The sequence below is a fragment of the Caballeronia fortuita genome (genome assembly GCF_001544835.2).
Classification (GTDB): Bacteria; Pseudomonadota; Gammaproteobacteria; order Burkholderiales; family Burkholderiaceae; genus Caballeronia; species Caballeronia fortuita.
This window is the reverse complement of record NZ_FCNX02000002.1, coordinates 514328-571998: the sequence shown is the minus strand read 5'-3', so window position 1 is coordinate 571998 and position 57671 is coordinate 514328. Positions and strand designations below refer to the sequence as shown.

The following is a 57671-nucleotide window of genomic DNA, read 5'->3' as shown; positions in this document are numbered from 1 at the left end:
CGGCAGGAAGCTGCGCATCGAACTGCCTTATGGCGAATTTTTCTTTCGCGACGAATCGTCGAAACCGGTGATTCTCGTCGCGACGGGAACGGGCTTCGCGCCGGTGAAATCGATCGTCGAAGATGCGATCAAGCGCAAGCTCGCGCGGCCGATGAAGCTGTACTGGGGCGCGCGTCGCAAGGAGGATTTGTATCTCGCCGATCTCGCGCAGAAGTGGCACGACGAAGGACATGTCGAGTTCATTCCAGTGCTTTCCGATCCAGGCGACGACTGGACCGGACGCACCGGACTCGTGCATCGCGCGGTGCTGGCCGATCATGCATCGCTCGATGAACAACAGGTCTACGCATGCGGCAATCCGGCGATGACGCGCGCCGCTCGCGACGAGTTCACGCAGGCGGGCTTGCCGGAAGACGAGTTCTTCTGCGATGCCTTCGTGCAGACCGATACGCAGCAAGTCGCGGCATAGCGATAGTCAGATAACAAACAAAACGGAGACAATAAAGTGGGTTCCCCAAGTATCGACGTTGCCGACATCATCGAGCGGCAGCGCATCAACGGCCGGCAATATCTGATCGTGCTGCTGTGCGCGCTCCTGATGTTCCTCGATGGTTTCGACACGCAGGCCGTCAGTTACATCGTGCCTGTGCTCGCGAGAACATGGCACTTGCCGCGCGAGATTCTCGGCTCGATTTTTTCGGCGGCGCTCGTCGGCCTGATGGTCGGCTATCTCGCGATCTCGCCGCTCTCGGGCCGCTTCGGCCACAAGCGCATGATGGTCTTCAGCACCGTGTTCTTCGCGATCTTCACGCTGCTCACGGTCTTCGCGACGAACGTCACCGAACTGATCGGCCTGCGCTTCCTGACGGGCATCGGCCTCGGTGCGGCGGCGCCCAGCGCGGTCGCGCTGACGTGCGAGTTCGCGCCCAAGCGCGTGCGCTCGACCTTCGTGCTGCTCGTGTATTGCGGCTTTTCGCTGGGCTTCGTCGTGGCGGGCTTCACGTCGGGCGTGCTGTTGCCTGCATTCGGCTGGCAGTCGCTGATGCTAGCGGGCGCGGTCGCGCCGCTTCTGCTGACCTTGCCCCTCGCGTTGATGCTGCCCGAGTCGCTTGCGTTCCTGAAGAAACGTCCGCAAGGCGAAGCGCGCGTCCGCAAGCTCGTGCTGAAGGTGTTTCCCGACGCGAGGATTCCGGAAGGCAGCCGCTTCATTCTCGAAGACGAACAGGAATCGCGCGCGAGTGTCGCGGCGTTGTTTCGCGGCCGCACGTCGATCGGTACGCTGCTGCTGTGGGGCGTGTTCTTTCTGAATCTCGCGGAGTTCTACTTCCTGCAAAGCTGGCTGCCGACGATGCTCACCGGCCTCAATTATCCGGCCGCGACGGTCGTGTGGGTGACCGCGCTGCCGACGATCGCGGGCGTGATCTCCGCCGTGCCGCTCGGACTCGCGATGGACCGCGTCGGCCCGTATGTCACGTTGACGGTGATGTACGCCGCCGGATGCCTCTTCATGTTCATGGTGGCATCGACGTTCGCCGCGCCCGTGTGGCTGCTGATGATCGCGGTGTTCTGCGCGGGCTTCTGCATCAGCGGCGGACAGAAGAGCGTGATCGCGCTGGCGGCGATCTACTATCCGTCAAACCTGCGCTCGACGGGCGTGGGCTGGGCGCTGGGCATCGGGCGTCTCGGCGGGATCGCGGGACCGTTGATCGTCGGCGTGATGTATTCGGCGCACTGGACGCCCGCGGAAGTGTTCCGCATTGCCGCGCTGCCGGTGCTGGTCGCGGGCGTGGCGGTATTTTCGATGGGGCGTTTGTCGGGATCGCCGCATGCGGTGGAGAGGCGGCGCGTGCCGGGGTGAGTCACGCGTCAAATGATGTTGCAAGGCTGAACGGATCGAAGCGCGTCGTTCAAAATGCCCATCCGGCGCGGGCCCACTGGTTTGCGCCGTCATCTCAGAAGGCGTTAGACGACATGAACAAGAAAGCTTTGATTCTCGCCGCCAGTTTGCTGGCGCCCGTGTTCGCTCATGCTGCATGTACCGATTTCATGCAGACGTGGGTCGACAAACTCCACCCCGGGCGAACGCTCGACACGACCCTTGCCGTGTGCAAACAATGGCCAGCGAATCCGGATCTCACGCTTGCGGTGCTGCCTCTCGAGCAGAAGGGCAATAGCGACGACCAGGGCACTGACGATCTGGCGATCCTGGTCGCCGACAGTACTTCAGGCTCGGTGATCGCACGCCTCTACGAGCCCGATGCGATAACCTTCGATGCGGTTCGGGTTTCCGCCATCGAACTCGATACTGCGCGCTATCAATTGAAGCCGGGCAATCGTGCGTTTGGCGTGCGCGTCCACTACTCCGGATCGTCAAGTGCGAATTCCTTCGGCGGGACGTCGTTGAGTCTGTACACGATCGAAGGTCAAACGCTGCATAAAGTAGTCGACCGCCTTGCCGTATCGAGCGGCAGTGGCGAAACCAACGGAGAGTGCGACGGCTTCTACGACTCGACGGACAGAACGATCGACATCGGTCCGATCAGTCGCGAAGGTTACGCGGTCCTGAAGATGTCTGAAAAATCGACGCACACCGTCAGCAAGATGGTCAGCGGAAAATGCGTCGACAAGGACACATCACAGCGCAAAAGCTTCGATCTGAACTACACCAACGGACGTTACGCGGTATCGAAAGCGCTGCAATGGAACTGATCCGCACTGCCTAAGCCACGTCGTTCCCGCATCGAACAAGCGCGGCCCGGCCCCCAAGCCGCGCCGCGCTTTTCATTTCACTGCGCAGAACGCCCGCCGTGCCAGCGCATCATCGGTATTTTCCGCAGGGTTGTTTGCTTAGATGCCTAAGCATATGATGCCCTTCATCCGATGACACTCAGTCGATCACTTCGAGGAGGGGCCGCGCTTGGAACTGACATTCGATGCGATGAAAGCGGCTCTCACGCGTTCCAGGCGGCTCGATGCCAAGTGGCTCGTGATCGGCGGCGCTGTCGCGATCGCAGGCGTGCTTGCGCTGATCCCGCTCGTGTTCCTGTTCTGGCAGAGCTTCTTCACGCCGCAAGTCGCCGACGATCCCGCCGTCTTCACCTTCGGCAACTACAAGCTCGCCTACGGCAGCCCCGAAACGCTGCGCACCCTGTTCAATTCGCTGAAGTTCGCGTCCGGCGCGGCGTGCGTGTCGTTTTCCATCGGCACCGTGCTCGCGTGGATCATCGAACGCACGAACACGCCGATGCGCAGGTTCTTCTATGCGATCACCATCGTCCCGTTGATCGTCCCGAGCATTCTCTTCACCATCGCGTGGATCTTTCTCGCGAGCCCGAAGATCGGCGTGCTGAACGTGGCGCTCGCCTCGCTCTTCGGCGTGACGAAGCCCGTCTTCGACATCTACAGCATGGGCGGCATGATCTGGGTCGATGGCCTGCACTATTCGACGATGGCCTTCCTGCTGATGTCGGCGGCGTTTCGCGGCATGGACCCGTCGCTGGAGGAATCGTCGCTGATGAGCGGCGCGGGCATCGCACGCACGATGTGGCGCATCACGATGCGGCTTGCGTTTCCGGCCATCGTTTCGACGATGCTCATTCTCTTCGTGCGCGCGCTCGAATCGTTCGAAGTGCCCGCGCTGCTCGGCTTGCCCGTAAAGCTGCAGGTGTTCACGTCGTCGATCTATGAAGCGATCGAGCAGTATCCGAGTCAGATCGGGCTCGCATCGTCGTATTCGATGCTGCTGCTCGCGATCACATCCGTCGGACTGTATCTGCAAGCGCGCGTGTCGTCCGGAGGCGGCAAGTATTCGACGATGAGCGGCAAGGGCTTTCGTCCGCGCGTCGTCGAAATCGGCAAATGGCGCTTTTTGACGGCGGGCGTATTCGTCGTGTACTTCCTGCTGATCGTCGCGCTGCCGTTCGCGGTGCTGCTGTGGTCGTCGCTGCAGAAGTATTACCGCACGCCGTCGCTCGCCGCGCTGCATGATCTTTCCTTCGACGCCTACCGCTACATCCTGCATCTCTCGACGCTGCGTCACGCGGTCATCAACAGCCTGCTGCTTTCGTTCGGCTGCGCGACCGCGGTCATGTTGCTGTCGGCGGTGATCTGCTGGATCGTCATCAAGACGAAGCTGCCGGGCCGCTGGCTTCTCGATAATCTCGCGTCGCTGCCGCTCGTGTTTCCCGGGCTCGTGCTCGGTCTGTCGTTCATGATCGTGTCGCTCAAGGTCGATATCGGCATCTACGGCACGTTGTGGATTCTGCTGATCGCGTACATCACGCGCTTCATGCCTTACGGCATGCGCTACACGACGACATCGATGGTGCAGATTCACAAGGAACTCGAAGAATCCGCCGCGATGAGCTGCGCGAGCTGGAGCGCGACCTTCTTTCGCATCGTGCTGCCGCTGCTCAAGCCCGGCCTGCTCGCAGGATGGATCTACGTGATGATCGTGTCGATACGCGAACTGTCGAGCTCGATCCTGCTGTACAGCCCCGGCTCGGAAACGGTGTCGATCGTGATCTGGGAACTGTGGCAGAACGGGCAATACGTGGAGCTTTCGGCGCTCTCGGTCATGCTCGTGCTCGCGTTGCTCGCGCTCGTCATGCTGCTGCAATGGATCGGCGGGAAGTTCGGCGTGAAGGCGAGCCACGGCTAAAACATCGGAGACGAACGTGCTGAACGTACAAGGTCTGAACACCGAATATGTCGATGGCAACAACGTGCGCGTGCGCGCGGCGCGGGACGTATCGTTCGATGTGCCGGAAGGCAAGCTCTTCACGCTGCTCGGCCCGAGCGGTTGCGGCAAGACGACGACCTTGCGCTCCATCGCCGGACTCGAACGTCCGGTCGGCGGATCGATCTCGGTGAACGGCGTCACCGTGTTCTGCGCGCGCGACGAAACCTTCGTGCCGCCGAATCGCCGCAAGTTCGGCATGGTGTTTCAGTCGTACGCGATCTGGCCGCACATGACCGTGTTTCGCAACGCGAGCTTTCCGCTCGAAGTCGGCGAGAAGAAGTATTCGAAGCGCGAGATCGAAAAGAAGGTGATGCGCGTGCTGACCGCGGTCGGGCTCGATCACGTCGCCGATCGCGAGGCGACGCGCATGTCCGGCGGACAGCAGCAGCGTCTTGCGCTTGCGCGCGCGCTCGTGATGGAGCCGAAGCTCTTGTTGCTCGACGAACCGCTCTCGAACCTCGACGCCAAACTGCGCGACAAGATGCGCTTCGAGTTGAAGCGCATGCAGCGCGAGCTGCGCATCACGACGATCTACGTGACGCACGACCAGGAAGAGGCGCTCGCGCTGTCGCATGAAATCGCGGTGATGAAGGACGGTGAGGTCGTGCAGAAGGCCGCGCCGCGCGCGATCTACGATCTGCCTAACTGCAAGTTCGTCGCGGACTTCGTCGGCACGACCAATTTCATCGATGGCCGCGTGCGCGAATGCGCAGGCGAGGACGGCAACGTGCTGATCGAATCGTCGATCGGATCGATCGCGGTGACGAACGCGGTGTCGTGCCGTCCCGGCGACGAAGTCGCGATCTCCGTGCGTCCGGAAAACGTCATGGTCCACGAATCGCTCGATGGCATCGGCGAGCGCAACGTGTACACGGGCACGGTCGCGGCGAAAGTGTTTCTCGGGGAAACGCTCGATTTCCAGATCAGGGTCGGCGAACAGATCGTGCTGGCGCGCGTGCATCCGTCGCACAAGACGCCGGTCGGGGAGACCATCCATTTTTCGATCGATCCGGCGAGTTGCATCGCGCTGGCGTCTCATAAGGCCTGAAGCCGAAATCGCTAGTCCGTCCGGACTACGCCGCATGAACTAGCGACACAGCGCCGCCGCATCCGCACGGCGGATAGGCGTTTCGCGCGACGCTCCTTAACCTTGTCGGGAAAGTTACAACGACAAGGAAAGGACGATGAACGTCGTCGACTCGACCCTCGCTTCGGAAGCATCGACCGATGCGCGCGCCTGGCGCGTGCTCGGCGCGAGCACTTTCGCATTCACGATCTGCTTCGCCATCTGGATGGTCTTTGCCATTCTCGGCATTCCTCTCAAAAAGCAGCTTCATCTCACCGATACCGAATTCGGCCTCATCGCCGCGACGCCCGTGCTCACGGGTTCGCTGCTGCGCGTACCGCTCGGCCTCTGGACCGACCGCTTCGGCGGGCGCATCGTCCTTTTCTGCACGATGGCCGTGACCATCGTGCCGATCTGGCTGATCGGCTACGCCACCGAGTTGTGGCAATTCCTCGTGCTCGGCTTGTTCGTCGGCATCGCGGGCGCGTCGTTTTCAGTCGGCACGCCGTATGTCGCGCGCTGGTTCCCGAAGTCGCGCCAGGGTCTCGCGATGGGCATCTTCGGCGCGGGCAATTCGGGCGCGGCGCTGACCAAGTTCGTCGCGCCGGTGCTGATTCTCGCGGCGGGCACATGGACGATCGTGCCGAAGGTCTATTCCATCGCGATGCTCGTCACCGCGCTCGTTTTCTGGTTCGTGTCGGCGTCGAACCCTGCGCACCGTAGCGCGAGGACGCAGAGTTTCACGGCGCAGATGGCCGTGCTGAAAGACCGGCGCGTGCTGCGTTACGCACAGTACTACTCGGTCGTGTTCGGCGGCTACGTTGGCCTCGCCTTGTGGATGCCGCAGTACTACGTGAAGTGAACGAATCCATCGAGCGCTTTGGCACGCAGACGGCTATCGTTCCATCGCTTGAATATCGCGGAGAAGGAGGCTTGCCCTTGCCGCCGGATCAGCAGTTGCAGGTGCTTTTCATTCTGCAGGAGGCGTTGTCGAACATTCGAAAGCACGCTGAGGCGCAGCGCGTTTTCGTGACGATCGTCAATGGTCGCGACTTTAGCCTCCTTGTCGAGGATGACGGTCAGGGCTACGATCCAAAGGAAATGGCCGTCCTGGGCGAGACGCATGTCGGCTTTCATATCATGCGCGAGCGCGCGAAAAGGCTCGGCGGCATGCTTCGGCTGACCGGAGCGCCGGGACGGGCCGCGCGTCGAACTCGTCTTGCCGGCCCCGGCACGTCAGGCTGTCTGAACATGGTCACGCGCGCTCGCTTCCAGAGCTGCTTCGAGTTGTGTCATGAGCATTTGCATTCTGTTGATCGACGATCACGCGCTATTTCGCTCGGGCGTTCATGCGCTCCTGCAACGTCAATCCGATTTCGAAGTTGTCGGCGAAGCTCCCGATGGGCTCGAAGGTCTGAAGCGCGCGAAGCCGTTTCGCCCGGACGTAATTCTGCTTGATCTCAACATGCCCGGACTGCAACAAGGAAATCGCGCGCTCGCTGATGCTCGCGGAAAGCACGGTGAAGATCCACGTGCGCAACATTTTGCGCAAGCTCAACCTCACGAGCCGCGTGCAGGTCGCGATCTACGCGGTCGGGCACGATGCGGTGCAGGCGACAGAAACCGCCTGAACGGTCGTCGCGCTGCATCGAAGCTCGCATCACATCAAGCTGCAGACCATGAATTCACATCACACTGAGTTGCCCATGACCTCTCACGCCCATTCCTTCGCGCCGCTCATGATTCGCGGCCGCACTTTGCTGCCGATCGTACAGGGCGGGATGGGTGTCGGCATTTCCGCGCATCGGCTTGCGGGGAGCGTCGCGCGGGAAGGCGCACTCGGCACCATCGCGAGCATCGACTTGCGTCACCATCACGAAGACTTGCTCGCGATGTGCCGTGAAGACCACTCGCGGCCCACGCTGGAGCGCGCGAACCTCATCGCGCTCGCGCGCGAGATCAAGTCGGCGCGCGAGTTGTCGGAAGGGCGCGGCATGATCGCGGTCAACGTAATGAAAGCCGTGAGCGCGCATGCCGATTACGTGCGCGTGGCGTGCGAAGAGGGCGCCGATGCCATCGTGATGGGCGCCGGCCTGCCGCTCGATCTGCCCGATCTTACGCAAGGCTGCGATATCGCGCTGATTCCCATTCTGTCCGACAGCCGCGGCGTCACGCTCGTCCTCAAGAAATGGATGAAGAAGGGCCGCTTGCCCGACGCCATCGTGATCGAGCATCCGGGGCACGCGGGCGGCCATCTCGGCGTCGCCGACGTCGCGGACATGAACGACGAGCGCTTCGGATTCGAGCGCGTGCTGAAGGAACTCGATGCATCGTTTGCGGCGCTCGGGCTGAAGCGCGAAGACGTGCCGGTAATCGTCGCGGGTGGCATAAGCAGTCATGAAGCCGTGCCCAAGTGGCTCACGGCCGGCGCGAACGGCGTGCAGGTCGGCACGCCGTTCGCCGTCACCGAGGAAGGCGACGCGCATCCGGAGTTCAAGCGCGTGCTCGTCGAGGCGACGCCCGACGATATCGTCGAATTCATCAGCGTGACGGGACTCCCCGCGCGCGCTGTCAAAACGCCGTGGCTCATGCGCTATCTGCGCAACGAAGAACGCATACGCACGAAAATCGGCGCGCGCAAACAGACGTGCCCTTCGGCGCTCGAGTGTCTGAGCGCGTGCGGATTGCGCGACGGCATCGAGAAGTTCGGCCACTTCTGCATCGATACGCGTCTTGCCGCGGCATTGCGCGGTGACGTCGGCAATGGCCTATTTTTCCGCGGGCGCGAGAAGCTGCCGTTCGGCGCGGCCATCCGCAACGTGCGCGATCTGATCGAACTCCTGTTGACGGGCGCGGCCAAATCGTCTCCGGCGGCGTGCTGAAAAACCGGAACGCGTGTTTCGCCGCGAGCCGTAACCGATCGTGCCGGGTTCTATCGGCTCGGAATGAAACCGGTCTTGGGCTTGACGCCAATGGCTCGCACGCCACGATCCACGGAGTATCGAACGGGCGAGTCGTGCAACGGTTAAGTAACCTGCATTCCGCGAATCGCGACGGAAATCGATGCGATCCGTTGCATCGCTTCGCTATATCAAACCTGTGGCAAAGACGTGAACGCTCTCTTTCATGCACGCGATAACGATTTCGTCGTGTTCCGAACTTCGCGGCAAGCTCGGCTTTCTAGAATCCGGTCACTTCATCGATACCGGACATCAAGCCTCATGCCGACCAAGCTCGAATTCTCCACGCCTGAAGGACGCATTTCGCTTTCCATAGACGACGTGCAGTTCATGGCGTACGACGCCGGCGAACTCGCAATGAAATCGACGCGCGATTTCGTCGGACGCATGCGCGCGATGGGACTCGGCGAACTCGCGGAAACTTATGCGCGCCTGATCGCGCAATACAAGGTCTCGGAGTTGGAGCTGCGCGAAGCGCGTGAAGAAGCCGAAGCCCTGCTCGGCAGCAAGGAGGAAAGCGGCACGATCGAGAAGCGCATCATGCCGCGCCTCGAAGCGGTGCGCGAGACGATCGCGCGCACGCAGATCGATCTGCGCGAGAACGTCGAACGGATGGCGGCGCTATCAGCAGCATGCGATTATCCGTTGCATCAGATTCCGGGTTATCGGCCACCCGCGCGAACCGCGAGATAATACGAAGTACGAAGTAATAAGGCGGTCGGGCGCGTTGTCCTGAGGCGGCGCGTATACTCGTCGATAACGAACGAGGACCGCGATGGCAAAGCGCGCACCCGAGCCTTGGTATCGACCGGCTCAAGAAGAAATCTGTGCGCTGTGCGGGCGCGCAGTGCCGCCTTCCGAGCGCGATCTGCATCATCTCGTGCCAAAGTCGCAAGGCGGGCGGCAGACCGCGGTGCTGCATCGCATCTGTCATCGGCAATTGCATGCGCTCTTCACCGAGAAGGAACTGGCGCAGCGCTATTCGACCGTCGAGGCGCTGCTCGCGCATGAAGCGGTGCGCAGCTTCGTCGAATGGGTGAAGACCAAGCCGGATGGCTTCTATCAGCGCACGCGTCGCGCGCGTTCGCGCTGAAACATGCTCGCCGCGCGCTTACTGCGCGCATGAAGCCTCGCCCTGATACGCCGTCATGCCGAAGCGCTGCAAGATGAAATTCTCGACGACGAGATGAATGTCCGCTTCGCGCGGCCGCGTGCCCCAGCGGCTGTTGCCCGCCACCGATGCCACCGTGAACCACGATTGCGGTGGAAACAGTTCGACGCGCAGCATGTCGCGCTCGAAAATTCTAAGACGCCCCGTATCGATGTGAAATTCGGCGCTGACTGCGCCTCCCGGCATGCCGATGCGCGCCGTGATTGCCTTTGCCTTCATGGTCTCGTTCTCGCGTGATTGTCGCCGCGCTGTCATTCGCGCGTCGTCGATTGTCAGATTCTCCAGCGGCATGCGCGGCGCGCTGTCGTTTCGGCAGATATTCTTTTATAGGCATACAGTACTGACGTTGCGCATTGCCGCCCGAACATAGGCGCAATCGGCAAATCGCTCGCAACGCGTGGCGCAGCATGATGTCGAACGTTCGCTGCCGCACACAACACCGCATACAGAAAACCATCTCGCACGTCTTACCCCATAACCGCGCTCGCTCGTCGTTAGCAAGCGCCGGTCCTGTTCACACGATGCAAATCTCAGAGGAAGCAAACCATGTTCGAAGCGTATTCCTACGCAGCATCCGCCGCCGATAAACCGCTCGGCCCGCACGAAATTCAGCGCCGCGACGTCGGTCCGAACGACGTGCGTATCGACATCCTGTTCTGCGGCGTGTGCCACTCCGATCTCCACATGGCGAGAAACGAGTGGGGCGGCACGAACTATCCGGTCGTGCCGGGTCATGAGATCGTCGGGCGCGTCGCGGCAGTCGGTTCGGACGTGTCGAAGTTCGAGGTCGGCCAGCTCGCGGGCGTCGGCTGCATGGTCGATTCATGCCGCGTTTGCAATGCCTGCAAGGAAGGACTCGAACAGTATTGCGAAAGCCCGGAAAGCTTTACGCAAACCTACAACTCTCCGGACAAGAAATCGGGCGGCGTGACCTTCGGCGGCTATTCGACGAGCATCGTCGTCGACGAGGCGTACGTGCTGAGCGTTCCCGAGAATCTCGAACTCGCGGCGGTCGCACCGTTGCTGTGCGCGGGCATCACCACGTATTCGCCGCTGCGTCACTGGAACGTGCAGCAGGGGCACAAGGTCGGCATCGTCGGGCTGGGCGGCCTCGGTCACATGGGTGTGAAGATCGCCGCCGCGATGGGCGCGCACGTCGTCCTCTTCACGACATCGCCCGGCAAGATCGAGGACGCGAAGCGGCTCGGCGCGCATGAAGTCGTGATCTCGAAAGATCTCGATCAGATGGCCGCCCACGCGAACAGCTTCGACTTCATCCTGAACACCGTGGCCGCGTCGCACGATCTCGATCAGTTCATGGCGCTGCTCAAGCGTGACGGCACGATGACGCTCGTCGGCGTGCCGGAGCATCCGCATCCGTCGCCTTCGGTGATGAACATGATCTTCAAGCGCCGCTCGCTCGCGGGCTCGCTCATCGGCGGCATTGCCGAGACGCAGGAGATGCTCGACTTCTGCGGCAAGCATGGCATCACGTCGGACATCGAGATGATCCGCATGGACGAAGTCAATCAGGCTTACGAGCGCATGTTGAAGAGCGACGTGAAGTACCGCTTCGTGATCGACATGGCGACGATGGAAAGATAAGCCTGTGTATCAGCGAGGCGTTCTCATCGCCTCGCGCATGCTTTCGACGAAGCGCTCCGTCACGGCCGGCAATGTCCGGCCTTTCTTTTTGACGATGGCGATCGGCCGCGCGAACGCCGGATGGCCGATCGGCTTCACGACGAGCCCCGGTTCCGCGCGCACCTCGCGCGCGGTCTCCGGCAGGATCGTCACGCCGAGTCCCGCGCGCACCATCGCGACCGCGGTCATCATGTAAGTCGGCTCGCATGCGATATCGAGCGCTTCGCGCGTCTCGCTGAGCGCGGCATCGACGACCGCGCGCACGCTCGTTCCCGGCGCGGTCAGCACGAGCGGGACGCGCGCGAGATCGTCGGGCACGATGCGGCGTTTCTTCGCGAGCGCATGTGATTTGGGACATACCGCGACGAGCCGGTCGACGCCCGCGTGCAGCACGTCGATCAGCGGATCGGTCACTTCGCCGCCGGTCAGCCCGATATCCACGTCCTCGTTGCGCACGAGCGCATTCACGGTGCTCGCGACGACATCGCGAATCTGGAAGCCTACGCGCGGCACGTCGCGCTTCATGCCGATGATCAGCTCAGGCAACACGCTCGCCGCGAACGTCGGCAAGCACGCGATGCGGATCGTGCCGCTTTCGCCCACGCCCATCGCGCGCGCATCGCGCAGCACGTTCTCCATGTCGCGCAACGACTTGCGCAAGAGCGGCAGGAGTTCGCGGCCCGTCGGCGTCAACGCGACGTTGCGGCTATTGCGGTCGAGGAGCCGCGCGCCGACGGCCTCTTCCAGCCTGCGTATCTGCACGGTCAAGGCGGGCTGCGACAGATGCAGCCGTTCGGCCGCCCGCGTGAAGCTGCCCGCCTCGGCCACGGCGACGAGCGCGCGAATATCGCGAAGATTCAGATCCATTATGGTTCGTGATGGCTGCGATCAAATCATTTCAATTGTTTTATCGCCGCTCCGAACTTACTCTCGGATACATCAAAAAACAAGATTCGGAGACACGTCATGTTGCCGCTGCTCGGCCTGGCCACCATCGTCGTCCTGCTCGGGGCGATTCTTTCCAAACGCATGTCGCCGCTCGTCGCGCTCATCATCGTGCCGATCGCGGCGTCGCTGATCGGCGGCTTCGGGCTTTCGACGAGCAAGTTCGTCATCGACGGATTGAAGAGTCTCGCGCCGGTCGTCGGCATGTTCGTGTTCGCGATTCTCTACTTCGGCACGATCACGGACGCGGGCACGCTCGATCCGATCATCGACCGCATTCTGCGCGCGGTCGGCACGAAACCGACGCGCATCGTGATGGGCACGACGCTGCTCGCGCTCCTGATCCATCTCGACGGCTCGGGCGCGGTGTGCTTCCTCGTCACGATTCCCGCGATGCTGCCGCTCTACGAGCGCCTCAACATGGACCGCCGCGTGCTGGCGGCGGCCGTGTCGATGGCGGCGGGCATCAACTTCCTGCCGTGGACCGGACCGATGATCCGCGCCTCCGCCTCACTGCATCTGCCGATTTCATCGCTCTTCAATCCGCTGATTCCAGTGCAGGCGATCGGACTCGTGTTCGTCTTCGGCGTGGCGTGGTGGCTCGGGCGGCGCGAGGAAAAGCGTCTCGGCTATTCGAGCGCGAAGGGCGCGATTCCGGTTCCGAAGCGCGAACTCACGCCGGAAGAACAGGCGCTGCGCCGCCCGAAGAACTTCTGGTTCAACATCGTGCTGACCCTCGTCGTGCTCGGCACGATGGTCGTGATGGGCGAGAAGATTCCGCCCGCGATCATGTTCATGGTCGGGCTGTGCATCGCGTTGTTGGTGAACTACCCGAACGTCGACATGCAGCGAAAGCGCATCGACGCGCACGCGCGCGCCGCGCTGATGATGGCCGGAATCCTGCTCGCGGCGGGCGTCTTCACCGGGGTCATGCAGGGCAGCGGCATGCTGAAAGCGATGGCGCAGGCGGCCGTCGGCTTCGTGCCGCCCGCTTTCGCGGGGCACATTCCGGTCGTGCTCGGTCTCTTGTCGATGCCGCTCTCGATGCTCTTCGATCCCGATTCGTTTTATTTCGGCGTGTTGCCGGTGGTCGCCGAAGTGGCGTCGCAACTCGGCGTGCCGGCGGTGCATGTCGGCCAGGCGGCGTTGCTCGGGCAGATGACGACCGGCTTTCCCGTGAGCCCCCTCACGCCCGCGACGTTTCTCGTCGTCGGCTTGTGCGGCATCGATCTCGCGGATCATCAGAAGTTCACGTTCCCGCTGCTTTTCGGCGCGTCGATCGTCATGACGATCGCGTGCGTCGTGCTGGGCGTGTTTCCGCTGTAAAGGACAAGCACCATGAAAGACATCATCAGGATCGGCGCGGGCGCGGGCTATTCGGGCGACCGCATCGAGCCGGCCGTCGAACTGGCCGAGCACGGCGCGCTCGACTATCTCGTGTTCGAATGTCTCGCCGAACGCACGATCGCGATTGCCCAGCAAGCGCGGCGCGGCGATCCTTCGCTCGGCTACGATCCGCTGCTCGAAGCGCGCATGCGCGCCGTGCTGCCGGTCGCGGCGAAGAACGGCGTGCGGATCGTATCGAACATGGGCGCGGCGAATCCTCACGCGGCGGCGAAGAAGACCGCGCAGATCGCGCGCGAACTCGGCTTGCACGGAATGAAGATCGCAGCCGTCACCGGCGACGACGTGCTCGATATCGTCCTGCGCTCGCCTCATCGCTTCGAGGAATCCGGCGACGATGTGAGCGACTACGCGGAGCGCATCGTATCGGCGAATGCGTATCTCGGCGCGGCGCCGATCGTCGCGGCGCTCGCGGCGGGCGCGGATATCGTGCTGACCGGGCGCGTCGCGGACCCGTCGCTGTTCACGGCGCCGCTCATCCACGAATTCGGCTGGAAGATGGACGACTGGGCGACGCTCGGGCAGGCGACCGTCGTCGGCCATCTGCTCGAATGTGCGGGGCAGGTGACGGGCGGCTATTTCGCCGATCCGGGCTACAAGGACGTGAACGGTCTCGCGCGTCTCGGCTTTCCGATCGGTGAAGTGCGCGCGGATGGTTCCGTCGTCGTGACTAAGGTGGCGCACGCGGGCGGCAGCGTCACGGAAGCGACGTGCAAGGAACAACTGCTCTACGAGATTCACGATCCGGCGCGCTACTTTCAGCCCGATGTCGTCGCGGACTTCACGCAAGTTCGCGTCGCGCAGGAAGCGCCCGACCGCGTGCGCGTGACGGGCGGACGCGGCCAGGCGCGCACCGGCACGCTGAAAACGTCGGTGGCGTATGTCGATGGCTATATCGGCGAAGGGCAGATTTCCTACGGCGGTCCGGGCGCGGTCGCACGCGCGCGGCTCGCGCTCGATATCGCGCGCGAACGTCTCGCGATCACGGGCGTCGATACGAGCGAACTGCGCTTCGATCTGATCGGCGTGAATGCGCTGTACGGCGACGCGCTCGCATCGTCGAACGGCGGCGAGCCGTATGAGGTGCGCGTGCGCGTCGCGGGGCGCGCATCGAGCGCGAAGGAAGCGGCGCGCATCGGCAATGAAATCGAGACGCTCTATACCAACGGCCCGGCGGGCGGCGGCGGCGTGACGAAGACGACGCGCGAAGTCATCGCCGTGCAATCGGTGCTGCTCGCGCGCGAGCATGTGAATCCGGTATTCGAATTCGTGGAGGCAAGCGATGAAACTGCGTGAACTGGCGCACGGCCGCACCGGCGACAAAGGCAACACGCTGAACGTTTCGGTGATCTGCTTCGACGCGAAGCATTACGCGCAACTGCGCGATCAACTCACGGCTGAGCGCGTGAAGGCGCATCTCGCCGATGTCGTTAAGGGCGATGTCGTGCGCCACGAACTGCCGCTGCTGCATGCTTTCAACTTCGTTCTCGGTCAGGCGCTCGGCGGCGGCGTCACGCGCTCGCTCGCGCTCGACGCGCATGGCAAGTCGGTGAGCTCGGCGCTGCTCGACATCGAAATAGACATGCAATCCTAAGAGGAAAACCTGGGCCTCGCTTCGGGCCGCATCGTATCTTGGGAACGCTAGTTAAACAGGTAAAAAGCACCGCTCCAAGCTAGACAAAAACTCGCCAATGCACGCTCGCACGCTCTCGTTAGACTTTTTTACATTTTAGTTGGCGGGCGGTCCTAAGCGTCTGAATACAATCGGAATTATCCAAGATTGTGTAGTCGTCGGGACCCAATGAACACGAAGCGAACAACGATCCTTTTCCTTCTCGGCAAGCGTCCTCGACTCTTCGACGCCGTTTCCGATGCCCGCGGCGACGCCATCGCCGCACCGGCGCAACGCCTTCCCGGCGACTTGAACGCCGCCGCGGCGTTCTCCCGTCCCTTCGACGCATTCGTACACGGTCCGCGCCGGAACATAGGCGCGCATCGTGTCATGCGCGAAGCGATCGCGTAGGAATCAGGCATACGCAATCGAGGCGGCGCGCGCGACATGCACAGGCATGCGCCCAATCCGCCACGTTGCGCCCACTTCGAGTCACTCAACTTGGTCAACGACATCTTCAAGCGGCGCGGACTGCGCGCCGTTCTGGCATCCATGAGCCTGTGCGCCGCGCTGTTCGCGGGCTTCCAGCACGCGGCGTTCGGCGCAGCCACGACTGACGGCGATATCGCGGGCGCGATCGGGCGGCTCGGCCTCGACATGCGGGAAACGCGCACCGTGACGCTGCGGCAGCTTGGCCTGCTCGAAAGCGTGACGCTCAACGCGCCCGACACCCGCCGCGAATTCTTCCTGCCGGTGCCCGCCGGCATTCCTATCTCCGATGCCACGCTGCAATTCGATGGCGGCTACGTGCGCGGCGACGGCGGCCGCGTGACGATGCTCCTTTCGCTCGACGGCTCGCCGGTGCTCGCACGCGCGTTCACGCAGGATGCGGGCGGCGTGTCGGTGAATCTCGGCGTCGACGGCGCGGCGCGCGGCGCGGGCTTCGTGCGCATGGGGCTCGGTTTCGCGTCGGTGATCAATCAGAACGAGTGCGCGGATCAGACGGCAATCGGCAATGTGCTGCGCGTCGATCCGACGACGCGTCTCACGTTCCGCTTCGATCCCGCCGACGTGCGCGACTTGCGCACCGCGTGGAGCGCGCTGCCGTTCGCGCCGGTGCTCGCGGTGTCGGGCCGCGCATTGTCGACGAGCGCATTCGACACGGCCTGGCGCACCGATGCGCTCTTGCAGCGCGACGGCAAGCGTCCCGTGATGCAGGCGTTTCCCGCCGTGGGCGATACGGTCGATCTCACGGCCGTCGACGTGCCCGCGGCGCTGCGCGGCATACCCGCGTTCGCGGCGCTGTCCGCGGGCGGCAAGCACGTCATCGGCGACGATGCGCAACGCGGCGCGCTCGTCGCGCTCGGCGCGCGCGCGGCGTTCGGCCCGGACGTGGTCGTCGCCGACGATGCGCTGCGCAAGTCGATCGGCGGCGCGCTCGATGCGCTGCGCGCGCAGGTCGCGAACACATCGGCGGATGCGCTCGCGGCCTTCGACGCGTGGCGCGCGCACACCGCCGCGCAACTGACCGCGCCGCTCGCGGCGGGCGAAGTGCGCGTCGCGCACGTGGGCGGCCGCGCGATGATCGTCGTCGGCGACACGCTCGGCATCGGCGCGCTCGCGCACGGCTGGCGGCCCATCGACGTGTCGGATCGCGTGGTCGTGCATCGCATCGACGTGGCGCAGCAAACGCGCGGCGACACCATCGCGCTGTCCGATCTCGGGGGCGATCCGCGCAGCGTCGACGTGCAGACGGCCGCGTCGTGGGACGCGCGCTTCGACCTCGCGGCGGCGTCGGGCAATGGCCGGCTGCCGGAGCAGGTCGTGCTCGATCTCGCGGCATCGCCGACGCTTTCCAACGGCGGCGCGACCGCGACCGTCTATTTCAACGACGTGATGATCGGCGCGAAGCTCATCAACGTCGACGGCGCGCGCCAGCGTCTCGTCGCGCCGATTCCGCGCTATGCGCTCGCGCGCACCAACGATCTGCGCGTGACCTTCCGCCGTCAGCCCGACTCGGGTTGCCAGGCGCGTCAGACGTATCCGGTCGCGGTGTTGCCGTCGAGCCATCTGCGGCTCGCGAAGGCTGCACCCGACGACACCTTCGCAGGAATGGCGGCGCGCTATGCGTCATCGGCGACGGTGTATGTGCCGCGCGCCTGGCTCGACGACGCGCTTGCCGCCGTGCCGCGCTTAGCCGTGCTGACGGGCGCGGCGGGCATCGCGCCGGTATCGGCGAAATTCGCGGTGAAGAGCGGCGACACGCCCGCGCAGCCCGACGGCCCGTTCCTCGCCGCCGACGTCAAGCTCGCCAACGAGAAGAATCCCGCGATGTATTCGGCCGAGCGGCTTGCGCTGACATCGCCCGCGGGCGATACGCTGCTCGACATGTCGGGGCTCTCGCGCGTCGCGGTCGTGAGTGTGGCGAGCGCGGGCGGGCAGCGCGGCGTCGTGTACCGGTCGGCAGGCGCGGCGCCCGTCCTCACCGACAAGTTGCAACTTTCGCGCGGCAACATCGCCGTCGTGGACGGCAGCGGCGTGCTCAAGCAATTCGACACGGTCAATCCCGAAGCGATGACCGACGAACCCGCGTCGAGCACCGACTGGGTCACGCGGCACTGGGCGCGCTGGGGCATTCCGGCCGTGCTCGTCGTGCTGCTCCTTGCCCTGATCGCGCTCGCGGGACACGCGCGCCGCAGGCATCGCAACGGACGTGGCGGCGGCGATGCCGAGGACGACGCGTGATGCTGGAGACGCTCAGGTGGTACGGCGAGATTCTGCTCGCCGACTACTACCAGGGACTCGAGTACGTGGCCGCGACGGTCGCGGCGATCATCCTGCTTTCGAGCCTGGACGATCTTTTCATCGACATCTGGTACTGGACGCGCAGGCTCTGGCGGCGCGTGACGGTCGAACGCCGCTACGCGCCGCTTACCGTCGAGCAGTTGTACGCGCGCGACGAGCAGCCGATCGCGATCATGGTGCCCGCGTGGCACGAGGACGACGTGATCGCCGCGATGATCGAGGATCTCGTGCGCGTGCTCGATTACCGCGCGTACACCGTGTTCGTCGGCACCTATCAGAACGATGCCGCGACGATCCGCGAAGTGGAGCGCATGCGGCATCGCTATAAGCATCTGCATCGCGTGGAAGTGCCGCACGACGGCCCGACGTGCAAGGCCGACTGCCTCAACTGGCTCGTGCAGGCGATCCTGCATTACGAGTTCGAAGCCGGAACGGAATTCGCGGGCATCGTGATGCACGACAGCGAAGACGTGCTGCATCCCGTCGAACTGAAATTCTTCAACTATCTGCTGCCGCGCAAGGACATGATCCAGTTGCCGGTGGCGTCGCTGGAGCGGCACTGGTTCGAGCTCGTCGCGGGCACGTACATGGACGAGTTCGCGGAGTGGCACGCGAAGGATCTCGTCGTGCGCGAGAGTCTTGCGGGCGCGGTGCCGTCGGCGGGCGTGGGCACGTGCTTTTCGCGCCGCGCGATTCTCGCGCTCGTCGAAGAGACGGAGCATCAGCCGTTCAATACCGAAAGCCTCACCGAGGATTACGACATCGGCACGCGCATCACGCGGCTCGGCATGCAATCGATCTTTCCGCTCTTTCCCGTCGAATTCACGACGCGCCGCAAGGGCTGGTTCGGCTTCGGCCGCGAGCGCGAAATCAGGATGACGATGCCGCTGTGCGTGCGCGAATTTTTCCCCGACACGTTCCGCACCGCGTACCGGCAGCGCGCGCGCTGGACGCTCGGTATCGGCTTGCAGGGATGGGCGCTGACTGGCTGGAGCGGCTCGCTCGCCAATCGCTATCTTTTGATGCGCGATCGCAAGGGCGTCGTGACGGCGTTCGTCGGCATGCTCGCGTATCTGCTGGCCGTGCAGTTCATGCTGTTCGCGGCGGCATCGTATCTCGGGCTTGCGAGCGAGTTCTTTCCGTCGCCGTTCGTCGATTCGCACTGGCTGCAATTCCTGCTCGCCGCGAATTCGGTCGCGCTCGTGTTGCGCGTCACGCAGCGCATCATTTTCACGACGCGGCTTTACGGCTGGGAGCACGGCGTGCTCTCGGTGCCGCGCATGGTCATCAGCAACGTCATCAACTTCATGGCGGTGGCGCGCGCGTGGCGGCTTTTCATCGTGCATATGGTGACGGGGCGGCGGCTCGCGTGGGACAAGACGATGCACGATTTCCCCAGCAACGAAGGCCTGCGCGACACGCGTCAGGAACTGGGCGAACTGCTGGTCTCGTGGCAGGCGATCGATCCCGAGCGGCTCGAGGAAGCGCGTCAGACCGATCATGCGCGCGAGGCGCCGCTCGGCCGCGTGCTCGTCACGCGCGGCTGGCTCGACGAGGAAACGCTTGCGGAAGCCATCGCGTTTCAGGCTGACTTGCCGCGCGGCCATTTCGATGCAGCGCGCGTCGATCTGACGAGCATCGCGACACCCGATACGCTCGTGCGCCTGCGTGCGCTGCCGCAGGGCGTCGACGCGAACGGCCACGCGGTGTTCGTCTGCGCGAGCCTGCTCGACGATGCATCGCTCGCGGAACTCAACGCGGCGTCGGGCCGCACGGTCGCGCTGCAGATCGTGCGCGAAAGCGAGATCGCGGCGGGCTTGCGGATGCTGCGCGCGGTCGGCATGCCTGTCTATCCCGGCGATGCCGACGACGAAGCACCGCCCGCGCTCGCCGATGCCGCCTCGGCGCGCGGCGTGCCCTTGCTCGGCGACATCATGATCGAGATGGGACTCGTCACGCGCAGCGCGTTCGAGTCGGCGTTGCGCGACTATCGGCCGGAGCGGCATGGGCGCATCGGCGATTACATGGTCGCGGAAGCGGTCATCGCGCCCGATGCGCTGACCGTCGCGATCGCCGAGCAGCGCCGCCGCTATCTCGCGCAGGCCGGACTTCGATGACGCCGCGTCGCGCGTCGTTCGCTGCGCTTTGCTTTTGCGCGTCGCTCGCCGCCCGCGCCGACGAGACCTTGCCCCTGCCGTTGAGCGGCGCGGCGTATCGCGTCGCGCGCGAGGCGTTCGCGGCCTACGGCGAGCATCGTTATGCCGATGCCATCGCCCGCGCGCAAGAGGCGATTCGCCAGCGTCCCGATGTCGCCGATCTGCGTCTGTTGCTCGCGAATGCGCTCGCCGCGCGCGGACGTCTGAAGGACGCGAGCCGCGCGCTTGCCGACGCCATCGCGCAACTCGGACCGTTGCCGGCGCTGACCGCGCGGCACAGGCAGATCGACGTGCTGATCGCATCGGGCGGCGCGGGCGGCTTGCCGGGCGATCTGCCGGAACCGGCGGCGAAGGCGGCGCGCGCGGCGTATCGCGCCTACGGCAAAAAGGATTACGCGGCGGCGGTGGAGCAAGGCCGCGAAGCGGTGCATCTCGCGCCGCAGGCCGAACGCTTGCGCTATCTGCTGATCGATGCGCTCGCCGCAACCGGCGACGATGCCGCCGCCTGGGACGCATCCGCCGATGCGTCGGCGCGCTTCGGCGATAGCGACGCCTTGCGCGAGCGGCGGCGCTTCATCGGCGACAGGCTCGCGCCGGCGGAATCGAAGGCGGCGTATGCGGCGCGCGAACGCGGCGATCTCGACGCGGCGCAGGTCTTCGCGCGCAAGGCGGTCATGTATGCGCCCGCGCGGCTCGCGTTTCGCACGCAGTTGATCGACATACTCTTCGCGCGCGGCGATCTCGCGGGCGTGGAAGCCGCCGCAAGCGATGGCGACGACGCGCTCATGCAGGCGTTGCGCGGCTATGCGCGCGCGGCGCAGGGCAAGCGCGCGGACTTCGCGCTCGCACCGGTCGACACCGGCGACGAACGCAGGAATCGCGATGCCCGCGTGGCGCGCACGATCGTCGCGGACGTGCGGCTCGCGCAGGGCGATCCGCAAGCGGCGCTCGACGCGCTGCCGCCCGTCACGACGCCAACACCCGACGACGCCGATGCCGCCATCGTCCTGCGCCGGCACCGCGCGCAGACGATGTTGCGCATGGGCGCGACGCAGGCCACGCCGATCGATCCGCGCGCGCGCCCGGCGTTCGAGTGCCGCGCGGATGCGTTCGGCGCTTCGTGCGATGTCTACGCGCACGATCCCGCGCTCGCCCCGACCCGCGAAGCGCGCCTCGCCGAGCAGCGTGGCGATCGCGGCGCGGCCATCGGTTACTGGCGCACGGCAATCGCCGAAGTGTCCGACGATCCGCAGCCACGCATCGCGCTGATCGATGCGCTCGCGGCGACGGGCAGAACGCGCGAGGCGTCGAACGAAGCGCGCGCGCTGATCGATGCGAACCTGCTCGATTCGATGACCGATATGCAAGCCGCGTTCATCGCGCGGCGCGCGGGCGACAACGCGCTCGCGCTCGATCACTTCGCGCGCGCCGAACGCGCGGGCGCGCTCCCGGCATCGGCGCAGGCGGACGCGGGCTATGCTGCGCTCGGTCTGCATCGCAACGAAGAGGGCGCGAAGTACCTTGAACGTGCGATCGACCACGACGACGAAACCCTGACGCCGCAAGCCCTGAGCGACGCGCGCGCGGCGCACGCCGAAGCGACGCGCGACTGGGGCTTCAGCGCGACCGTGAACTATCGCGGCAACGGCGCGCAGCAAGGTTTCGCGTTCGCGCCGACGCCGGGCGTGTCGAACAACTGGCAGGCGGGCGTGGAGGCGTACTGGCGTCCGTTCGGCAGCCTCGGTGCGCGCATGTTCGAGGTGTACGCGCGCGGTTACGAGAACTTCGGCGTGCAGGGCGGCGGGCCGACCGGCGTATCGACGTTGCAGGCGGCGATCGGCGCGCGCGTGAAGCCGTTCGCATCGGCGAATGCGGTCTTCGCGATCGAGCGCATCGTGCCGATCGGCTCCGACGTGCGCTCGGACTGGCTCGCGCGCGCCGCGTATTCGAACGGCTTCGGCGACACGCGCCGCCTCGACGCGCCGGGCTGGTGGACGGGCACGGTGTATGGCGAGGCGGGGCATTACATCGAAAATCATTCGACGTACGCAACCGCGAACGCGCGTCTTGGCCGAACGTACCGGATCGATTCGGTGAGCCCGCGTCTTACGGTGTTCCCGCATGCGGTTGTCGGCATGGACTACGATTCGGCGGTCGATCATAGCGTGCCGGTGGGCGTCGGCGCGGGCGTGGCGGCGCGCTACTGGTTCCGCGACGGCCCTTACGATGCGCCGCGCTCGTTCGTCGATTTGGCCTTGCAGTATCGCTTTCGCGTCGCGGGCGACGATCGCGCGCGTGGCGTGTTCTTCGGCGCGGTATTCTCGTATTGATGATGCGCTCGCTACTTGCCTCGTTCACCGTGTCCGCTGCGCTCGCCTGCGCCTGCTGCATGTCCAGCGCAGCGAACGCGGACGCCTCGCGCATGCGTCTCGTCGACGGCATCGTCTGGCAGCCCGATAACGCCCATGCCGATCCGCGCGGCGCCTGGGACCGGATCGGCGCGCGCGAACTCATCGTGCAATGGACGGCGGTGGACGGTATCGCGTTCGTGCCGGGCACCGGGATGCGCGCGGCGGCGCGGATGCCGGACTGGGAGCGCATCGGGCGGGAGCCGTGGGCGCGCGATGTGATCGTCGGGCTCGCCGGACGTTTCGACGAAGCGGCGGCGCGCGCGAACGCAGCGCAACTCGCGATCGAATCGATGCAGCTTGCGGATTTTCGTCCGCCCGTTCATGTGACCGGCTATTACTTTCCCGTCGAGATCGATCCGACCTGGCAGACCGCGAGCACGCTGCGCTCGTTGCTCGATGCGTTGCCGAGGCCTTTATGGATCAGCGTGTACGATCGCGCGAACGTGGGCGGCGCGGCGCTCGCGGAATGGCTCGATCAATGGCTGCCGCGCGATGTCGGCGTGTTGCTGCAGGACGGCTGCGGCGTGTACGCGCGCGAACCGAAGATCGCGCGCGAGTACGCGGAGCAGCTTGCCGCGAAGCTCGGGCACAAGCGTGTGCGGATCATCGCGGAGGCGTTCCGCCCGCAAGTGGGCGGCGGGTTCCGCGCGGCGAGCGCCGATGAACTGAAGCCGCAGATCGATGCGTATCGAGGCTTCAAGACCTATCTCTTCGATGGGCCGCATTATGTGGCGGCGGAACTGGTGCAAGGCCTGCTGGATGCCTACCGGCGGCGCTGACGCCCACGCTTACTTCACCGATGCCGTATCGATGGCGCGCGCGGAATCCGCGGGCAACACTGACGTCAGCACATTGGCCGGCACATGCTGCGCTTCTTCCGTCGACACCGCGCCGACGAATTTCCATCCCGACGGCATCTTCACGAACGTAAAGCCGGTCGGCTGATCGACGAACACCGAATACGGCGCGGGCGATGCCGCGGTCTCCGTAGATTGCGCGAACGACACCAAGGGGCTTGCGAGCAACAACGCTGCGGCAAGCGCGGACAAAGTGGATTTCATGACGAGACTCCTGAAAGACGCGAGATTAATGTAACGATCGACACAGATATTTAAACATCGGCGCGCGACAGCGTCCAGTATGTTTGTTACGATCGACACATAATTCAGAATTGCGTTGCGTGCAGTAATCACAGGCACGCCAGAAGGAGCGAGACATGTCGTCGGAAATGCGCGAAACGCAGCACAAGACGCGCGGACGCCCGCGCACGTTCGACCGCGATGCGGCGCTGCGAAACGCAATGAAAGTGTTCTGGGCGAAGGGCTTCGACACTTGCTCGATGGCCGATCTCGTCGGTGCCATGGGCATCAATTCGCCGAGCCTCTATGCAGCGTTCGGCAGCAAGGAAGACCTGTATCGCGAGGCGGTCGAACTCTACACGGACGCCGAAGGCGGCGCGGCGCTCAGGCTGTTTCAGGCGCATGAATCCGTGCGCGATGGCTTGCGCGCGATGTTCCGCGCGAGCGTCGAGTTGTTCACCGGCTCGCGCACGCCGCGCGGCTGCATGATCTTTCTCGGCGCGATGTCCGTCGGCAACGAGCACGCGAAGCTGCGCGCGGAGATGCAGAAGCGCCGTCGCAAGGTCGCGTCGATCGTCGCGGCGCGGCTCGCGCAAGGCGTCGAACATGGCGAACTCGACGCCCGCACCGATGTAGAGGCGCTCGCCGCGCTGTGCATGACGCTGTTCGCAGGCCTGTCGATTCAGGCGCAGGACGGCGTGCGCCGCGCGGCGCTGTTCGCGGCAATCGACCAGTTCATCGGCACGCTGCCGCTGCGCGCGAAACGCTGAGCGAAACGATCGTGGCTTCCTGAACCCGACGTTGAAACAAACTGTCTGGGCGCTTGCCTGGGCGCCAAGGGCGGGGACAAAATCCCGGACACGCGGCCCAAGGAGCATCGCCATGACGACTCACGTCATCAGTTTTTTCGCCGACGATAGCGCTCGCGCATCATTCGAAAATCATCGCCGCTATTGCGCGCGTCGCGCCTATACGCACGACTATGTCGATACGAGCGCGATCGGCTGGCCGCATCTGCGCATGCTGCTCAAGTATCAGACGCTGCTGCGAAAGCTGCGCGCCTGCGCCGACGGCGATCTCGTACTCTTGTTGACGCAGGATTGCCTGCTGCTGCGCGACGTGCCGTGCGAGACCTTCATGCGCGACGAAAGCCGGGACTGGCTCGTGTCCTATCGAGATGCCAATTGCACGGACGTAATGGCTGCGTTCCAGCTCTGGCGCAACACGGCCGCCGCGCGCGAGCGCGTGGAGCGGCTTTGCGACGGCGCGAAGTTCGGCCGCGCGCTCGCTGACGAAACCGCCTTGCTGAGCGCGCTCGGACCGCAGCCGTTCAACATCAGGATAGAAGGGTACATGCCCGTGTTACTCGCCGCGCTGCATGTGTCGCCGATATGGACGGAATGGCCCGCCTTCGCGATCGCAATCGGCGATCAGCCCGACGCGCCGAATGATCAGCCGGTTTTCGCCGGCCTGCGCGACCTGCTCGCCGAGCACATCAACGATCATCAGGCGCGCGGCCTGCCTTACCTCGTTCTCCCTTTGCCGGACGAAGGCGATGCACGCTACGAGGCGCTAAACCGTCATGCGCCCGTCGCGCTCGCGATGCTCTATACGCCGAACATCCGCGAGTACGGCGCTATCGCCGAGCGCAATCTGCGGCGTTATTGCGAGCGGCACGGCTACGCGCTGCATCTCTATCGCGACGTGCCGCCGGAAGCGGGCGAGTCCACGAGCGGCAACTGGGTCAAGCCGTGGGTGTTGCTGCGTCATCTTCCCGAACACGAATGGGTCCTCTGGATCGACGCGGATGTGCTCATCGCCGATCAGAGCAGGCCGCTCGAACCGCTTCTCGCGCACCGCAATCGGGTGATCGCAACCGACGTGAGCTGGCAGTTCAACTCGGGCATCATGGGCTTTCGCAACACGCCGCAGAATCTCGATGTCCTGTCGGAGATCGATCGCAGCATAGGCGGTATTGCGGATAAATCGTCGACGTATGCGAGCGGCGGCGATCAGGACGTGTTCATCAACGTGCTGCAGCGTCACGGCCTCGCCGGCAACCGCGAACTCTTCGATTGCGTGACGATCAACACGCCGTATCAGTTGCAGTCGCGCGACAGCTTCATGGTCCACTACATGCATATGTGGCCGTCGCTGCGCGCCCTCGCGATGCATCACGGCGATCTCGCGAGCCAGGTGCGCAGCGCGCGCCGTCCTTGACTTTCTAATCCATTACGCGCGAGCATGGAGCGTCGCGCGGGGCTGTCGCGCGCGCATCGATTTTGTACGTAGTCCCTACATACCCATCATCCGATGATGCCGCGCCCGCCCACGCCACGGCAGCACATCCGCCTTTGCACCGCGAGCGACGGCGTGCGCATCGCGTACGCGACATGCGGCGCCGGGCCGCCGCTCATCAAGGCGGCTAACTGGCTCAGTCATCTGGAGCTCGATTTCACGAGCCCGGTCTGGAGCCATCTGATGCTCGAACTGTGCAGCCGTCACACGCTGATTCGCTACGATCAGCGCGGCTGCGGTCTGTCCGATCGCGACGTCGGCGATATTTCCTTCGACGCCTGGCTGCGCGATCTCGAAACCGTCGTCGAGGCGAGCGGGCTCGAACGCTTTCCGCTGCTGGGGATATCGCAGGGCGCGTCGATTGCGGTGGCGTACGCGGTCGCGCATCCCGAACGCGTCACGCATCTCGTGCTGCACGGCGGCTATGCGCGCGGCCGTTTGAAACGTACGTGCGATCCGGCGCAGCACGAAGAAGCCGAAATGCTCGTGAAACTCGCGGAACTCGGCTGGGGCAAGCACAATCCGGCGTTCCGCCAGTTCTTCACGACGCAGTTCATTCCGGGCGGCACGCCGGAACAGCATCACTGGTTCAACGAACTCGAACGCCTGACGACCACGCCGCGCAACGCCGCGCGCATCATGCGCGTGTTCAACGAGATCGACGTGGTCGAACTGCTGCCGCAGGTGCAGTGCCCGACGCTCGTGCTGCACGCGAGCGGCGATGCGCGCGTGCCGTTCGACGAAAGCCGTCTGCTCGCCGGGCAGATTCCCGGCGCGCGCTTCGTGCCGCTCGAAAGCGAGAACCACCTCACGCTCGAATCCGATGCTGCGTGGCAACGCTGGCGCGAGGAAGTGCGCGCGTTCCTGCCATCGGCGCAAGCGAGCGATCCTGCGTTCTCCGCGTTGACGCCGCGCGAGCGCGATATCGTCGAATTGCTCGCGGGAGGGCGCGACAACGCGCAGATCGCCGCGCGCCTTGCGCTGAGCGAAAAGACCGTGCGCAATCACATCACCAGCATCTTCGCGAAGCTCGAAGTCGAGAGTCGCGCGCAGGCGATCGTGCTCGCGCGCCGCGCGGGCTTCGACGCGCCCGCTCCCTGAACGCCGGGACACACGTCCTGCTTCCTGCCCGCCAGATCGAGCTGTCCCGGCCCGCGACCGGGACTTGCGCCTCATGTGCGAAAACGCGCCGCTCTCGACAATGCTTCGCAGAACGGTGACGCGACGCACGACCCAACGCCGACCTGTTCGACGCAAGCGCCTTCATCGGCGCTCGGCCCATCGCAAGTCATCGACGCAGAGTCGTTCCGGAGTCAGCACATGAAAGCCGTTCAGCACGAGTCCCGTTCCCCGAAGATCAGCCCGCAGCAACGTTATGCGAAGTGCATCGAAGTATCGCGCCGTATCCGCTGGGACATCGATCGCGACGTCCTGCGCGGCCGTCACTTCGATCCCGCGCACAAATTCATGCCCGACGGGCTCTCCGAAGTGGACCGGCTGCCGTTCCTGGACGCGCGCGAACGCCGCCTGATGTCGCAGATTCAGGGCCGCACGTACGCGAACATGTTCGGCATGATCGAGCGATTCGTCGGCGCGAAGATGCTCGAAGTCGGCCGCGATCACGCGCTCGGCGATCAGACCGCGCTGGAGGCGATCGTCCGCTTCACCGACGAAGAGCTGAAGCATCAGGAACTGTTCCGGCGCGTCGAGGCGCTCGCCGCGCAGGCGCTGCCGCCCGGTTACCGCTTCGCCGCGCAGGCCGACGAGGTCGCTGCATTCGTGCTCGGCAAATCGACATGGTCGATTCTCGCGCTGACGTGTTGCGTCGAAATCGTCACGCAGGTGCATTACCGGCAGAGCATGGAGAGCGACGCGACGCTGTCGCCGCTTTTCAAGGACATCTTCCTGTTCCACTGGAAGGAGGAGTCGCAGCACGCGATCATCGACGAACTGGAGTGGCTGCGCGAAGACGCCCGTATCGACGACGACACGCGCGACGCGGCGATCGGCGATCTGATCGAACTCGTCGCGGCCATCGACGGCATGATGCAGGCGCAAGCCGCCGCCGATGCACATTACTTCGTCACGCTGCTCGACCGCGCGCTGTCCGCTGACGAAGAAGCGTGCGTGCATGCGGGACTGATCGATGCGTATCGCTGGCAGTACATCATTTCCGGCGTCGACGAACCGCGCTTCGGCCAGATTCTGTCGGGCATGATCAGCGAAGCGCAGGGCGAACGCCTCGGCGCGGCGCTCGCGCCGATCCGCCGCCGCGCGCTCGCAAGCGAGCTGGATGCGCTCGCGTAAAGCCCAGGAGAGAAGCCGGCGACGGATGTCCGGCTTTTCTCATTTTCGAAAGGAATACGTAAGACAAAGCGTTTGCTGCTCTGCAAAACGCTGAATTACCGTGAAAATCTAGTCGTTACCGACGTACCGAAGCCGATTTGTTTCGGGCAACATGAGCGAACCTGGTAGCCGCCGCTCGCTGTCCCAACTGAACAGATTGGACCATCATGCTCGCCGAACCGTTGCCGCACGCATCCGACATCGAAAAATTCGCGGAAGATCATGAGCGCTTCGCGCGGCACACGCCATCGGAGATATCGATCGTTCTGCGCAGTCTCGTGCAACGGCGCGACATGCTGACGGTGACGAGCGGACACGGCCAGATCGTCACGCAATTGCTGGAAATCGACGTGCGCGAGGCGCGCATCGTGTTCGACTGGGGCGGCGTCGAGTCGGACAATCGCGCGCTGCTCGCGGCGCCGCAGTTGTATTTCAAGGGCGCGCCGGACGGCGTGCGCGTCGAATTCACGACGCCCGCCGCGCATGCCGTGACCTACGAAGGCCGGCAAGCGTTCGAAGTATCTTTCCCCGACAAGCTCTATCACTTCCAGCGGCGCGAGTTCTTTCGCGTGCCGGCGCCGATTCTCGAACCGTTCTACGCGAAGGGCGCATTCGCCGACGGCGAGCCGTTCCGCTACGAAGTGCACGATCTGTCGCTCGGCGGCATCGCGCTGCGCATGGACACGCCGCGTCTCTCGGAAACCGCGCCCGGCACGCTCTTCGACGACGTCGTGCTCCATCTCGGTCCGGGCGCGGCGCTGCCCGTCGATCTCGAACTCGTGTCGCCGCGCTCGGTGACGACGCCGCGCGGCGACGTGCGCTATGTCGTCGGCTTTCGCTTCGTGCGGCTGTCGGGCGCGGCGGAGAATGTGCTGCAACGCCTCATCACGCGTATCGAGGCGAAGCGCCGCAGCCTGTCTGCGTGAGCGGGCGAGAGGGCGAGAGGGCGCGAGGGCGGGCGCGTGGAGTAAAATGCGTGCCTCCTTTCACCGCACGACGACGCATGTTGCGCAAGGCCTGGCGCGGAGAAGAACGCTTCTGGAAAGTCTGGTGGCTGTTGGGCGTGCCGATCCACGTGGCGTGGTGGTTCGTCTACCTCGACCTCTGGACGAGCGGCGTCGCTCCCGAATCATTTCTGCTGATCACCGTCTGGTTCTGGCCCGGCATGCTGGGCGTATTCGCCGTGTGCGCGGCGCTGTATCTGCTGTGGTGCGCGCTCGCGTGGCGCTGCTCGGGCAACGTCGATCGCCGCGTGTGGACGCTCATCGCGCGCGTGCTGATCGGCGTCGGGCTCGGATCGTTTCTGACCGAGTGCACGCTGATCCTCGCCGCGCCGTTCGTCTGACCACGATGTAAATTCGCGCACGCGCGCCGAGTTGGCTGCACAATGTCCGGGCTTGCAGCACGCCTTTGACGAACGGACAACGACGCGCATGCTCAACGAATTCGCCAAGACGGTTCTCGTGATCGTCGCCGGACTCTTCCCGATCATCAATCCGCCCGCGACGGCGCTCGTCGTGCTGAGCATGCTGCCGCATATCGGCGACGCCGATCGCGCGGAGCTTGCCCGGCGCATCTGCATCAACAGTTTCGTGATTCTGCTGGCGTCGCTGTCGATCGGCGCGTACGTGCTGTCGTTCTTCGGCATTTCGATTCCGGTGCTGCGCGTGGCGGGCGGTCTCGTTGTCGCGATGGCGGGCTGGAGCCTCCTCCAGACGCCGGATGACGACGACGGCGCCGACGGCGTCGATGCCGCGCCCAGACCGCGCGGCGGCGCGTCGCTGCGCGCGAAGGCGTTCTATCCGCTGACGTTGCCGATCACCGTCGGGCCGGGCGCGATCGCGGTCGCCATCGCGCTCGGCACGGGGTCGCCGCGTCAGGGACTGCAGCCGGTGCATCTCGCTGGCGTGGGCGTCGGGCTCGTCATCCTGTGCGCGAGCATTTATCTGTGCGTGCGCTTCGCGGGCCATCTGGAGCGCCTGCTCGGCGCGGTCGGCACGCAGGTCGCGATGCGCCTTTTCGCCTTCATCATCTTCTGCATCGGCGTGCAGATTCTGTGGCTGGGGCTAGCCGAACTGATTGCATCGGTGCGGCTGAACATCAAGTAGAACGAGGGGACATCGTTTGACTTCGAATCGCAAGAAGCCGGAAGAACTGCGCAGCCATAGCTGGTACGGCGTGAACGATCTGCGCTCGTTCGGTCATCGGTCGCGCACGGCGCAGATGGGCTATCACCCGTCGGATTACATGGGCAAGCCGGTGATCGCCGTCATCAACACGTGGAGCGAGATCAACCCGTGCCACACGCATTTCAGACAGCGCGTGGAGGACGTGAAGCGCGGCGTGTGGCAGGCGGGCGGCTTTCCCGTCGAAATGCCGGTGATGACGCTCGCGGAGCCGTTCCAGAAGCCGACGACCATGCTTTATCGCAATTTTCTTGCGATGGAAGTCGAGGAAGTGCTGCGCTCGTATCCGTTCGACGGCTGCGTGCTGATGGGCGGTTGCGACAAGACCACGCCCGCGCTGCTGATGGGCGCGATCAGCATGAATCTGCCCGCGATCTATCTTCCCGCCGGCCCGATGCTGCGCGGCGACTGGAACGGCCGCACGCTCGGCTCGGGCTCGGACACATGGAAGTATTGGGCGGAACTGCGCGCGGGCAAGATCGGCGAGGACGAGTGGAAGGGCGTGGAAAGCGGGATCGCGCGCTCGGCCGGCCATTGCATGACGATGGGCACCGCATCGACGATGACGAGCGCCGCCGAAGCGCTCGGCCTGACGCTGCCTGGCTTCGCGTCGATTCCGGCGGTGGATTCGCGGCACGCGCAATATGCGTCGCTGACGGGGCAGCGCATAGTCGAGATGGTGTGGACGGACTTGAAGCCGTCGGACATTCTGACGCCGAAATCCTTCGATAACGCCGTGACGACCGTGCTGGCGCTGTCCGGCTCGACGAACGCCATCGTGCATCTCGTCGCAATTGCGCGCCGCGCGGGCGTGCCGCTCACGACCGCGCGCTTCGACGCGCTCGCGCGTGTGACGCCGGTGATCGGCAATATCCGCCCGGCGGGCAAGTATCTGATGGAGGACTTCTTCTATGCGGGCGGCCTGCGTGCGCTGCTCGCGGAACTCGGCGATTTGATCGATGGAACTCAGCTCACCGTCAATGGCGCGACGCTCGGCGAGAACATCGCGGGCGCGCGGATTTTCGATGAAGACGTGATTCGCCGTCGCGACAATCCGCTGGTTGCGAGCGACGGCCTTGCCGTGCTGACGGGCAATCTCGCGCCGGATGGCGCGGTCATCAAGCCGGCGGCGATGGAAGCGCATTTGCTGAAGCATCGCGGGCGGGCGGTCGTGTTCAGGGATCACGCCGACATGACCGCGCGCATCGACGATGAAGCGCTCGATGTCACCGCGGATTCGGTGATCGTGTTGCAGCACGCGGGTCCGGTCGGCGCGCCGGGCATGCCGGAGTGGGGCCAGTTGCCGATCCCGCGGAAGCTCTTGAGGCAGGGCGTGCGCGATATGGTCCGTATCTCCGATGCGCGCATGAGCGGCACGAGTTATGGCGCTTGCGTGCTGCATGTGGCGCCGGAATCGTTCGTTGGCGGCCCGCTCGCGCTGGTGAGGGATGGCGATATCGTCGAGTTGGATGTGGCGGCGCGGCGATTGCATCTCGATGTCGATGAGGCGGAGCTTGATGCGCGGAGAGCGGCGTGGACGGCGCCCACGCGGCCGTTCGAGCGCGGGTTCGGTGTGATGCATCAGTTGCATGTGATGCAGGCGGATAAGGGGTGTGATTTTGATTTTCTTGAGAGGGGGGATGATGGGGGTGGGGGGCGTTAGGTGTGGGGGGCGGGGAGGTCCGTTTTGCTTTTGGTTTATAGGTACTGCACCTGTGCGGGGCGGCAGTCACGTTCTTTGCTGCTGCAAAGGAAAGTGACCAGAGGAAGCAGCTTTTTTACGCCTGCAGTCACACTCAGTTTGAGTAGTCCTCTCGTCCCCGGCGGCACTCGCCTGAAGAGTGCCCTCACAAATCCTATCGTGCCTGGAACGCGCACGATCGACTAGCTAGTCGTTTGATGACGCGGGTTCGGCACCGAATGGTTCCGGCACAGCGCTACGTGCCGCCGTTGGGTATGTGTGGGAAACCCACTGGAAGCGAATGAGTGAACGAAGACACAAATGACGACGCCGGTTATGCCGAGTGCGAGTTTCAGGCATGCCACGGCGTCAAAGTTTGTGGATTTTGATTTTGCTTGCCGGTGTTTCGTTGCACTTCCTCAATGCCCTCGTATGCTATCGGCACCATTCATTCGAATGGCGACTTTCGCTGACTTTAGATAGCATGACTGACAGACTTGTTGCAAAAGGGGATTGGACGACCACGAGGGGCCGTGTTCTAGGTGGATCCTCTTCCTTCTACGCCTCCAACGGCCAAACACTCGCTCGCCGTAATGATCTTGCAACGTGCGGGGACTGCAAAGGTGCTTTTCCCATCTTGGGGACAGCGGATACGTGGCTCGATGAGGGGTTACCAACGGTCAAGCACATGGACCGAGTCTTGTGCCCGTGCGGACAGAACCGCGTGCTTTCGGGAAACCGGGAGTTTCTCTTCACGAGCAGCGGCGCACCTAAAGAAAGCGCAACACCGATGGCGTCGTTTGCAAGTTCGGCGGCATCCAAGTCCGTGTTCGATGAAACGTACGTCCTTCGCGACAGATCGAGCGGCCGACCGCTTGCCAACATGCCTTATCGCTTGGTCAGCACCAGCGGAATCGTCGTGCAGGGCGTTACCGACCAAGCTGGACGGACGCAACGCATCGAGACCAGCGCGGCCGAGGAAATCACGGTCGAGATCGAGGAAGCGTTGTAATGGCAGGAGAATTCTTCAACGTCCATTCTTCGATGACCAACACGGTCGAGGGTTCGTCTGTTGATGTGTTCGTCAATACGGAGCGCATCTGCCCAAACATGACGAATGCAGAATTCCGGAACGCCTTTGCCGATGCACAAGCGGAAGCCATCGCGAAGATTGAAGTTCGGCTAGAAGCCTTGAACGCGTGGCGCGCCGGCGAGAAGAATCGAGTATTCCAATGGTTCGGCCGCAGTGACCAGCATATGCGCGAACATTTGCTCGCTGGTCTAGGACGGGTGCTCGAGGTCGTGCGTCGATTCGGACCCGAGAACGTTGTTCGCACCGACAGCGAAGCAGACAAGGCGACTGGATGCCTGCCCAACCCGCGTGGCCTGGATGCTGAAGCTGCGCACGTATGCGCCCCTGACACAGCAACTCATACAATCGCTATTAGCCTCGGTTTCTGCACAATGAGGCCAAGAAGCGGCGGTGGCGATTCACGCGTCTCGACCATAATTCATGAGGCTAGCCATTTTCTCGATACCATGGCGACGGAAGATCCCAAGTACGGCATCGTTCCAATGCTTAAAACCTGGGGCCAGGCGCACCCAGAACTTGCGATAAAAAATGCCGATAGCGTGGCGGGTTATTGTGTTTATTCGGATTAGAAAAATATTAGCGTTTGCGGCTTTGGCTTGGTGCACGCAATCAGTTGCTTGCGACGGTTCTCAGAATCGGCCGGGAAAGCAGATCGACGTGCAATTCCAAAAGAACTCGATCGATCTCACGGGAGCGGAGCTCTCGCGATTGTCCGCGTGGGCGGCCGATATGCGGCAGTTCCGATTTACAGACGGTATCCTCGTAAGGGGGTTGGCAGAACCGTCGGAAACGAAGCCGCGCGAGCTCTCGGAAAAGCGTGCCGCAAAAGTGTGGGTCGCGTTGCAGCAGTTCGGGCTACATAGCACAAGCTTATCGGTGTACGGGCGAGTCTATGAAGAGAGTAAGCCAAGGAGCTTCTCTGAACCGGGAGGGCGGCGAGTCGAAGTGACATATATACCAGGATGTCCGAACAACTGTTGCACGCCTTGATTCGCGTTCAGGTGACGCTCGTCTAAGGAGTGCCCTCGTAGAACCGAACGAGATTGGATCGCGCACGGTCCGCCCAGGTAGTCATCTCACAGGTTGTTAAAACGGCGGAAATTCTGCGGCTGGCGGTTTGAGTGGCGATGCAGAAGGTCGCTCATGCCCACAGCAAGTAAGTGGCCCACGCAGAAACCACGGAGCGCGAACCGCAAGGGCTCGTAGAGGCGCGTTGAATCGCAGGAAAGCAGTTGGTCGCACAACTCGGCCTCCTCAGGGCAGAAGTTAAACGGATATGCAAAACTGTGAACGGACCCGCTGACGGACGAAAAGCGGGTTGACGTCGCATTCATTTCCGACTGCCTTAACGTTCGTTGCCGAGCCGACGCGAACCTTCCCAATCACTAGCACGATGGCAGCCTGCAAGAACGCGCCGCGGCTTCGCCTTTCGATGTCTCCCGCTTCGTAACGCAAGCCGCAGGCTGCTGGCGACGAATGCGCGTTCGGGCACGGTGACGCGCCGCCTCGCTCGCATCTACAAACGATCGGCGCATCCCCTGCGCCGATCCCCCATCTCACCCCACCAGATTCCACTTAACAATCGCCCTCACCTCCCGCTCGAACCCGAGCACACTCATCGCCGCCGTATCCATCACCAGATGCGCCCCAAGCCCGGGCGCCCCCGTCGCCCATTGCGCACCGAACACCCGCGAAAAATGCGCGTGCGAAAAAAGCGCGATATTCATCGCCTTCGTATCGAGCAGCTTGTCGATGAGCGCCTGCGCCCGCCTGCCGACATCCGCGAGATTCTCGCCTTCCGGAATCGGCGATGTCCACACCGACCAGTCCGGCACCTCCGCACGAATATCCGCCGTCTTGCGCCCCTCGTAGATGCCGTAGTTCCACTCGTGCAGCTCGGGCTCCACCTGCGCGCGATCGCCCAGACCCGCAAGCCGGCATGTCTCGATTGCACGTCCCATCGGGCTCGTCAGCACGAGATCGAACGTCTGCGATGCAAGCACCGGCGCAAGCGCGGCCGCCTGCTTGCGGCCATCGTCGGTGAGCGGGATATCCGTCGTGCCCGTGTGCTGGCCCGACTTGCTCCACTCCGTTTCGCCATGCCGGATCAGCCAGATATGGACGCCGCCTTTCATGTTCATGTCGTTCACCCGGTGTATGAGGATTGATGCGATGCCCGCGCCCGCGTGGCGCTCAGTCCAGTTCGTTCATCGCGAACGCCTTCAGCAGATGATGCGCGATCGCAAACGGCTTCGGCGCAGAAAGGCCGTTCTCGTGCGTGCCGTCGAGCATCGCGCCGACCTCCGCTCGCGTGAACCAGCGCGCGTCTTCGAGCTCGTTCCTGTCGACGACGATCCCGGTCGACGCCGCGCGCGCGAAGCAGCCGATCATCAGCGACGACGGAAACGGCCACGGCTGGGACGCGTAATAACGCACGTCCGTACAACGAATGCCCGCTTCCTCCAGCACCTCGCGATACACCGCATGCTCGAAGGTCTCGCCCGGTTCGACGAAGCCCGCCAGCGCCGAATACATGCCAGGCAGAAATTGCGGCTGTCGTCCGAGCAGACATCGCTCGCCATCGGTCACGAGCATGATGACCACCGGATCGACACGCGGAAAATGCTGCGCCTTGCAGTTCGGACAGATGCGCCGCCAGCCCGCGCCCGCCGAATCGGTCGACTGGCCGCAGTTCGCGCAAAAGCGATGACGCCGATGCCAGTCGAGCATCGAACGCGCTTCGCCCAGCGCGCTCACGAGCGGCGGCGGCACGAGACCCTGCATCGCGACAGGGCGCAGTTCGACGGCTTCGACATCGTGCAACGCCTGCGCGCCTTCGTCGAACGATGCGGCGAAGAGCGCGCGCCGGTCCGCGTCGCGGCCGAGAAAAACGGTTTGCAAGGGCGTGCCGAGCGTCTGCGCTTCCTGCGCGCCGAAAAGTGGATCGTGCCCGGATGCGCGCTTGAAAAGCGGCACGTTGTTCACGAAGAGCAGAAAGCGCGTTGCGGGATCGGCGCGCAGCGCGTGGACGAAGCTTTCGTCATCGCGCTTTTCCGACACGCGATCGAGCGGATCGAGTGTAAAACCGATGGCATGAGGCGGCGTGGGCATAGTATTTTTCGTGTGTGGCGGCGCGCGCCTCGTCGGCGGCGCCACGTGACGGGAAGATGCAAGGCCAGTCGCAAATCGTAGCGAAGTTGGCGCGTCCTTGCAGGGCGGCGCCCCGGAGACGTCGATGATCACGCTCTACTCGTATCCTCGGTTGTTCGGCCTCGAAGACAACAACCCGTTCGGACTGAAGGTCTTCGCGTTCCTGCGGCTCGCGGGCGTTCCATTCGAGCATCGTCATGTGCTCGATACGAGCGCCGCGCCGCGCGGTCAGCTTCCGTATCTCGTCGACGGCGATGAAACCATCGGCGATAGCGATACGATCATCGCGCATCTGAAAAGCCGCCACGCAATCACGCTGGACGACGCGCTGACTTCCGCCCAGCGCGATCTCGACCTGCTGATCCGCCGCACGCTCGACGATCTTTACTGGGTGATGTCCTACTCGCGCTGGCGCGACGACCGCTACTGGCCGCAATTTCGCGATGCGCTCCTCGCGCAGCTCCCGGACATCGGCGGGCAGGCGCTGGAAGGCGCGCGTCAGTACAACTTCGAGCGCTATCGCTATCAAGGCATCGGCCGATACGAACCGGACGCCGCCTACGCGCGCGGCATCGCGAGTCTCGGCGCGCTCGCAAATCTGCTCGGCGACGGCCCGTTCATGTTCGGCGATGCGCCCGCAAGCACCGATGCCGCGCTGTACGGGTTCGTCGCGAACATCTGGTTCTACGACATCGATACGCCGTTGAAGGCATTCGTCGCGACGCGCAAAAATCTGATCGCGCATTGCGCTGCGTTGCGCGAACGGATGGGGCAGCGCGCGGCGCCGTAAATCTCACTCCGGCGCCGTCTCCACTTCCTTGCCCGCCCAACTGATGCTCGACACGCCGCGCTCCATGCTCATCCGGCTCGCCATGCGTTCGAGCTTCGCCTGATCCTTCGGATGCATGCGCACCGTCGCCGTCACCTTGATGCGCGGCGGCTCGCCGTCGACGTCCTCGCTCGTCAGGCTCTGGAAGGAAAGCGGTTGCGTGTCCATTGCGTTCGACAGCAGCGTGCGGATGTGGATCTCGTCCTCCTGCCGGCCGATCACCGTCAGCACGTATTCGCGCACGATATCCGCGCTCGATACCGGCGTCGCGTTGATGAGACGGCTCAGCTCCCGCAGCAGCGTGTTGGTCGCGAGCACGACGCCCGTGCCCGCGATCGCGGGACCGTAATGCCCGGTGCCGCATAGCACGCCGACGGCCGCCGAACACCATAGCGTCGCCGCCGTGTTGATGCCTTGAATCGAGCCCTTGTCCCGCATGATGACGCCGCCGCCGAGAAAGCCGACGCCCGACACGACATACGCGGCGATCTGCGTGACCCCCGCGACGCCGTTGCCCGTCAGCATGCCGAGCGTGACGAAGAGACACGCGCCGCTCGCGACGAGCGTGATGGTGCGCAATCCCGCCGTGCGCTGGCGCAACTGCCGTTCGAGACCGATGGCGACGCCGCACGCGAACGCAGCGAAAAGACGCAAGGCGAAATCGAGGCTCATCGGCGGGTAAGCGATATCGTTTTTCGGAAACAAACCCGAAAGAATCGCATCGGCAGATGTCGCCATCGTGAAACGTAAATCGGAATTCTCTAGTGGCCCGCATCGGACGGACACACCTAGAGTGGGTTCTCTACTAATCCGAATGGAGAGAGACCTTGGAATCCAAAATGAACGTTTCATTCAATGAGAAAGGGCACGCAGTCGTCACGTATTCCATGCCGTTGAGCGACTATTGCATACAGCGGGCAAAGACCTTGCGCGCAATGGTGCAGGTCGTCAGCAGCCTAAAAGGCACGGGAACAGGAACGGAAGAGAGCGCCGCGCTCGTCAAGCCGCTGATGGATCTGATCCGTATGCACGTCGACGAACTCGAGCCGCTTTTCAGATCGCTCGATCAACGCGCTTACGAGAAGGGATTCGAGGACGGGCGGGACGTCGGCTTTCCAAAGGCAAAGAATCCCATCGAATTCACCAAGGCACCCGCCAGCGACGCCACCGCGCTCAGATCCGCGCGAGGAACTGCCTAACGCTCATGCGCACGAGGTCGTAGTCGGGCGACGCATCGAACCAAGCCGGCGCGGCGGCGGCGTCGCAACACGCCGCGATGCGCGGTGAGACGATCTCCGTCGCGCCGGATATCACGCGCTCGCACACGCGCTCGAACGCACGCGCCTCTTCGCGCATGCTCACGAGACCCGCCGCGCCCGCGCGCTGCATGTCGGCGAGCACGTGGGCATCGGTCGAATCGGTGAAAGCGACGATAGGCGTCTGCGGATACGCGTCGCGCAGGGCGCGCAGCAACGCGAAGTCGTCCGCTTGCGCGCCTTCCATGCCGCCGCTCAGTACGATCAGGTCGTAGCGCGCGATCTTGAGCCGCGCGAGCAGTTGATCGGTGCTTCTGACACAAAGAGACACGCTAAAGCGCTCGTGCGACTCGAACCAGCTCTGAAGTCCATACAGGACGACGGGGCGATCGTCTGCGACGACGATTTTGATCTTGTTTTCTCGGTTCATAACCTCTGGCCGGCCTCGCGGACATTGTGAGGGGCGCCGTGCCTACGCCGCCCAAAAATCGCGCAAGTTAGCAAATCGACAGACCTTACGCTGCGCCGCACAACAAAATTTTTCGGATCGCTGTCGATTGCCACGCTTTTCGTTCGTCGAGCAAATAACCGGCGCCTCGAGTCGGACGACAAGGAGACTGTCAGATGAGCCTGCAACTCTACGCCCACCCGTTTTCCTCTTACTGTCAGAAAGTTCTCGTCGCGCTCTACGAGAACGGCACGCCGTTCGAATGGCGCGCGCTCACGCCCGAAACGCCGCACGCGATGGCCGAACTCATCGAGATCTGGCCGATGAAGCGCTTTCCCGTGCTCGTCGACGATGGCCGGCCGGTGATCGAATCCACGGTCATCATCGAGCATCTCGGGCTGCATCATCCGGGCCCGGTGCGCCTCGTTCCTGACGATCCGCGCGCCGCGCTCGAAACGCGCTGGATGGACCGCTTCTTCGACAACTACGTGGCCACGCCGCAGCAGAAAATCGTCTTCGACGCAATGCGCGAGCAGCACGAACGCGATGCGCGCGGCGTCGCCGATGCCCGCGAGATGCTCGATACGTCCTACGCGTTTCTCGAGCGCAAGATGGCCACGCGCCAGTGGGCGGCGGGCGACGCGTTCAGCCTGGCCGACTGCGCCGCCGCGCCGTTCCTGTTCTATGCGGACTGGTGTCATCGCATCGGGGACGCGTATCCGAACGTGATCGCGTACCGCAGGCGGCTGCTCGCGCGGCCTTCGTTCGCGCGCGCGGTCGACGAGGCACGGCCGTATCGGCCGCTCTTTCCGCTCGGCGCGCCGGATCGCGATTGAGCACGCCACCGCCAAAGGAGATCGACATGAGCACGACCACGAACCTCGTTCCCGCCGATGAACTCGCCCGGCGCGCCTCGATGCGCTTCCCCAACGAAAGCGCGGAGTATCGCCAGGCGCGCACCGCGTTGCTGGCCGAGGAGATCGAGCTGCGGCGGCATATCGAGCGCGTCGCGCAGATGCGCCGCGCCTTGCCGCCGGGCGGAGAGGTGAAGGGCGACTATCGATTCGACGGCGAACGCGGCGCCGTCGATTTCGCGGGCCTCTTCGACGGCAAGGACACGCTCGTCACCTACAGCTACATGTTCGGGCCGCAGCGCGAGCGGCCTTGTCCGATGTGCACGTCGCTGTTGTCGGCGTGGGAAGGCGAGGCGCGCGATATCGAACAGCGTGTGGCGCTCGCGGTGATCGCGCGCTCGCCGCTCGCGAAGCTCGTCGCGTTCAAGAAGGCGCGCGGCTGGCGCGACCTGCGGCTTTTCTCCGATACGAACGGCGATTTCAGCCGCGACTATCACGCGATATCGAAGGAGGGCGGCGACGAGCCCGCGCTCAACGTCTTCACGCGCCGCGACGGCGTGATCCGCCATTTCTGGAGCGGCGAGATGGACTTCGCCACGGCCGATCCCGGTGAAGACCCGCGCGGCGCGCCCGACCTGATGCCGCTGTGGACGGTGCTCGACATGACGCCGGAAGGACGCGGCACGGACTGGTATCCGAAGCTGGACTACGGCCCGCGCGACTGAGCCGACCCGGACGGATACAATGCGGCGGCGCGCGATTCAGGCGCGCGAGGCCGCAGTCATCCGATCCGAGTCATGAATAATTCGCCCCGGGCCTTTTTGCTGGGCCCGCTTCTCAAGAGCGTGTCGCGCTCGTTTTATCTCACGCTGCGCATTCTGCCGACGGGCATGCGCGATCCCATCGGGCTCGCGTATCTGCTCGCGCGCGCCGCCGATACCATCGCGGATACGTCGCTGATCCCGCCGCAGCGTCGGCTGGAATTGCTGCTTTCGCTGCGCGCGCAAGTCAATGGCGCATCCGATGACGGCGCGCTCGCGCGCATCGCGGGCGAAGTTGCGGGTCAGCAGGCACAGCCCGACGAACGCGCCTTGCTCGAATCGCTCGGCGCGGGGCTCGCGATCCTGCCGCAACTGAGCGCGCAGGATCAGGCCGCCGTGCGCGGCATCGTCACGACGCTCTCCACGGGTATGGAGTTCGACCTGCGCACGTTTCCCGACGAGACATCGGGCGAGATCGTCGCGTTGAAGGAATACGACGCGCTGGATCGGTACACATATCTCGTCGCGGGCTGCGTCGGCGAATTCTGGACGACGATGACCTACGCGCACATGCCCGGCACGCTGAAAGCCGCGCCCGGCACGATGCTCCCGCTCGGCGTGCGCTTCGGCAAGGCGCTGCAGATGACGAACGTGCTGCGCGACTGCGCCAAGGATTTGCGCATTGGCCGATGTTATCTACCCGAATCGATGCTCGCGCGTCACGGCCTCGCGCCGCGGGATTTGCTGCGGCCGGAGACATCGGCGCGCGCGCGACCCGTGCTCTTCGACTTGCTGCGCACGTCGCTCGCGCTCTTTCAGGACGCGGTCGAATACACGCTCGCGATTCCGCCGGGCGCGATCCGTCTGCGCCTCGCGTGTCTCTGGCCGATCATGATCGGCCTCGAAACGCTCGTGCTGCTCGCGCGCAACGACGCGTGGCTCGATCCGCAGAAGGTCTCGAAAGTGCGCCGTAACGACGTGTACCGTGTCATGGCGGCGTCGCTGCCGATGGTGGCATCGAACGGCATGGTGCGCGCGTGGGCTTCGCGCCGCATGCGCGCAATCGAAGCTGAAATCAGCGCCGCAACTCGGCCGTGATGCGTTCGGCGAGAAAGTCGCACGGCGGCCGGTTCGACGCCGCGCTGCGCGCCAGCACCACTTCCAGCGTGCCGATATCGGGCAGACCTTGAGCCGGCCCGAGCAGCGTGAAATGCGCCGGCACCGCGCATTTTGCGAGCGGCGTCACGGCAAGACCCGCTTCGGCCATCGTCAAAAGACCGAGCAGGCTCGGGCTTTCATACGACGTCCGATAGCCGATGCGCGCGCGCTCCAGGCTGCGGATTGCGTTCTCGCGTGCGACGCTGCCCGGCAGGAACACGGCGATCGGCAACGGGCGCTCCTTCCAGATTTCGGTGCCGGGCGCGGCGGCCCAGACCATCGGCTCGTGGCGCAGGAATTCGCCCGACAGACCTTTCACGCGCGTCGCGCAAACGAGATCGACGGAGCCGTCTTTCACCATCGGCGCGAGCGCGAGGCTCGGCAAGCCGACGACCTGAATTTCCACTTTCGGATAGGTCGCGGAAAATTTCTTGAGGATCGGCGGAAAAAGCGACGACGCGTAATCGTCCGGCACGCCGATCACCACGCGCCCGGTCACGTCGGGCCGCACGACCGCCGCCCACGCCTCGTCGCGCAGCGCGATCATGCGGCGCGCGTAGGTGAGCAGCACTTCGCCGTCCTGCGTCGGCACCACGCTGCGCGGCTTGCGCACGAAAAGCGGCTTGCCGAGCGCGGTTTCCAGCGTCTTGATCTGCATGCTGACCGCCGATTGCGAGCGATGCACCAGCTCGGCCGCGCGGCTGATATTGCCGGTGTCCGCAACGGCGATGATCATCGCGAGAACGTCCAGATCGAGCGCTTTCATGGTGAACGGCCGGCTGGCGCGGCTTGCTATCAGAAAATCTGAACGATTCTATCAAAATTATGCGTTTTTCTTTTGCTTCGGCGCGGCGCATAGTCGCATTCATAGGAGCTTATTCATGAACGCGCGAACCGATCTGTCCGTACTCACCGCCGTGCAAGGCCTGCCCGAACCGTCGTTCGCCACGACGAAATCGGGTATTTCGGTGCCGTATGTCGAGTGCGGCGAGGGCGAGCCGCTCGTTCTCGTGCACGGTTCGCTGTGCGATTACCGCTACTGGGACGCGCAAATCGTGCCGCTCGCGAAGCAGTTCCGCGTGATCGCGCCGAGCCTTTCGCATTACTGGCCTGCCGTCGATGCCTTCGTGCAGGGCGAGTTCAGCCTCGAAGCGCATGTCGCGGAAATGGCGGAATTCATCGAGTCGCTCGATCTCGCGCCGGTGCATCTCGTCGGGCATTCGCGCGGCGGCTGTGTCGCGTTTCATCTCGCGCGCGAGTTTCCGCGTCTCGTGAAGACGCTCACGCTCGCCGATCCGGGCGGCCCGCTGCAAACCATGCCGCAGGCCGTGACCGCGACGCTGCCGCCCGCGACGAACGCGTTGCGCACGCGCGTCGCCGAGCTGATCGAAGAAGGCGAATTCGATCGCGGTCTCGAAATGTTCGTGGATTCGGTCAGCATGCCGGGCTTCTGGAACAAGAGCACGGAGAGCTTCCGCCGCATGGCGCTCGACAATGCGCTCACGCTGCCCAAGCAATTCCGCGATCCGCTGCCCGCATACACGCGCGAAGCGGCGCGCGACATCAAGTGCCGCACGCTTCTGATCGACGGCGAGAGAAGCCCGCGCATGTTCCGCAACAACGTCGAGAAGCTCGAAGAGTGGATCGAATTCGCCGAGCGTCAGACGATCGCGCGCGCATCGCACGGGATGAATGTCGCGAGTCCGGGCGCGTTCAACCGCGCGGTGCTGGCGTTCGCGGGCGCGTGGTGAGCCGATAGACCCTCATTGCAGCTTCCACAGATTCGCCGCGATCGTGCCCTGATCGTTGAAGACGTTGATGATGTCGGGCACGTCGGCGATCGGCACGTTGTTCACGACGAGCGCGAACGCGAGCCGGCGTCCGCTCTTCGCGTCGATATAACCGGCGAGCGCCTGTCCCTTCAGCGTGGTCGTCGCGGTGCCGTCCGGATTGTCGGTGCCGGTCACGTACGTGCCGGTTTTCGCGTACACCTTGCCCTTCGCGCCCGCGAGCGTCGGATCGGTTTCGAAATCGGTCGTGCTCGCGAGCGAGCCGTCGACGCCGAGAAAGGGCAGCGAATCCACATAAGCGGGGAATGCCGGGCGGCCGCCCATCGCGCGCAGCATCGCGATGACCGCGACCGGCGTGGCTGTCGTTTCGCCGCCGCCGCTGCCGTCGATGAAATGCGTCTGCGTCATCGGCACGTTGAACGGCGCGGCCGACAGCTTCGCGTTCTCCGCCGCGAGCGCCGTTTGCAGCGTGGTCGAGCCGTTGTTCGCGACGCCGAAGAGCATGAGACTCGTATCCGCGCCGATGTTGTAGCTGACCTTCAAGATCCACTTCGAATATTCGCTGAGCGGTTGCGACGTGAGTTGCGCGACGCGCGTGTCGGCAGAATACGCGTTCTTCGCGGGCAGCAGTTGCACCGGATTGCCTTCGACGGCCGGCGCGGTCACGGTCACGCCTGCGCGCGCGAGCGCGTCGATGAGCACGGAGCGCGCGTAGTTCTGCGGCGCGGTGATGCGAAACGTGCGGATCACCGGGAAGCTCGGCACGATCGGCGGCACGTAACCCGCGGGAATCGAGCCGCCGATCGCGCCCGTGCAAGGCAGCGTGCCGAAGCACGTCGGGTCCGCCGGCGTCACGGTGATGTTCGCCGCCGTGCCCGCCTGCCCGGTCATCAACGTGGACTGCACCGTGAACACCGATGACTTCGGCCGGTAATCCACCGGCGTCGCCGAGCCTGCGCTGCCCTGCGAGATGATCGTATCGACGACGTCGTCGTTCACGAAGATCGGGCGCAACATGAATTCGCCGCGAAACTCGAAGGGATCGAAAAGACGGTCGTCGATCACGACTTCGCCGTTGATCTTCCTGATGCCCGATGCCGCCACCTGCGCGGCGAGCGAATCGTAGCCCGCGAGCGGATCGGGCGCGGTGATCTGCGCGTTGCCGAGACTGTTGGCCTCGTTGTGGTCGAAGTTGGTCCAGGCGAGCGTGCCATCGGGGTTCGTGCGGCCGCCCATCGAGAGATCGCCGCTCGCGACGAGCACGAGATTGCCGTTGAGCGTGCCGCTTGCGTCCACCGTGCCCATGCGATAGACCGGCGTCTGGAACTGATGCTGCGCGCCGTACTGATCGAGCGTCGCGCCGAGCGAAAACACCTTGCGCACCGATGCGACATACACCTGCGCGTTCGAATTCATGTCGTAGATGAGATCGCCCGAATTCAGATCGACGACGCGCAGCGCCCACGTCGCGCCCTGATACATGGGCTTTTTCATGACCTGGGTGATGGCGTCGGGGACGGAGGTATCGTCGGAATCGGAGCCGCCGCATCCGGCGATGAGCGCGGCGAGCGCGCAGGCGAGAGCAAGAGCGGCAGCGCGTGCCGGACTTCCTGAAAGCGGGTTCATGACGCGGCTCCGATAAAGGCACATCGCGCTCCACATGGAGCGAACAACCAATACGTCGGGACTGCTTCACAGCGCAGACAGGAGATGTCGGCCGCCGCCCATCGCTTTCTCGCGTGGCGGGTGAGTGAATTAAATACCTTGCGCGCGCCTTGTCAAGCGAGGGCTATCGCGAATCCGGCGCTTTAGGCAAGCGCTTTTTGTACGATTTCGTCGATGCTTTTCGTCTGCATGTTGTGGAGCGACAACGGCAAAACGTTTGGCGCGGGCTAACATCCACAGCACCTCATCGCGATGAAGAGGACACCTTGAGCACGGCCCACGACGATTTCGATGCATGGAAACGCCGGCGCACACTCGAACTGGCGTACGAGCTGGCCGATAGCGGCCGCTACGAAGACTTCACCGATATCGCCTATGCGCTGCAATTCGAACGCGGCATGGCGACCGCGCAGGCGCTGATCGACGACCCCGACATGCGCCGCGTGCTCAATCAGCGTTGCGGCGATGCGCGCGAAAAGCTCGCTCCGCTTCCTGCGCCGGAAGCCGTTGCAGCGGTCGAAGCGGTCGAAGCCGTTGCGCAGACATCGAACGATCATGCGCAACTGCCGCAAGCCGGCGACTTCGCACGCGCGCCGTCGTTTCTGCGCCGCGCACTCGCAACCTTCACGCGCTCCGGCAATGCGGGCGATCTCAATTCCGCCGCTTCCTGATTTTTTCCTGTCGCGGGCTGTGCGTTAGCGCACGACATCGCCCCATTTGCGCGCGAATGGCGGATTTACACGGCTTGAGCGTTCGTCAAAACCATTACACTTGCAGAAGTTGAACCATAAGCCCGGACTGTGTTTGCACAAGTCCGGTGTTTGAACTTCGAGGAGGAAATGTTCGTGGCTAACGAAAAAATGCTCGCGCAAATGGCTGAGAAGGATGGTTTCATCGCCGCTCTGGATCAGAGCGGCGGATCGACGCCGGGCGCGCTGCGGCAATACGGCATTCCGGACGACGCCTATAACGGCGACGCCGAAATGTTCAAGCTGATGCATGAAATGCGCGTGCGCATCGTCACGGCGCCGTCGTTCACGGGCAAGAAGGTCATCGGCGCAATTCTGTTCGAGCGCACGATGGACGGCGAAGCGGAAGGCAAGCCGGTGCCCACGTTCCTGTGGGAAGATCGCGGCGTCGTGCCGTTCCTGAAGGTCGATAAAGGTCTCGAAACCGAAGCCGACGGCGTGCAGATCATGAAGCCGATTCCCGGCCTCGACGATCTGCTCGCGCGCGCCGCGAAGCTCGGCATCTTCGGCACGAAGATGCGCTCGGTGATCCATCAGGCCGATGAAAAAGGCATCGCCGCCGTGGCGAAGCAGCAGTTCGAAGTGGGCGCGCAGATCATCGGTCACGGTCTCGTGCCGATCCTCGAGCCCGAAGTGTCGATCAAGAGCCCGGACAAGAAAGGCGCGGAAAAGATTCTTCGCGACGAATTGCTGAAGGGCCTCGACGCGCTGCCGGAATCGAGCCAGGTGATGATCAAGCTGACCATCCCCGATGAAGCGGATTTCTATCGTCCGCTGATCGAGCATCCGCGTGTCGTGCGCGTCGTCGCGCTGTCGGGCGGCTATACGCGCAGCGATGCGTGCAAGAAGCTGGCGCAGAACCACGGCATGATCGCGAGCTTCTCGCGCGCGCTCATCAACGAGCTGAAGAAGGACATGAGCGACAGCGAGTTCGACAAGACGCTCGAACAGTCCATCGACGAAATCTACGACGCTTCCGTCAAGAAGGTCTGATTCGTCACGCCTCATCCGCGCGTTTCGGCAGGCGGCGGCGTTTGTACGACGGGCGCCGCCGCCCTGAACAGATCTTCGCGCGTACCGCCCTTCGGCGGATAGATGCGCTCGCCGTTGATGGTGCGCTTCGTCGCCTTCGCCGTCTCGCCTTCGGAGACGAGCTTCCGGTCCCAGCCTTCCGTGTACACCGCGCCCCACGGCCCAAGATCGCAGATCGTCGCATACCAGTCGATCGATAGCGGCAGCATCTCGATGCCGTAAAAATCGCAGACGGCGTTATTGCCCGCATAACGTCCCATCGGCCGGCCATGCTGGCATGACATCACCGATGGCCGCGTGCCGTCGATCAGGATCCGCGCGCAATCGCCCGCAGCGAACACATCCGGCACGCCTTCCGCGCGCAGGAACGTATCGACGGGCACGCGGCCGAGCGGATCGGGCGTGACCGGCAACTGCGCCGCGAGCGCATTCGCGTGCATGCCGCCGCACCAGACGACCGTCGCCGCCTCGATGCGCTCGCTGCCGGCGCCGTCGCGCAAGGTGACGCTCTGGCCGTCGAGCGATTCGAGCGTCACGCCCGGCCGCATCTCCACTTCGAGCGTCGACAACGCGCCTTCGATGACATGCTGCGCGCCGCCCATCGATTGCGCGATCTTCGACGAACGATCCGCGAGAATCACGCGCACCTTGTCGCGATCGCATTGCGCGACGATTTCGCGCAAGCGCGCGGGCAGCTCCGCCGCGAGTTCGATGCCCGTCAACCCCGCGCCGACGACGACCGCCGTGTAGCGGCCCGGCGTGTCGGGCAGCGCGGGCAATGTCAGCAGATGCGCCTGGAGCTTGCACGCGCCGGCGTAGGTATCGACATCGAACGAGAAGTGTTCGAGGCCCGGGATCGGCGGACGCACGAGCACGCTGCCCGCCGCGAGAATCAGCCGGTCGTAGGTGAGCGTTTCGGATGCGCCTTCATGCTCGATGGTCACGCTGTGATTCTCGCTGTCGAGCCCGGTGGCCTTCGCTTGAATCAGGCGCACGCCCGCGGGTCCGAGCACGGCATCGAGCTGAACGAGCGTCGGATCGAGCGGCAGCTCGTAGTTGCGCACGCGCACGCTATGAAAAGGCACCGGATTGACGATGGCGACTTCGGTTTCTTCCGTGTGCCCGAGTTCGTCCAGCTTGCGCGCCGCCGACAGCGCGCTCCACAGACCGGCGAAGCCTGCGCCGATCACAAGGATTCGGTTCAAGGTCATTCCCCTGAATAAACGATCGTTCGTGCTATGCGCCGTTTAAAAAGGGCGCTCCGCTCTTGGTTATAGGCGATACGCGAGCACTTGGTTCGCTTCGCGCGCTAACCGGATTAGTCGGGTTTTCGCCAAAAGTGATTTCGCCGTTTAGGTATTTACCCTAGGACGTGCGATACCTAAACTCTCTTCAACGGTCGCGAACGAGCAGAACACAGCAGCGTAAGCGGCAACTCAAAACGTCCGTACGGAGGAAAGGATCATGAAGAAGCTCATCGGTATCGCAGCGGTCGCGCTTGCTTTTGCGGCTCCCGTCGCATCGTTCGCACAATCGAATCAAGGTTTGACGCGCGCCGAAGTCCGCGCGCAGATCGTGCAACTCGAGAAGGCCGGTTATAACCCCGGCGTCGTCAGCGATACGACTTATCCCGCCGACATCCAGGCCGCCGAAGCACGCGTCGCCGCGCAAAACGGTTACGGTGGCGTGGCCGACGGTGCGGCGCAGTCGGGCGCTCGCGTGAATGCGGTTCAGGCCGACGTGTTCCCGACGTTCGCGCATCATTGAACGACGCATCGTCGAAAAAACGCGCCCGCTGCAAAGCCGGCGCGTTTTTTCGTTCTAGAGCGGAAAGCCGCCCGCAAACGTCTCGCGCAGATATCCAATGAAGAGCGCGACCGCACGCGGCACGTGCGGCGCATAAGGCCGCACGACGAAAAGCTGATCCGCGAACGCGCCGACCGGCCGCCATTCCGGCAACAACACGACGAGCTTGCCCGCCTGGACGGCAGCCTGCGCGGTGAAATCGGGCAATAGCGCGATGCCGAGATCGTCGAGCGCCGCATCGCGCAAGACTTCGCTGTTGTTCGCCGCGAACGGCCCGTTCACCGCGAGCGTGTACGGCCCGGCGGAACTCTTGCGGCCGCCCTTGCGCTCGAACGACCAGATGCTCGACGCCTGCGGACGCGGATAGACGAGACAATCGTGCGTGGCGAGATCGTTCGGCGTCGCGGGCGTGCCGCGCCGCTTCAGGTAAGCGCGCGTCGCGACGATCACCGAATGCGTGTCGCAGAGCTTCCATGCGACATGCGTATCCGGCACTTGCGCGCTGTGCCGCACGGCGAGATCGAAGCCTTCGGTCGCAATCGAACTCAGTCTGTCCGATGCTTCGAGCTGCACCCGCACGTCAGGGTGCGCGTGCAGAAAACCCGACATGCGCGGCACGAGTTGCTGCCGCGAAAACGCCATCGGCGCGGTCACGCGGATCAGCCCGCGCGCGACGCCCGCCATCTCCTTCACGCTCATGAAACTCGACGCGATGCGCTCGTACTGTTCGCGCGTGTCGTCGACGAGCCTGCGGCCCGCTTCGGTGAAACGCACGCTGCGCGTCGTGCGCGTGACGAGCTGCACGCCCGCCGCGCGTTCCAGTTCGGCGATGCGCTGGCTCATCGCCGCCTTCGATACGTTCAGGCGCGCCGCCGCCGCCGTGTAGCTGCCTTGTTCCGCGAGCACCGTGAGCCAGTGCAGATGCGTCCAGAGACCTTCGATCTTTTGCTCGTCCATCAGCCGATTGTTTGCCGATATAAACAATGAGTTCAATCTTAGCGTCTTTGCAGGAGCCGCATCGCTTCTTACACTGTATCGGTCGCCAAACCAGTTCCTCCGAGGAGTCGAGATGCAAGCGTTCAACGATACCGCCGACGTCGTCCATTACATCCACGGCGAGCGCACGCACGGCTCGGCCACGCGCACGCAGCCGGTGTTCAATCCCGCGACGGGCGAGCGTCCGCGCAATCTCGTGCTGGGCGACGCCGCCGATGTCGATGCCGCCGTCGCGAGCGCGAAAGCCGCGTTCCCGGCCTGGCGCGACACGCCGCCGATCCGCCGCGCGCGCGTCATGCTCAAGTTCCTCGAATTGATGAACAAGCATCGCGACGAACTCGCCGCGATCATCACCGCCGAGCACGGCAAGGTGTTCTCGGATGCGCAGGGCGAAGTGTCGCGCGGCATCGACGTGATCGAATTCGCGTGCGGCATTCCGCAACTGCTGAAGGGCGATTACACCGAACAGGTCTCGACCGGCATGGACAACTGGACGACGCGCCAGCCGCTCGGCGTCGTCGCGGGCATCACGCCGTTCAACTTTCCGTGCATGGTGCCGTGCTGGATGTTCCCGGTCGCCATCGCATCGGGCAATGCGTTCATCCTGAAGCCGAGCGAGCGCGATCCGTCGGCGTCGCTGTTCATGGCCGATCTGTTGAAGCAAGCTGGTTTGCCCGATGGCATCTTCAATGTCGTGCAGGGCGACAAGGTCGTCGTCGACGCCTTGCTTACGCATCCTCAAGTGAAGGCGATCAGCTTCGTCGGCTCCACGCCGATTGCCAACTACATCTACGAAACCGGCGCGAAGCACGGCAAGCGCGTGCAGGCGCTCGGCGGCGCGAAGAACCACATGGTCGTGATGCCCGATGCGAACATCGAACAGGCTGTCGATGCGTTGATCGGCGCGGGCTACGCTTCGGCGGGCGAGCGCTGCATGGCGATTTCGGTGGCGGTGCTCGTGGGCGATGTCGCCGACAAGATCGTGCCGATGCTCGCCGAACGCGCGCAGCAGTTGAAGATCAGGAACGGCATGGAAGACGACGCCGAAATGGGCCCGATCGTCACGCGCGCCGCGCTGGAACGCATCGAAGGATATATCGCGCTGGGCGTCGACGAAGGTGCGAAGCTCGTCGTCGATGGACGCGGCTACAAGGTGCCGGGCCACGAAGACGGCTTCTTCACGGGCGGCACGCTGTTCGATCACGTCACGCCGGACATGCGCATCTACAAGGAAGAGATTTTCGGGCCGGTGCTCGCGTGCGTGCGCGTGAAGGACTTCAGCGAAGCGGTCGATCTCGTCAACGAGCACGAGTTCGGCAACGGCGTCGCGTGCTATACGAGCGATGGTCATATCGCTCGTGAATTCGGACGACGTATCGAAGTGGGCATGGTCGGCATCAACGTGCCGATTCCGGTGCCGATGGCATGGCACGGCTTCGGCGGCTGGAAGCGCAGCCTCTTCGGCGACATGCACGCGTATGGCGAGGAAGGCGTGCGCTTCTATACGAAGCAGAAGTCGATCATGCAGCGCTGGCCGGAGAGCACGGAGAAGGGCGCGGAATTCGTCATGCCGACGGCGAAGTAAGATATCCGATGCAATTTCGAAAAAGGGCCGCGTATGCGGCCCTTTTTGCATTAACCGTTTACTCGACGCGGCACGGTCTTTGCGCAGCTTATTGTCGAGCAGACGTACGACACGGCGTCTGTGTCCATTAATTCTGACCGATCAAGGAGGAACGGATCATGAGCAAGGCAACCAGCGCACTGGTCGCGGCCATCGCCGCACTCGCGATGTCGGGCGGGGCTTACGCACAAACGGCCGGAGGCGGTTCTACTGGCAGCACGGCCAGCCCGGCTAATCAGGTGAATCGCTCGGACAACGGCTACGGCACGCCGGGCGTGACCGGTTCGCAGAGCGGCATGGGCGCACGAGCACCGAATTCTGGCCTGCCGAGCAGCACGAATAGCGGCTCCCCGGCCACCAACGCAGCGCCCGCGACGAGCAATAACACGCTGGCGACGCCGAGCGTCGTCTCGCCGGCGGCCGGCAAGTCGCAGTAATTCAGTGTGAAAAAGGGCGCCGTCCTGCGGGGCGGCGCCCGATATGACCGGCGGCACAAAGCAAATACAAGAGCCGCGTGAACCGCGCTCGCCCGATCGGCGCGCGGAAATCGGAACTTATGGGTAAGTAGTGACGGCTTATCGAGCAACTTCTACTCAAGTCAAGGCATAAAACTTCTTGACCGTCTTCCGAGCAACACTTTCCTACCAAAAATTACCAAAAATTCCGGGAAGCATTACCGGTTCGTTATAATCTCGCCGATTCAAAATCGGAGCCAGACGAGGCCAAAGCCGAGCGCCTGTACGCCCTGTGCGCTTCCAGACCACACAGGCCGAGCGAGAAAGTTGTGCGGTGAACGTGTCGGCCCACTCCTGCCGATGTGTCCGCACCAAATCACTTACCTGATTTCAACGGCGAAGAACGAATCAGAAAAGACGTCGTTGCTGCCATCCCGTCCGGTGTCTACCAACGGTGTAAAGCGCTTTTCGATCGTTTGAAGCCGACGCATGAGCCGATCTTGTCTTGCGTGAGTGAACGCGTGTCCGCGCGAGATAGCGGAGGCTCCAGTTTTTGAATTTCGTTTTGCGCAAAATTAGGTATCTATCGATATGAACCCTCATGCAATTCCTTCCGGCTCACCGCTGGCGGCCCTGCGGTCGATGCGCTCCAACACGGACCTGATCCTGAACCTGATCAGTCGCGAAGTGATCGGGCGCTACCGCGGTTCGTTCATGGGGCTTCTGTGGTCGTTCTTCAATCCGGTGCTCATGCTCGCGGTCTACACGTTCGTGTTCAGCGTGGTATTCAAGACGCGCTGGGCAGGCGCATCCGGTTCGCGCGCGGAATTCGCGCTCGTGCTGTTCGCCGGGTTGATGTGCTTCAATTTCTTCTCCGAATGCGTCAACCGGGCGCCGGGTCTCATCCTGAGCAACGCCAACTTCGTCAAGAAGGTGATCTTCCCGCTCGAAGTCCTTCCGATCGTCGCGCTCGGTTCGGCGGCGTTTCACTTCTGCGTGAGCATGTCGGTCTGGATGATCTTCTACGTCGTGTTCCTCGGCATTCCGCACGTCACCGCGCTTCTCGCGCCGATCGTCCTCATCCCGCTCGTGCTCTTCACGCTCGGCTGCGTATGGATGCTGTCCGCGCTCGGCGTCTATCTGCGCGACGTGTCGCAATTCATCGGCGTCGCGGTATCGGTGCTGATGTTCCTGTCGCCGATCTTCTATCCGCTGTCCGCTTTGCCTGCCGAGTACCAGGGCATCATCGCGCTCAGCCCGCTTACGTTCATCATCGAGCAGATCCGCAATTCGTTGATCTGGGGCATCGGTATCGACTGGCGCCTCTGGGCGATGTGGACGATAGCGACGGGTCTCGTCGCCGCCCTGGGTTTTGCCTCGTTCCAGAAGTCGCGCAGGGGTTTCGCAGATGTCATCTGAATTCGCCATCAAGGTAGACAATCTTTCGAAGTGCTACCACATCTACGACCGTCCGCAAGACCGCCTGAAACAGACATTCGTGCCGCGCGTGCAGCGTCTGCTGTCGCGCCCGGTCACGCAGTATCAGCGCGAATTCTGGGCGTTGAACGACGTCTCGTTCGACGTGAAGCGCGGCGAAAGCGTCGGCATTCTCGGACGCAACGGATCCGGCAAGTCGACGCTCCTGCAACTGATCTGCGGCACCTTGACGCCCACGAGCGGCTCGGTGGAGGTCAATGGCCGCGTGGCCGCGCTGCTCGAACTCGGCTCCGGTTTCAATCCCGAGTTCACCGGGCGCGAGAACGTCTATCTGAACGGTTCGCTGCTCGGCCTGAGCCGCGAGCAGATCGACAATCGCTTCGATGAGATCGCGTCCTTCGCGGACATCGGCGCGTTCATCGATCAGTCGGTCAAGACCTATTCGAGCGGCATGCTGGTGCGTCTCGCATTCGCCGTGCAGGTGCAGCTCGAGCCCGACATCCTGATCGTCGACGAGGCGCTCGCGGTCGGCGACGCGTTATTCCAGAAGCGCTGTTTCCAGCGCATCGAAAAGCTCGTGAGCGATGGCGTGACGCTGCTCTTCGTGTCCCACGACATCGAAAGCATTCGCACGCTCACGCACAAGTCGCTGCTGCTCAAGGAAGGGCGGCGCGTGGCGTATGGCGTGAGCTCGGATGTCGTGCTCGCCTATCGCAAGCAACTGCATGCCGAAGAAGCGGCCTATTTCAGCTCGATCACCGCGCAAGTCGCCGAGCGCGCTGCGACGCAAGACGAAACGCCCCGCGCGCCGGCCGCCGAAGCCAGCGCCGAGATGGAAAGCGACGTAGCGGTTGCCGTCGAATCGACGCAACCGGTCACCGCGCGTTCGGACAAGCTCGAATTCGGCAGCGGAGAAGTGGAAGTCGTGTCCGTCGAAACGCGCGATGCGTCGGGCGAGCGCGTTCACGTGTTCTATCCGAACGAGCCGCTCACGGTTCGTGTCGTGTGCCGCGCAAAGAAGGACATGACGCATCTGAATGTCGGCATGCGGATCCGCAACAAGGAAGGCGTCAAGCTCTATTCATGGGGCACGCTCAATCAGGACATGGCGAACATCGCCGCGAAGAACGGCGAAAGCCTCTTCTGGAATCGTGAGGTGACGGCCGGCGAAGAGTTCGAGGTCATCTTCAAGGCGCCTTGTTCGCTCGGCGTGAATCTGTACGAGATTCAGGCGGCCGTCAGCTACGAAGGCACGCCCGATTACCACAACCAGAGAATGCTCCACTGGCGCGACGAAGCAGCGTTCTTCCAGGTGCTCATCAAGCGCGAGGAGTACTTCTTCGGCGGCGTGCTGGACATGCGCATGGAGGCGCAATGGTGAGCGGCGATTCCAGTCGCGCGCGGTTCGATGCTTACTGGTCCGAGAACGATCGATCGACTGCCCGCGCTCACGCCGATGGCGTCGCGAAAGACATCGTTCGCGCTTTCGGCATCGGCCGCGTGCTCGATGCGGGCTGCGGCAATGGACGCATCGTCGGCGAATTGCTGCAGGCCGGCGCGGACGCTTACGGAGTCGATGTGTCGCCGGTCGCGGTCGAATCGGCCAATCGCAAGTATCCGTCGCGTTTTCAGGCGGCCTCGCTGCTCGCGCTGCCGTATGTCGATGGCGCGTTCGATACGGTCGTCGCCGCGCGCACGCTCGAATATTTTCCGGCGACGGACATCGCGCAGGCGCTGAAGGAGATTCACCGCGCTTCGCGTCGCTATGTGTTCCTCCAGATCGGCACGGCAGCCGATGCCAACGACGCCTGGGTTCTGACGAATGAAAGCCGGGCCTGGTGGGAGCAGCGTTGCTTCGAAGCGGGCTTCCGAAAGCATCCCGCCCACTATCAACTGCACGGCTACGAGCGTCTGAACGACGAGCAAAGCCCGATTCTTCTGCTGCTCGAGAAGGTTCCGCAAGCCGCGCTCGCGCGCTATCCGTTCGCGACGCTCGCGGAATCCGACGCGCTGCGCGAAACCGGTGCGCGCGCGGACGGGGAAGTGGTGCGCTACAAGTGGGCGTCCGATTACATCCGGCAGGGCGACACGGTTCTCGACGCGCGTTGCGGCGCGGGCTGCGGCACTTATTACCTCGGCCAACTGACCAAGGTGGCGGCGATCACCGCGATCGATGCCAGCCAACACGCGATCGACTATGCGAACGCCAATTTCGCGTCGCTCGATCGCAAGCTGACGTTCCGAGCCGGCGTGCTTTCGCAATGCCTTCCGACGTTCGCCGACGGACGATTCGACACCATCCTGTGCTTCGACGCGCTCGAGCACGCCGAGAATCCGCGGGCGCTTCTCGACGAGTGCCATCGGCTGCTGTCGCCGGGGGGACGCGTCGTGGCCGGTGTCCCTGCAAGCGCATACACGCTCGACGCGCTGAAAGCGCAGTTCAGCGACCGGTTCATGATCGAAGCGATCTTCGAGCAGAACGGCGGCGGCAGCCATGGCGACGCGCCCGAGTCGTCGCAGCATGAAGGGCGCAGGGCGTTGCGCCCGATTGCGCTCGACGATGCATCGCCGGAAGCTGGCGAATGGTGGCTCATCGTCGGCATGAAGCATCCTGCGCAGGGCGCGGTGCCGTATCGGGAAAGCGTGTACGGCTACAGTTCGCCGCCCGCGCATCTCTTGCAGTTCGAGCGTGACTACGACAATCCGTGGCTCGTGCGTTCGATGCTCGAATTTCAGTTCCGCGCGAAGGATCAGAGCGTTCTCACCAAGATCGCCGCCGACACGCTCGAAGCGAAAGCCGGCCGCGCATGTCCCGATGCCGCCGCCGCGCTCGCCGTGCTCGGCTATCGCCTGCAATCGAATCCGGATGCTTCGGCGCGGGATATCGAAGCGTTCATCGCGCAGATCGATCCGCACATCACCGACGAGGCGCAGCAGGGGCATCGCTTGCGATGGCGTGTTTCGCTGTCCTTTCTCGCCGCCGCGCTGTATCGGAAGATCGGCAAGCTCGATGCCGCGCTCACGTTATTCAGGCAAGTCGCGACGACTTCGATCGATGGCTTCAGTCCTTCGCTGGGCACGAAGGTCGTCGATGCCGCATTCGATGCCGGCATGTTGCACGCCGGCCGCGGCGAGATCGCCGAGGCGCGCGAACTGTGGAAGCTGGGCGTGACGCGTGCTTATGCACTGCTCGCGACGCCGATGACCGCTCATGTCGGCGATATCGAGGAGCCGCACGAATTCACGAGCATCGTCGCCGTCGAATATCTCGATTCGGCCGTGCGCTGCATCAAGGCGTTGCGCTGGACGGCGCAAGGCAGGGAGCGTCCGCTCGCGCCGTTGCCGACGATCGCGAACGAGAACTGGAAGAGCATGCTCGCGGAGCGCGCGGACACGATCGGCAGCATGGAACGCGTGCTCACGGATCGATGGGACCTTATCCGGTCCGTCGAGCAGGCGGTGCAGGCACGCGACGAAGTGATCACCAGCCAGAGCAAGCTGCTCGACGAGCGCTGGATGATCATGCAATCGATGGAGAAGGCCGTGCGCGCGCGCGACGAAGCGATCGCCAGCCAAGCCACGTTGCTCGATGAACGCTGGGACATCATGCAATCGATGGGGCGTGAAATCCAGGCGCGCGACGAATTGATCGCACAGCAGAACAAGTTGCGCAAAGGGCGCTGGGGCGTCATGCGATCGATGTGGCACGTCCTGCACGCGGGCGACCAGGCGCACGCCGCGCACGACGATTCGTCAAAAGAAGATTCGACAGTTATGAAATTTCAGGTGCAAGACGCCGCTTCGGTGATTACGAATCAGGAAGGCGTCATCGCCGCCTACAAGGAAGCGCTTCGCGCCGTTGCCGGCAAGCAGGGCGATGACGAAATCGTCAACAAGCTGTTCGCCGCGGGACCGCGAAACGCGCCGTTCGAAGGCATGGCGCTCACGATGTATCTGTTCACGCGCCGGCTGTACGAGACGGCGCTGAACGACGGCGTCACCGAGCTGTTCTTCTTCGCGCGCGAAGGCGAACTGCTCAAGCGCATGTTCGACCTGCTGCAGT

At 63.8% G+C, this 57671-nt stretch carries 51 protein-coding genes and 3 pseudogenes (2 of these 54 running past the window's edge); 43 read left to right on the top strand and 11 right to left on the bottom strand.

All coding sequences use genetic code 11. The features are described from left to right. The 11 genes and pseudogenes from AWB77_RS06860 to AWB77_RS06815 form a co-directional block, all read left to right on the top strand. Positions 1 to 469: the 3' portion of an FAD-binding oxidoreductase gene (locus tag AWB77_RS06860; protein WP_061133614.1), read on the top strand. 506 nt of this gene lie to the left of the window's left edge; 469 of the gene's 975 nt are visible here — the last part of the coding sequence; the start codon falls outside the window, past its left edge; it ends in the stop codon at positions 467 to 469. Positions 470 to 505: 36 nt separating this feature from the next. Beyond that, a complete protein-coding gene (locus AWB77_RS06855; RefSeq protein ID WP_061133613.1) occupies positions 506 to 1858 on the top strand; it encodes an MFS transporter in 1353 nt (450 codons plus the stop codon). 113 nt (positions 1859 to 1971) lie between these two features. After that, entirely contained in the window at positions 1972 to 2709 is a 738-nt protein-coding gene (locus tag AWB77_RS06850) for a PA3715 family protein (RefSeq protein WP_061133612.1), read from the top strand. A 208-nt stretch (positions 2710 to 2917) separates the two neighbouring features. Then, on the top strand, positions 2918 to 4660 hold the full coding sequence (locus AWB77_RS06845) for an ABC transporter permease (RefSeq protein ID WP_061133611.1): 1743 nt from the start codon (positions 2918 to 2920) through the stop codon (positions 4658 to 4660). 16 nt (positions 4661 to 4676) lie between these two features. Continuing rightward, on the top strand, positions 4677 to 5789 hold the full coding sequence (locus AWB77_RS06840) for an ABC transporter ATP-binding protein (RefSeq protein WP_061133610.1): 1113 nt from the start codon (positions 4677 to 4679) through the stop codon (positions 5787 to 5789). Between the two features lie 136 nt (positions 5790 to 5925). Next, positions 5926 to 6663: pseudogene (locus AWB77_RS06835) on the top strand (MFS transporter); the annotation flags it as partial. Beyond that, positions 6636 to 7056 (top strand): annotated as a pseudogene (locus AWB77_RS36755) (sensor histidine kinase); the annotation flags it as partial. The pseudogenes AWB77_RS06835 and AWB77_RS36755, both read left to right, overlap by 28 nt. A 45-nt stretch (positions 7057 to 7101) precedes the next feature. Next, positions 7102 to 7438: pseudogene (locus AWB77_RS35000) on the top strand (response regulator transcription factor). Positions 7439 to 7513: 75 nt separating this feature from the next. Further along, positions 7514 to 8689: an NAD(P)H-dependent flavin oxidoreductase gene (locus AWB77_RS06825; protein WP_061133608.1), complete on the top strand. Its 1176-nt coding sequence runs from the start codon at positions 7514 to 7516 to the stop codon at positions 8687 to 8689. Positions 8690 to 9028: 339 nt separating this feature from the next. Then, positions 9029 to 9460, top strand: coding sequence for a hypothetical protein (locus tag AWB77_RS06820; RefSeq protein WP_061133607.1), 432 nt, complete (start codon positions 9029 to 9031; stop codon positions 9458 to 9460). 82 nt (positions 9461 to 9542) lie between these two features. Beyond that, on the top strand, positions 9543 to 9860 hold the full coding sequence (locus tag AWB77_RS06815) for an HNH endonuclease (RefSeq protein ID WP_061133606.1): 318 nt from the start codon (positions 9543 to 9545) through the stop codon (positions 9858 to 9860). 18 nt (positions 9861 to 9878) lie between these two features. On the opposite strand, the gene AWB77_RS06810 is transcribed toward AWB77_RS06815, so the two are convergent. After that, a complete protein-coding gene (locus AWB77_RS06810; protein WP_061133715.1) occupies positions 9879 to 10157 on the bottom strand; it encodes a hypothetical protein in 279 nt (92 codons plus the stop codon). 327 nt (positions 10158 to 10484) lie between these two features. Between AWB77_RS06810 and AWB77_RS06805 the strand changes: the two genes are divergently transcribed. Then, on the top strand, positions 10485 to 11543 hold the full coding sequence (locus AWB77_RS06805; RefSeq protein ID WP_061133605.1) for an NAD(P)-dependent alcohol dehydrogenase: 1059 nt from the start codon (positions 10485 to 10487) through the stop codon (positions 11541 to 11543). A 9-nt stretch (positions 11544 to 11552) separates the two neighbouring features. Here the strand turns inward: AWB77_RS06805 and AWB77_RS06800 are convergent, their stop codons facing one another. Next, positions 11553 to 12449: a LysR family transcriptional regulator gene (locus AWB77_RS06800; protein WP_061133604.1), complete on the bottom strand. Its 897-nt coding sequence runs from the start codon at positions 12447 to 12449 to the stop codon at positions 11553 to 11555. 99 nt (positions 12450 to 12548) lie between these two features. Between AWB77_RS06800 and AWB77_RS06795 the strand changes: the two genes are divergently transcribed. From AWB77_RS06795 to AWB77_RS06760, 7 genes are all read left to right on the top strand, one after another. After that, positions 12549 to 13853, top strand: a complete 1305-nt coding sequence (locus tag AWB77_RS06795; RefSeq protein WP_061133603.1) for a CitMHS family transporter — start codon at positions 12549 to 12551, stop codon at positions 13851 to 13853. Between the two features lie 12 nt (positions 13854 to 13865). After that, positions 13866 to 15227, top strand: coding sequence for an acyclic terpene utilization AtuA family protein (locus AWB77_RS06790; protein ID WP_061133602.1), 1362 nt, complete (start codon positions 13866 to 13868; stop codon positions 15225 to 15227). Next, entirely contained in the window at positions 15214 to 15525 is a 312-nt protein-coding gene (locus AWB77_RS06785; RefSeq protein ID WP_061133601.1) for an AtuA-related protein, read from the top strand. The genes AWB77_RS06790 and AWB77_RS06785 overlap by 14 nt, the downstream gene beginning before the upstream one ends. A gap of 519 nt (positions 15526 to 16044) precedes the next feature. Beyond that, a complete protein-coding gene (locus AWB77_RS06775; RefSeq protein WP_061133599.1) occupies positions 16045 to 18288 on the top strand; it encodes a cellulose biosynthesis cyclic di-GMP-binding regulatory protein BcsB in 2244 nt (747 codons plus the stop codon). Then, the gene (locus AWB77_RS06770; protein WP_082852594.1) at positions 18285 to 20465 is read left to right on the top strand and encodes a glycosyl transferase family protein; all 2181 of its coding nucleotides are present in this window, start codon (positions 18285 to 18287) and stop codon (positions 20463 to 20465) included. The genes AWB77_RS06775 and AWB77_RS06770 overlap by 4 nt, the downstream gene beginning before the upstream one ends. Then, the gene (locus AWB77_RS06765) at positions 20462 to 22834 is read left to right on the top strand and encodes an NfrA family protein (RefSeq protein WP_061133597.1); all 2373 of its coding nucleotides are present in this window, start codon (positions 20462 to 20464) and stop codon (positions 22832 to 22834) included. Before AWB77_RS06770 ends, AWB77_RS06765 begins: the two co-directional genes overlap by 4 nt. Further along, positions 22834 to 23694, top strand: a complete 861-nt coding sequence (locus AWB77_RS06760; RefSeq protein ID WP_061133596.1) for an alpha-amylase family protein — start codon at positions 22834 to 22836, stop codon at positions 23692 to 23694. The genes AWB77_RS06765 and AWB77_RS06760 overlap by 1 nt, the downstream gene beginning before the upstream one ends. Positions 23695 to 23703: 9 nt before the next feature. On the opposite strand, the gene AWB77_RS06755 is transcribed toward AWB77_RS06760, so the two are convergent. Then, complete coding sequence (locus AWB77_RS06755; RefSeq protein ID WP_061133595.1) at positions 23704 to 23976, bottom strand: hypothetical protein; 273 nt, start codon at positions 23974 to 23976, stop codon at positions 23704 to 23706. Between the two features lie 155 nt (positions 23977 to 24131). Here AWB77_RS06755 and AWB77_RS06750 point away from each other — a divergent pair, with 155 nt between their 5' ends. The 10 genes from AWB77_RS06750 to AWB77_RS06705 all read left to right on the top strand — a co-directional run bounded on the left by AWB77_RS06750 (position 24132) and on the right by AWB77_RS06705 (position 34167). Continuing rightward, positions 24132 to 24764, top strand: coding sequence for a TetR/AcrR family transcriptional regulator (locus AWB77_RS06750; protein WP_082852593.1), 633 nt, complete (start codon positions 24132 to 24134; stop codon positions 24762 to 24764). A 112-nt stretch (positions 24765 to 24876) separates the two neighbouring features. Next, positions 24877 to 26214, top strand: coding sequence for a glycosyltransferase family protein (locus tag AWB77_RS06745; protein WP_061133594.1), 1338 nt, complete (start codon positions 24877 to 24879; stop codon positions 26212 to 26214). Between the two features lie 93 nt (positions 26215 to 26307). Then, on the top strand, positions 26308 to 27393 hold the full coding sequence (locus AWB77_RS06740; protein ID WP_061133593.1) for an alpha/beta fold hydrolase: 1086 nt from the start codon (positions 26308 to 26310) through the stop codon (positions 27391 to 27393). A gap of 219 nt (positions 27394 to 27612) precedes the next feature. Then, positions 27613 to 28599 (top strand): hypothetical protein, encoded by a 987-nt coding sequence (locus tag AWB77_RS06735; protein WP_061133592.1) that lies wholly within the window; start codon positions 27613 to 27615, stop codon positions 28597 to 28599. A 206-nt stretch (positions 28600 to 28805) separates the two neighbouring features. Further along, entirely contained in the window at positions 28806 to 29564 is a 759-nt protein-coding gene (locus AWB77_RS06730; RefSeq protein WP_061133591.1) for a flagellar brake protein, read from the top strand. Positions 29565 to 29641: 77 nt separating this feature from the next. Next, a complete protein-coding gene (locus AWB77_RS06725) occupies positions 29642 to 29983 on the top strand; it encodes a hypothetical protein (RefSeq protein WP_061133590.1) in 342 nt (113 codons plus the stop codon). An 88-nt stretch (positions 29984 to 30071) separates the two neighbouring features. Next, positions 30072 to 30746, top strand: a complete 675-nt coding sequence (locus tag AWB77_RS06720) for a MarC family protein (RefSeq protein ID WP_061133589.1) — start codon at positions 30072 to 30074, stop codon at positions 30744 to 30746. A gap of 16 nt (positions 30747 to 30762) precedes the next feature. Continuing rightward, positions 30763 to 32487: an L-arabinonate dehydratase gene (araD, locus tag AWB77_RS06715; RefSeq protein ID WP_061133588.1), complete on the top strand. Its 1725-nt coding sequence runs from the start codon at positions 30763 to 30765 to the stop codon at positions 32485 to 32487. Positions 32488 to 32863: 376 nt separating this feature from the next. Then, the gene (locus tag AWB77_RS37150) at positions 32864 to 33517 is read left to right on the top strand and encodes a PAAR domain-containing protein (RefSeq protein ID WP_341844951.1); all 654 of its coding nucleotides are present in this window, start codon (positions 32864 to 32866) and stop codon (positions 33515 to 33517) included. Then, positions 33517 to 34167: a M35 family metalloendopeptidase gene (locus AWB77_RS06705; protein ID WP_061133586.1), complete on the top strand. Its 651-nt coding sequence runs from the start codon at positions 33517 to 33519 to the stop codon at positions 34165 to 34167. Before AWB77_RS37150 ends, AWB77_RS06705 begins: the two co-directional genes overlap by 1 nt. A gap of 987 nt (positions 34168 to 35154) precedes the next feature. Here AWB77_RS06705 and AWB77_RS06700 read toward each other — a convergent pair. Both AWB77_RS06700 and nudC read right to left on the bottom strand, forming a co-directional pair. After that, the gene (locus tag AWB77_RS06700) at positions 35155 to 35733 is read right to left on the bottom strand and encodes a histidine phosphatase family protein (RefSeq protein ID WP_244158460.1); all 579 of its coding nucleotides are present in this window, start codon (positions 35731 to 35733) and stop codon (positions 35155 to 35157) included. A 58-nt stretch (positions 35734 to 35791) separates the two neighbouring features. Continuing rightward, entirely contained in the window at positions 35792 to 36709 is a 918-nt protein-coding gene (nudC, locus tag AWB77_RS06695; RefSeq protein ID WP_061133712.1) for an NAD(+) diphosphatase, read from the bottom strand. Positions 36710 to 36833: 124 nt separating this feature from the next. On the opposite strand from nudC, the gene AWB77_RS06690 reads away from it, so the two are divergent. Then, positions 36834 to 37538 carry a glutathione S-transferase family protein gene (locus tag AWB77_RS06690; RefSeq protein ID WP_061133711.1) on the top strand — a complete coding sequence of 235 codons (705 nt, stop codon included), beginning with the start codon at positions 36834 to 36836 and terminating at the stop codon, positions 37536 to 37538. 3 nt (positions 37539 to 37541) lie between these two features. Here the strand turns inward: AWB77_RS06690 and AWB77_RS06685 are convergent, their stop codons facing one another. Beyond that, positions 37542 to 38249: an MgtC/SapB family protein gene (locus AWB77_RS06685; RefSeq protein WP_061133710.1), complete on the bottom strand. Its 708-nt coding sequence runs from the start codon at positions 38247 to 38249 to the stop codon at positions 37542 to 37544. A 263-nt stretch (positions 38250 to 38512) separates the two neighbouring features. Here AWB77_RS06685 and AWB77_RS06680 point away from each other — a divergent pair, with 263 nt between their 5' ends. After that, positions 38513 to 38776, top strand: a complete 264-nt coding sequence (locus tag AWB77_RS06680) for a hypothetical protein (RefSeq protein WP_157694756.1) — start codon at positions 38513 to 38515, stop codon at positions 38774 to 38776. On the opposite strand, the gene AWB77_RS06675 is transcribed toward AWB77_RS06680, so the two are convergent. Further along, entirely contained in the window at positions 38751 to 39263 is a 513-nt protein-coding gene (locus tag AWB77_RS06675) for a response regulator (protein WP_061133584.1), read from the bottom strand. The two genes, AWB77_RS06680 and AWB77_RS06675, sit on opposite strands and share 26 nt — an antisense overlap. 194 nt (positions 39264 to 39457) lie before the next feature. On the opposite strand from AWB77_RS06675, the gene AWB77_RS06670 reads away from it, so the two are divergent. The 3 genes from AWB77_RS06670 (at position 39458) to AWB77_RS06660 (ending at position 41994) form a co-directional block, all read left to right on the top strand. Continuing rightward, a complete protein-coding gene (locus AWB77_RS06670; RefSeq protein WP_061133583.1) occupies positions 39458 to 40117 on the top strand; it encodes a glutathione S-transferase family protein in 660 nt (219 codons plus the stop codon). A 26-nt stretch (positions 40118 to 40143) separates the two neighbouring features. Further along, positions 40144 to 40860 carry a DUF899 family protein gene (locus AWB77_RS06665; RefSeq protein WP_061133582.1) on the top strand — a complete coding sequence of 239 codons (717 nt, stop codon included), beginning with the start codon at positions 40144 to 40146 and terminating at the stop codon, positions 40858 to 40860. A gap of 72 nt (positions 40861 to 40932) precedes the next feature. Next, a complete protein-coding gene (locus AWB77_RS06660; protein WP_061133581.1) occupies positions 40933 to 41994 on the top strand; it encodes a phytoene/squalene synthase family protein in 1062 nt (353 codons plus the stop codon). Here AWB77_RS06660 and AWB77_RS06655 read toward each other — a convergent pair. After that, complete coding sequence (locus AWB77_RS06655; protein ID WP_061133580.1) at positions 41972 to 42820, bottom strand: LysR substrate-binding domain-containing protein; 849 nt, start codon at positions 42818 to 42820, stop codon at positions 41972 to 41974. The two genes, AWB77_RS06660 and AWB77_RS06655, sit on opposite strands and share 23 nt — an antisense overlap. Before the next feature lie 115 nt (positions 42821 to 42935). Between AWB77_RS06655 and AWB77_RS06650 the strand changes: the two genes are divergently transcribed. Beyond that, on the top strand, positions 42936 to 43805 hold the full coding sequence (locus AWB77_RS06650; protein ID WP_061133709.1) for an alpha/beta fold hydrolase: 870 nt from the start codon (positions 42936 to 42938) through the stop codon (positions 43803 to 43805). Positions 43806 to 43817: 12 nt separating this feature from the next. On the opposite strand, the gene AWB77_RS06645 is transcribed toward AWB77_RS06650, so the two are convergent. Then, positions 43818 to 45470, bottom strand: coding sequence for a D-alanyl-D-alanine carboxypeptidase/D-alanyl-D-alanine-endopeptidase (locus AWB77_RS06645; protein ID WP_061133708.1), 1653 nt, complete (start codon positions 45468 to 45470; stop codon positions 43818 to 43820). Between the two features lie 305 nt (positions 45471 to 45775). Between AWB77_RS06645 and AWB77_RS06640 the strand changes: the two genes are divergently transcribed. Both AWB77_RS06640 and AWB77_RS06635 read left to right on the top strand, forming a co-directional pair. Further along, a complete protein-coding gene (locus tag AWB77_RS06640) occupies positions 45776 to 46180 on the top strand; it encodes a hypothetical protein (RefSeq protein WP_061133579.1) in 405 nt (134 codons plus the stop codon). Positions 46181 to 46354: 174 nt separating this feature from the next. Then, positions 46355 to 47251, top strand: a complete 897-nt coding sequence (locus tag AWB77_RS06635; protein ID WP_061133707.1) for a fructose bisphosphate aldolase — start codon at positions 46355 to 46357, stop codon at positions 47249 to 47251. Positions 47252 to 47262: 11 nt separating this feature from the next. On the opposite strand, the gene AWB77_RS06630 is transcribed toward AWB77_RS06635, so the two are convergent. Then, on the bottom strand, positions 47263 to 48495 hold the full coding sequence (locus AWB77_RS06630) for an NAD(P)/FAD-dependent oxidoreductase (protein WP_208601497.1): 1233 nt from the start codon (positions 48493 to 48495) through the stop codon (positions 47263 to 47265). Between the two features lie 259 nt (positions 48496 to 48754). Here AWB77_RS06630 and AWB77_RS06625 point away from each other — a divergent pair, with 259 nt between their 5' ends. Beyond that, positions 48755 to 49057: a DUF4148 domain-containing protein gene (locus tag AWB77_RS06625; protein ID WP_061133577.1), complete on the top strand. Its 303-nt coding sequence runs from the start codon at positions 48755 to 48757 to the stop codon at positions 49055 to 49057. Positions 49058 to 49111: 54 nt separating this feature from the next. On the opposite strand, the gene AWB77_RS06620 is transcribed toward AWB77_RS06625, so the two are convergent. Then, the gene (locus AWB77_RS06620) at positions 49112 to 50053 is read right to left on the bottom strand and encodes a LysR family transcriptional regulator (RefSeq protein WP_061133576.1); all 942 of its coding nucleotides are present in this window, start codon (positions 50051 to 50053) and stop codon (positions 49112 to 49114) included. Positions 50054 to 50165: 112 nt separating this feature from the next. Here AWB77_RS06620 and AWB77_RS06615 point away from each other — a divergent pair, with 112 nt between their 5' ends. From AWB77_RS06615 to AWB77_RS34990, 5 genes are all read left to right on the top strand, one after another. Then, positions 50166 to 51677 (top strand): CoA-acylating methylmalonate-semialdehyde dehydrogenase, encoded by a 1512-nt coding sequence (locus tag AWB77_RS06615; protein ID WP_061133575.1) that lies wholly within the window; start codon positions 50166 to 50168, stop codon positions 51675 to 51677. 158 nt (positions 51678 to 51835) lie between these two features. After that, a complete protein-coding gene (locus AWB77_RS06610; protein WP_061133574.1) occupies positions 51836 to 52153 on the top strand; it encodes a hypothetical protein in 318 nt (105 codons plus the stop codon). A 660-nt stretch (positions 52154 to 52813) separates the two neighbouring features. Then, positions 52814 to 53590, top strand: a complete 777-nt coding sequence (locus AWB77_RS06605; RefSeq protein WP_208601496.1) for an ABC transporter permease — start codon at positions 52814 to 52816, stop codon at positions 53588 to 53590. Next, the gene (locus AWB77_RS06600) at positions 53580 to 54989 is read left to right on the top strand and encodes an ABC transporter ATP-binding protein (RefSeq protein WP_061133572.1); all 1410 of its coding nucleotides are present in this window, start codon (positions 53580 to 53582) and stop codon (positions 54987 to 54989) included. Before AWB77_RS06605 ends, AWB77_RS06600 begins: the two co-directional genes overlap by 11 nt. Next, on the top strand, positions 54983 to 57671 hold the 5' portion of the coding sequence (locus AWB77_RS34990) for a class I SAM-dependent methyltransferase (RefSeq protein ID WP_061133571.1). It continues 1109 nt past the right edge of the window; 2689 of the gene's 3798 nt are visible here — the first part of the coding sequence; the start codon lies at positions 54983 to 54985; its stop codon lies beyond the right edge, outside the window. Before AWB77_RS06600 ends, AWB77_RS34990 begins: the two co-directional genes overlap by 7 nt.

Bases quoted from the DNA above. Each gene is read 5' to 3' on its own strand.
- AWB77_RS06850 (WP_061133612.1), top strand. From the start codon at position 1,972: ATGAACAAGAAAGCTTTGATTCTCGCCGCCAGTTTGCTGGCGCCCGTG.
- AWB77_RS06825 (WP_061133608.1), top strand. From the start codon at position 7,514: ATGACCTCTCACGCCCATTCCTTCGCGCCGCTCATGATTCGCGGCCGC.
- AWB77_RS06820 (WP_061133607.1), top strand. From the start codon at position 9,029: ATGCCGACCAAGCTCGAATTCTCCACGCCTGAAGGACGCATTTCGCTT.
- AWB77_RS06815 (WP_061133606.1), top strand. From the start codon at position 9,543: ATGGCAAAGCGCGCACCCGAGCCTTGGTATCGACCGGCTCAAGAAGAA.
- AWB77_RS06810 (WP_061133715.1), bottom strand. From the start codon at position 10,157: ATGAAGGCAAAGGCAATCACGGCGCGCATCGGCATGCCGGGAGGCGCA.
- AWB77_RS06805 (WP_061133605.1), top strand. From the start codon at position 10,485: ATGTTCGAAGCGTATTCCTACGCAGCATCCGCCGCCGATAAACCGCTC.
- AWB77_RS06800 (WP_061133604.1), bottom strand. From the start codon at position 12,449: ATGGATCTGAATCTTCGCGATATTCGCGCGCTCGTCGCCGTGGCCGAG.
- AWB77_RS06795 (WP_061133603.1), top strand. From the start codon at position 12,549: ATGTTGCCGCTGCTCGGCCTGGCCACCATCGTCGTCCTGCTCGGGGCG.
- AWB77_RS06790 (WP_061133602.1), top strand. From the start codon at position 13,866: ATGAAAGACATCATCAGGATCGGCGCGGGCGCGGGCTATTCGGGCGAC.
- AWB77_RS06785 (WP_061133601.1), top strand. From the start codon at position 15,214: ATGAAACTGCGTGAACTGGCGCACGGCCGCACCGGCGACAAAGGCAAC.
- AWB77_RS06765 (WP_061133597.1), top strand. From the start codon at position 20,462: ATGACGCCGCGTCGCGCGTCGTTCGCTGCGCTTTGCTTTTGCGCGTCG.
- AWB77_RS06760 (WP_061133596.1), top strand. From the start codon at position 22,834: ATGATGCGCTCGCTACTTGCCTCGTTCACCGTGTCCGCTGCGCTCGCC.
- AWB77_RS06755 (WP_061133595.1), bottom strand. From the start codon at position 23,976: ATGAAATCCACTTTGTCCGCGCTTGCCGCAGCGTTGTTGCTCGCAAGC.
- AWB77_RS06750 (WP_082852593.1), top strand. From the start codon at position 24,132: ATGTCGTCGGAAATGCGCGAAACGCAGCACAAGACGCGCGGACGCCCG.
- AWB77_RS06745 (WP_061133594.1), top strand. From the start codon at position 24,877: ATGACGACTCACGTCATCAGTTTTTTCGCCGACGATAGCGCTCGCGCA.
- AWB77_RS06740 (WP_061133593.1), top strand. From the start codon at position 26,308: ATGATGCCGCGCCCGCCCACGCCACGGCAGCACATCCGCCTTTGCACC.
- AWB77_RS06735 (WP_061133592.1), top strand. From the start codon at position 27,613: ATGAAAGCCGTTCAGCACGAGTCCCGTTCCCCGAAGATCAGCCCGCAG.
- AWB77_RS06730 (WP_061133591.1), top strand. From the start codon at position 28,806: ATGCTCGCCGAACCGTTGCCGCACGCATCCGACATCGAAAAATTCGCG.
- AWB77_RS06725 (WP_061133590.1), top strand. From the start codon at position 29,642: ATGTTGCGCAAGGCCTGGCGCGGAGAAGAACGCTTCTGGAAAGTCTGG.
- AWB77_RS06720 (WP_061133589.1), top strand. From the start codon at position 30,072: ATGCTCAACGAATTCGCCAAGACGGTTCTCGTGATCGTCGCCGGACTC.
- AWB77_RS37150 (WP_341844951.1), top strand. From the start codon at position 32,864: ATGCCACGGCGTCAAAGTTTGTGGATTTTGATTTTGCTTGCCGGTGTT.
- AWB77_RS06705 (WP_061133586.1), top strand. From the start codon at position 33,517: ATGGCAGGAGAATTCTTCAACGTCCATTCTTCGATGACCAACACGGTC.
- AWB77_RS06700 (WP_244158460.1), bottom strand. From the start codon at position 35,733: ATGAAAGGCGGCGTCCATATCTGGCTGATCCGGCATGGCGAAACGGAG.
- nudC (WP_061133712.1), bottom strand. From the start codon at position 36,709: ATGCCCACGCCGCCTCATGCCATCGGTTTTACACTCGATCCGCTCGAT.
- AWB77_RS06690 (WP_061133711.1), top strand. From the start codon at position 36,834: ATGATCACGCTCTACTCGTATCCTCGGTTGTTCGGCCTCGAAGACAAC.
- AWB77_RS06685 (WP_061133710.1), bottom strand. From the start codon at position 38,249: ATGAGCCTCGATTTCGCCTTGCGTCTTTTCGCTGCGTTCGCGTGCGGC.
- AWB77_RS06680 (WP_157694756.1), top strand. From the start codon at position 38,513: ATGGTGCAGGTCGTCAGCAGCCTAAAAGGCACGGGAACAGGAACGGAA.
- AWB77_RS06675 (WP_061133584.1), bottom strand. From the start codon at position 39,263: ATGAACCGAGAAAACAAGATCAAAATCGTCGTCGCAGACGATCGCCCC.
- AWB77_RS06670 (WP_061133583.1), top strand. From the start codon at position 39,458: ATGAGCCTGCAACTCTACGCCCACCCGTTTTCCTCTTACTGTCAGAAA.
- AWB77_RS06665 (WP_061133582.1), top strand. From the start codon at position 40,144: ATGAGCACGACCACGAACCTCGTTCCCGCCGATGAACTCGCCCGGCGC.
- AWB77_RS06660 (WP_061133581.1), top strand. From the start codon at position 40,933: ATGAATAATTCGCCCCGGGCCTTTTTGCTGGGCCCGCTTCTCAAGAGC.
- AWB77_RS06655 (WP_061133580.1), bottom strand. From the start codon at position 42,820: ATGAAAGCGCTCGATCTGGACGTTCTCGCGATGATCATCGCCGTTGCG.
- AWB77_RS06650 (WP_061133709.1), top strand. From the start codon at position 42,936: ATGAACGCGCGAACCGATCTGTCCGTACTCACCGCCGTGCAAGGCCTG.
- AWB77_RS06645 (WP_061133708.1), bottom strand. From the start codon at position 45,470: ATGAACCCGCTTTCAGGAAGTCCGGCACGCGCTGCCGCTCTTGCTCTC.
- AWB77_RS06625 (WP_061133577.1), top strand. From the start codon at position 48,755: ATGAAGAAGCTCATCGGTATCGCAGCGGTCGCGCTTGCTTTTGCGGCT.
- AWB77_RS06620 (WP_061133576.1), bottom strand. From the start codon at position 50,053: ATGGACGAGCAAAAGATCGAAGGTCTCTGGACGCATCTGCACTGGCTC.
- AWB77_RS06615 (WP_061133575.1), top strand. From the start codon at position 50,166: ATGCAAGCGTTCAACGATACCGCCGACGTCGTCCATTACATCCACGGC.
- AWB77_RS06610 (WP_061133574.1), top strand. From the start codon at position 51,836: ATGAGCAAGGCAACCAGCGCACTGGTCGCGGCCATCGCCGCACTCGCG.
- AWB77_RS06605 (WP_208601496.1), top strand. From the start codon at position 52,814: ATGCGCTCCAACACGGACCTGATCCTGAACCTGATCAGTCGCGAAGTG.
- AWB77_RS06600 (WP_061133572.1), top strand. From the start codon at position 53,580: ATGTCATCTGAATTCGCCATCAAGGTAGACAATCTTTCGAAGTGCTAC.